Annotated in this window: 34 protein-coding genes (1 of these 34 running past the window's edge); 14 read left to right on the top strand and 20 right to left on the bottom strand. The window is 71.9% G+C overall.

Features of this window, described 5'->3' with window-relative positions; translation table 11 throughout:
- From ACWCSV_RS29320 to ACWCSV_RS29340, 5 genes are all read left to right on the top strand, one after another.
- A partial coding sequence (locus tag ACWCSV_RS29320) for an amino acid adenylation domain-containing protein (protein WP_451147297.1) occupies nt 1–16,074 on the top strand: 16,074 nt, incomplete at its 5' end.
- Nucleotides 16,075–16,131: 57 nt separating this feature from the next.
- Nucleotides 16,132–16,347: an MbtH family protein gene (locus ACWCSV_RS29325; protein ID WP_451147299.1), complete on the top strand. Its 216-nt coding sequence runs from the start codon at nt 16,132–16,134 to the stop codon at nt 16,345–16,347.
- 10 nt (nt 16,348–16,357) lie between these two features.
- Nucleotides 16,358–17,671, top strand: a complete 1,314-nt coding sequence (locus ACWCSV_RS29330; protein WP_451147301.1) for a cytochrome P450 — start codon at nt 16,358–16,360, stop codon at nt 17,669–17,671.
- Between the two features lie 26 nt (nt 17,672–17,697).
- The gene (locus ACWCSV_RS29335) at nt 17,698–18,456 is read left to right on the top strand and encodes an SRPBCC domain-containing protein (RefSeq protein WP_451147303.1); all 759 of its coding nucleotides are present in this window, start codon (nt 17,698–17,700) and stop codon (nt 18,454–18,456) included.
- On the top strand, nt 18,456–18,656 hold the full coding sequence (locus tag ACWCSV_RS29340; RefSeq protein ID WP_451147305.1) for a hypothetical protein: 201 nt from the start codon (nt 18,456–18,458) through the stop codon (nt 18,654–18,656). Before ACWCSV_RS29335 ends, ACWCSV_RS29340 begins: the two co-directional genes overlap by 1 nt.
- Nucleotides 18,657–18,864: 208 nt before the next feature.
- Here the strand turns inward: ACWCSV_RS29340 and ACWCSV_RS29345 are convergent, their stop codons facing one another.
- Nucleotides 18,865–19,896 carry a LacI family DNA-binding transcriptional regulator gene (locus tag ACWCSV_RS29345; protein WP_451147307.1) on the bottom strand — a complete coding sequence of 344 codons (1,032 nt, stop codon included), beginning with the start codon at nt 19,894–19,896 and terminating at the stop codon, nt 18,865–18,867.
- 455 nt (nt 19,897–20,351) lie between these two features.
- On the opposite strand from ACWCSV_RS29345, the gene ACWCSV_RS29350 reads away from it, so the two are divergent.
- Both ACWCSV_RS29350 and ACWCSV_RS29355 read left to right on the top strand, forming a co-directional pair.
- Nucleotides 20,352–21,320 (top strand): glycoside hydrolase family 6 protein, encoded by a 969-nt coding sequence (locus tag ACWCSV_RS29350; protein WP_451147309.1) that lies wholly within the window; start codon nt 20,352–20,354, stop codon nt 21,318–21,320.
- Nucleotides 21,321–21,480: 160 nt separating this feature from the next.
- Nucleotides 21,481–22,773 carry a glycoside hydrolase family 6 protein gene (locus ACWCSV_RS29355; protein WP_451147311.1) on the top strand — a complete coding sequence of 431 codons (1,293 nt, stop codon included), beginning with the start codon at nt 21,481–21,483 and terminating at the stop codon, nt 22,771–22,773.
- 127 nt (nt 22,774–22,900) lie between these two features.
- Here the strand turns inward: ACWCSV_RS29355 and ACWCSV_RS29360 are convergent, their stop codons facing one another.
- From ACWCSV_RS29360 to ACWCSV_RS29380, 5 genes are all read right to left on the bottom strand, one after another.
- Nucleotides 22,901–24,415 (bottom strand): MFS transporter, encoded by a 1,515-nt coding sequence (locus ACWCSV_RS29360; protein WP_451147313.1) that lies wholly within the window; start codon nt 24,413–24,415, stop codon nt 22,901–22,903.
- 548 nt (nt 24,416–24,963) lie between these two features.
- Entirely contained in the window at nt 24,964–25,644 is a 681-nt protein-coding gene (locus tag ACWCSV_RS29365) for an N-acetylmannosamine-6-phosphate 2-epimerase (RefSeq protein WP_451147315.1), read from the bottom strand.
- Nucleotides 25,631–26,593 (bottom strand): ROK family protein, encoded by a 963-nt coding sequence (locus ACWCSV_RS29370; protein WP_451147317.1) that lies wholly within the window; start codon nt 26,591–26,593, stop codon nt 25,631–25,633. Before ACWCSV_RS29370 ends, ACWCSV_RS29365 begins: the two co-directional genes overlap by 14 nt.
- On the bottom strand, nt 26,590–27,624 hold the full coding sequence (locus tag ACWCSV_RS29375; RefSeq protein ID WP_451147319.1) for an acetylxylan esterase: 1,035 nt from the start codon (nt 27,622–27,624) through the stop codon (nt 26,590–26,592). The genes ACWCSV_RS29370 and ACWCSV_RS29375 overlap by 4 nt, the downstream gene beginning before the upstream one ends.
- A 156-nt stretch (nt 27,625–27,780) precedes the next feature.
- Entirely contained in the window at nt 27,781–28,512 is a 732-nt protein-coding gene (locus tag ACWCSV_RS29380; protein ID WP_451147367.1) for a FadR/GntR family transcriptional regulator, read from the bottom strand.
- Between the two features lie 173 nt (nt 28,513–28,685).
- Here ACWCSV_RS29380 and ACWCSV_RS29385 point away from each other — a divergent pair, with 173 nt between their 5' ends.
- The 7 genes from ACWCSV_RS29385 (at nt 28,686) to ACWCSV_RS29415 (ending at nt 37,999) form a co-directional block, all read left to right on the top strand.
- Nucleotides 28,686–30,281: an ABC transporter substrate-binding protein gene (locus tag ACWCSV_RS29385; RefSeq protein ID WP_451147321.1), complete on the top strand. Its 1,596-nt coding sequence runs from the start codon at nt 28,686–28,688 to the stop codon at nt 30,279–30,281.
- 74 nt (nt 30,282–30,355) lie between these two features.
- Nucleotides 30,356–31,306 (top strand): ABC transporter permease, encoded by a 951-nt coding sequence (locus ACWCSV_RS29390; RefSeq protein WP_451147323.1) that lies wholly within the window; start codon nt 30,356–30,358, stop codon nt 31,304–31,306.
- Between the two features lies 1 nt (nt 31,307).
- Nucleotides 31,308–33,275: a dipeptide/oligopeptide/nickel ABC transporter permease/ATP-binding protein gene (locus ACWCSV_RS29395; RefSeq protein WP_451147325.1), complete on the top strand. Its 1,968-nt coding sequence runs from the start codon at nt 31,308–31,310 to the stop codon at nt 33,273–33,275.
- Entirely contained in the window at nt 33,272–34,285 is a 1,014-nt protein-coding gene (locus ACWCSV_RS29400) for an ABC transporter ATP-binding protein (protein ID WP_451147327.1), read from the top strand. Before ACWCSV_RS29395 ends, ACWCSV_RS29400 begins: the two co-directional genes overlap by 4 nt.
- On the top strand, nt 34,282–35,214 hold the full coding sequence (locus tag ACWCSV_RS29405) for a dihydrodipicolinate synthase family protein (protein ID WP_451147329.1): 933 nt from the start codon (nt 34,282–34,284) through the stop codon (nt 35,212–35,214). The genes ACWCSV_RS29400 and ACWCSV_RS29405 overlap by 4 nt, the downstream gene beginning before the upstream one ends.
- 279 nt (nt 35,215–35,493) lie before the next feature.
- Complete coding sequence (locus ACWCSV_RS29410) at nt 35,494–37,317, top strand: exo-alpha-sialidase (protein ID WP_451147331.1); 1,824 nt, start codon at nt 35,494–35,496, stop codon at nt 37,315–37,317.
- 181 nt (nt 37,318–37,498) lie between these two features.
- On the top strand, nt 37,499–37,999 hold the full coding sequence (locus ACWCSV_RS29415) for a metallophosphoesterase family protein (RefSeq protein ID WP_451147369.1): 501 nt from the start codon (nt 37,499–37,501) through the stop codon (nt 37,997–37,999).
- A 156-nt stretch (nt 38,000–38,155) separates the two neighbouring features.
- Here the strand turns inward: ACWCSV_RS29415 and ACWCSV_RS29420 are convergent, their stop codons facing one another.
- The 14 genes from ACWCSV_RS29420 to ACWCSV_RS29485 form a co-directional block, all read right to left on the bottom strand.
- Nucleotides 38,156–39,166: an alpha/beta fold hydrolase gene (locus ACWCSV_RS29420; protein ID WP_451147333.1), complete on the bottom strand. Its 1,011-nt coding sequence runs from the start codon at nt 39,164–39,166 to the stop codon at nt 38,156–38,158.
- Nucleotides 39,167–39,241: 75 nt separating this feature from the next.
- Nucleotides 39,242–40,030 carry an SDR family NAD(P)-dependent oxidoreductase gene (locus ACWCSV_RS29425; RefSeq protein ID WP_451147335.1) on the bottom strand — a complete coding sequence of 263 codons (789 nt, stop codon included), beginning with the start codon at nt 40,028–40,030 and terminating at the stop codon, nt 39,242–39,244.
- Between the two features lie 120 nt (nt 40,031–40,150).
- The gene (locus ACWCSV_RS29430) at nt 40,151–40,954 is read right to left on the bottom strand and encodes an alpha/beta hydrolase (protein ID WP_451147337.1); all 804 of its coding nucleotides are present in this window, start codon (nt 40,952–40,954) and stop codon (nt 40,151–40,153) included.
- Between the two features lie 224 nt (nt 40,955–41,178).
- Nucleotides 41,179–42,279 (bottom strand): MBL fold metallo-hydrolase, encoded by a 1,101-nt coding sequence (locus tag ACWCSV_RS29435; RefSeq protein WP_451147339.1) that lies wholly within the window; start codon nt 42,277–42,279, stop codon nt 41,179–41,181.
- Nucleotides 42,280–42,444: 165 nt separating this feature from the next.
- Nucleotides 42,445–45,396 (bottom strand): helix-turn-helix transcriptional regulator, encoded by a 2,952-nt coding sequence (locus ACWCSV_RS29440; RefSeq protein WP_451147341.1) that lies wholly within the window; start codon nt 45,394–45,396, stop codon nt 42,445–42,447.
- Nucleotides 45,397–45,499: 103 nt separating this feature from the next.
- Nucleotides 45,500–48,394: a helix-turn-helix transcriptional regulator gene (locus tag ACWCSV_RS29445; RefSeq protein ID WP_451147343.1), complete on the bottom strand. Its 2,895-nt coding sequence runs from the start codon at nt 48,392–48,394 to the stop codon at nt 45,500–45,502.
- A 113-nt stretch (nt 48,395–48,507) separates the two neighbouring features.
- A complete protein-coding gene (locus ACWCSV_RS29450) occupies nt 48,508–48,975 on the bottom strand; it encodes an ATP-binding protein (protein WP_451147345.1) in 468 nt (155 codons plus the stop codon).
- Nucleotides 48,976–49,228: 253 nt separating this feature from the next.
- Nucleotides 49,229–50,050 carry an anti-sigma factor gene (locus ACWCSV_RS29455; RefSeq protein ID WP_451147347.1) on the bottom strand — a complete coding sequence of 274 codons (822 nt, stop codon included), beginning with the start codon at nt 50,048–50,050 and terminating at the stop codon, nt 49,229–49,231.
- The gene (locus tag ACWCSV_RS29460; RefSeq protein WP_451147349.1) at nt 50,047–50,637 is read right to left on the bottom strand and encodes a sigma-70 family RNA polymerase sigma factor; all 591 of its coding nucleotides are present in this window, start codon (nt 50,635–50,637) and stop codon (nt 50,047–50,049) included. Before ACWCSV_RS29460 ends, ACWCSV_RS29455 begins: the two co-directional genes overlap by 4 nt.
- A gap of 88 nt (nt 50,638–50,725) precedes the next feature.
- The gene (gene sbnA / locus ACWCSV_RS29465; protein ID WP_451147351.1) at nt 50,726–51,802 is read right to left on the bottom strand and encodes a 2,3-diaminopropionate biosynthesis protein SbnA; all 1,077 of its coding nucleotides are present in this window, start codon (nt 51,800–51,802) and stop codon (nt 50,726–50,728) included.
- A 72-nt stretch (nt 51,803–51,874) separates the two neighbouring features.
- Nucleotides 51,875–52,945: a 2,3-diaminopropionate biosynthesis protein SbnB gene (gene sbnB / locus ACWCSV_RS29470; protein WP_451147353.1), complete on the bottom strand. Its 1,071-nt coding sequence runs from the start codon at nt 52,943–52,945 to the stop codon at nt 51,875–51,877.
- On the bottom strand, nt 52,942–53,949 hold the full coding sequence (locus ACWCSV_RS29475; RefSeq protein WP_451147355.1) for a TauD/TfdA family dioxygenase: 1,008 nt from the start codon (nt 53,947–53,949) through the stop codon (nt 52,942–52,944). The genes sbnB and ACWCSV_RS29475 overlap by 4 nt, the downstream gene beginning before the upstream one ends.
- A gap of 27 nt (nt 53,950–53,976) precedes the next feature.
- Entirely contained in the window at nt 53,977–56,457 is a 2,481-nt protein-coding gene (locus ACWCSV_RS29480) for a non-ribosomal peptide synthetase (RefSeq protein WP_451147357.1), read from the bottom strand.
- On the bottom strand, nt 56,454–57,671 hold the end of the coding sequence (locus ACWCSV_RS29485; protein WP_451147359.1) for a Pls/PosA family non-ribosomal peptide synthetase. The gene runs 1,329 nt beyond the window's last position; only the last 1,218 of its 2,547 coding nucleotides appear in the window; the start codon falls outside the window, past its right edge — the gene reads right to left on this strand; its stop codon occupies nt 56,454–56,456. Before ACWCSV_RS29485 ends, ACWCSV_RS29480 begins: the two co-directional genes overlap by 4 nt.

Genomic DNA, 57,671 nt, shown 5'->3' on the forward strand with positions numbered 1-57,671 from the left:
GTGGTGGCGATCCTGGCGGTGCTGAAGACGGGTGCGGCGTACGTTCCGGTGGATCCGGAGTATCCGGCCGCGCGGATCGCGTATCTGCTGGAGGATGCCTGTCCGGTTCTGCTGGTGACGGATGTCCGTACGGGTGAGCGGTTGCCGGAGGGTCCGGTCGGCCGGCTGGTGGTGGACGAGCCGGTGACGGCGGTGTCGGTGGCGGGGTGCCCGGTGGTGGACCCGGGAGTGCCGGTCGGTCCGGACCATCCGGCGTACGTCATCTACACCTCGGGTTCCACGGGCAGGCCCAAGGGCGTGGTCGCGACCCACGGCGGCCTCCTCAACCTGCTCGCCAACCAGTTGCCCCTGGTCTTCCGCGCGAAGAGGCGGATGCGGATCGGGCTGACCACGTCCGTGTCCTTCGACGCCTCCCTCGACCAGCTGATCGCCCTCTTCGCGGGCCACGAGCTGCACGTCCTGGACGAGGCGACCAGGTCCGATCCGCGGGCCTACCTCGACTACGCCGCCCGGGCCGGACTGGACACCGTCGGCGGCACCCCGTCCTATCTGCAACTCCTCGTCGAGAACGGCCTGCTGGACAACCCCCGGTGGCGCCCCACGATGGTCGGGCTGGGCGGCGAGACCGTCCCCGAGCAGCTGTGGGAACGGCTGCGGGCGGCCGGCGGGGTGACCTCCCTGAACTACTACGGGCCGTCCGAGTGCACGGTGGACTCGGTCGTCGCACCACTGGAATCCAGCCCGCACCAGGTGATCGGCCGGCCTCTCGGCGGTGTCCGGCTGTACGTGCTCGACGGCGCGTTGCGGCCGGTGCCGTCCGGGGTGGCGGGTGAGCTGTACATCGCGGGTGCGGGGCTGGCGCGCGGCTACCTGAACCGTCCCGGTCTGACCTCGGGGCGGTTCGTGGCGGACCCGTTCGGTCCCGGTGGTTCGCGGATGTACCGCACGGGCGACCTGGTGCGGTGGAACCCGGACGGGAACCTGGAGTTCCTCGGCCGCACCGACGACCAGGTCAAGATCCGCGGCTACCGGATCGAACTCGGCGAGATCGAGGCGGTCCTCGCCGGTCACCCGCGGGTCGCGCGCGCCGCCGTGGTCGTCCGGCAGGACCGGGCGCAGGACTCCCGGATCGTCGCCTACCCGGTGCCCGTCACCGGCGCGGAGCTGCGGCCCGAGGAGCTGCGGGCGTACCTGCGCGAGCGGCTGCCGGACTACATGGTGCCGACCGCGTTCGTCCCCCTCGACACCTTGCCGCTGAACACCAGCGGCAAGGTGGACCGGCGTGCCCTGCCCGAGCCCGGGACCACCGCGACGCCGGCCGGACGGGCACCGCACACTCCGCAGGAGCAGGTGCTGGCCGGGCTGTTCGCCGAGGTGCTGGGCCTGCCCCGGGTCGGTGCCGACGACGACTTCTTCGATCTCGGCGGGCACTCCCTGCTCGCCACCCGGCTGGTGGCCAGGGTCCGTGCGACGCTGGGAGTGGAACTGCCCCTGCGCACCCTCTTCCGTACCCCGACCGTGGCAGGACTGGCCGCCGGGCTGGGCGGCGCGGACCGGGCCCGGCTCGCCCTGGAGCGTGCCGAGCGGCCCGAGCGGGTACCACTGTCGTCCGCTCAGCGGAGGCTCTGGTTCCTGCGCCAACTGGAGGGCGCGGACTCGGTCTACAACATGCCGCTCGCCTGGCGGCTCTCGGGAACGCTGGACCTCGCGGCCCTCGAAGCGGCGCTGGGCGACCTCGCCGACCGCCACGAAACCCTGCGCACGGTCTTCCCCAGCGTGGACGGCGTGCCCTACCAGAAGGTGTTCGCGGCGGGGGAGGCGCGCCCGAAGGTACCGGTCACCCGGGCCGACGATTCCGACCTGCCCGGACTGCTGGCGGGCGCGGTGGCGCGTGGATTCGACATCGCGGCCGAACCGCCGCTGCGGGCCCAGGTGTTCGAGATCTCGGCCGACGAGCACGTGCTGCTCCTGGTGATGCACCACATCGCGGGCGACGGCTGGTCGCTGGGCCCGCTCGCCGCCGACCTCGCCACCGCGTACGCGGCCCGCCGCCGCGGCGAGGCACCCCCGTGGGCGCCCCTGTCCGTGCAGTACGCCGACTACACCCTGTGGCAGCAGCGGCTGCTCGGTGAACCGGCCGACCAGGAAAGCCTGTTGGCGCGCCAGACGGCCTACTGGACCCGGACGCTCGCGGACCTGCCGGAGCAGATCCGGCTCCCCGCCGACCGCCACCGCCCCGCCATGCCTTCCTACGCGGGCGGCCACCTGGCGATCGAACTGGACGCCGAACTCCACGACGGGCTGATCCGGCTGGGCCGGCGGCACGGCGCCAGCGTGTACATGGTGCTGCAGGCCGCCCTGGCCTCCCTGCTGGAGAAGCTCGGCGCCGGCACGGACATCCCGGTCGGCAGCCTCATCGCCGGCCGGACCGACCAGGCGCTGGACGACCTCGTCGGGTTCTTCGTCAACACGCTGGTCCTCCGTACGGACACCAGCGGCGACCCGTCCTTCGCCGAGCTGCTGGCCCGGGTCCGGGAGGGCGCGCTCGGCGCCTACGCGCACCAGGACCTGCCGTTCGACCACGTCGTCGAAGCCCTCAACCCGTCCCGTTCCCTCGCCCGCCAGCCACTGTTCCAGGTACTGCTGGCGCTGCAGAACGTGCCTCGCACCGAGTTCGCGCTGAGCGGTCTGGACACCGAGATCCTTCTGGTGCGGACGCCCACGGCCATGTTCGACCTCGGCTTCCACCTGCTGGAGCGCGGTGGTACGGGCGCTGCCGAGGGCATCGTCGGCCGCGTCGAGTACAGCACCGACCTCTTCGACCCCACCACGGTCGAGGCACTGGTCGCCCGGTGGCTGCGGCTGCTCGCGGCGGTGGTCGCCGAGCCGGAGCGTCCGCTCAGCCGGATCGACGTCCTCACCGCCGAGGAGCGCCGTGAACTGCTGGTCCGCCGCAACGACACCGCCTGCCGGGTTCCCGACGCCACCCTGCCCGCGCTCTTCGAGGAGCGGGCCCGGGAGACTCCGGACGCCCCGGCGGTGCTGTTCGAGGACGCCGTGCTGACCTACCACGAGCTGAACCGCCGGGCGAACCGCCTGGCCCACGCGCTGATCGCGCGCGGCGTGGGCCCGGAGCAGGTCGTCGCCCTGCGGCTGCCGCGCTCGGCCGAGCTGGTGGTCGCCGTCCTCGCGGTACTCAAGACGGGTGCGGCGTACCTGCCGGTCGACCCGGACTACCCGTCCGCCCGCATCGACTACATGCTGCGGGACGCCCGTCCGGCCGCGGTGCTCGACGACCTCGCGGCCGTCACACCCTCCGGCCCGCTGCCGGAGCACGATCCGGCCGTCCCGGTGGACGGCCGGCACCCGGCCTACGTCATCTACACCTCCGGTTCCACCGGCCGCCCCAAGGCCGTGGTGATGCCCTCCGGCGGGCTGCTGAACCTGCTGGCCTGGCACCACCGGGCCGTCGGCGGAGCACCAGGCACGCGCACCGCGCAGTTCACCGCGATCAGCTTCGACGTCTCGGTGCAGGAGATGCTCTCCGCGCTGCTGTACGGCAAGACCCTGGTGGTGCCGACCGAGGAGCAGCGCCGCAGTGCCGAACTCTTCGCCCACTGGCTGGACCGGCACCGGGTCGAGGAGCTGTTCGCGCCGAACCTGGTGATCGAGGCGCTGGCCGAGGCCGCCGAGGAGGCGGCGCTCGGCCTGCCGCACCTGCGGCTGGTCGCGCAGGCCGGAGAGGCGATGCGGCTGGGGGGTGCCGTGCGCCGCTTCCAGGCCGGCCGGCCGGGCCGGGTGCTGCACAACCACTACGGGCCCGCCGAGACCCACGTGATCACCGCCTATCCGCTGCCGGCCGACGCCGCCGACTGCCCGCAGCCGGTGCCGATCGGCCGCCCGATCGCCAACTGCCGCGCGTACGTGCTGGACCAGGCCCTGCGGCCGGTCGCGCCCGGCGTGACGGGAGAGCTCTACCTCGCGGGCGCCGGACTGGCCCGCGGCTATCTGAACCGTCCCGGCCTGAGCGCCGGACGCTTCGTCGCGGACCCGTACGGGCCGGCGGGCACGCGGATGTACCGCACCGGCGACCTGGTGCGCTGGCGCGCCGACGGCGAGCTGGAATTCGCCGGCCGGGTCGACCACCAGGTCAAGGTGCGCGGTTTCCGGATCGAGCCGGGCGAGATCGAGGCCCGGCTTACCGAACACCCGGGCGTCGCCCAGGTCGCGGTGCTGGCCCGCGAGGACCGGCTCGTCGCCTGGGTCGTCGCTTCGGACAGGACCCGGGCGACCGAGGGGGCGCTCGCGGCCCATCTGCGCGACCGGGTGCCCGAGTACATGGTGCCGTCCGCGTTCGTGCTGCTCGACGCGCTGCCGCTGACACCGAACGGCAAGCTGGACCGGGCGGCCCTGCCCGCCCCGGAACCAGCCGCGCCCGCGGGCGGCCGTGCTCCGCGCACGCCTCAGGAGCAGATCCTGTGCGAGCTGTTCGCCGAGGTGCTGGGCCTCGCCCGGGTCGGGGTCGACGAGGACTTCTTCGCGCTGGGCGGGCACTCCCTGCTCGCCACCCGGCTGGTCTCGCGGGTCCGGGCGACCCTCGGGGTCGAGGTCGAGCTGCGAGCCCTGTTCCGGAGCCCGACCCCGGCCGGGATGGCGGCCGGGCTGCATGACGCCGGAACCGCGCGGCGGGCCCTGGTGCCCAGGCCCCGCCGCGAACCGATGCCGCTCTCCTTCGCGCAGCGGCGTCTCTGGTTCCTCCAGCAGTTCGGGGCGCCCAGCGCCACGTACCACATGCCGCTGGCCCTGCGGCTGACCGGCGACCTCGACCGGGCCGCGCTGAGCGCCGCGCTGGTGGACGTGATGGCCCGGCACGAGACCCTGCGCACGGTCTTCCCGCACACGGGGGGAATCCCCCACCAGAGGGTGCTCGGCACCGCCGAGGTCGCCCTCCCGCTGACCGTGCGCACGACCGGGGAGAAGGAGGTACGCGCCCTGCTCCGGGAGTCGGCGGTGCGCGGCTTCGACCTGACCTCGGAAGTACCGCTGCGGGCCGAGCTGTTCGCCGTCGCGCCGGACGAGCACGTGCTGCTGCTGGTCATGCACCACATCGTCGGGGACGGCTGGTCCATGGGCCCGCTCGCCCGCGACCTGGCCGCCGCCTACACCACCAGGCGGGCCGGCGAGGCGCCCGCCTGGCCGCCGCTGCCGGTGACGTACGGCGACTACACCCTGTGGCAGCACGAGATCCTGGGCGACGAGCACGACGCCGACAGTCTGTTCACCCGCCAGGTCGCCTACTGGAAGCAGGCGCTCGCCGGGCTGCCCGAGCAGCTCCGGCTCCCCGCCGACCGGCCGCGCCCGGCTGTCATGTCGTACGGAGGAGACCTGACGGAGCTCAGGATCGACGCCGAACTCCACGGGCTGCTCCTTGAGTTGGCGCGACGTTCGGGGGCGACCCTGTTCATGGTGCTGCAGGCGGCGCTGGCGGCGTTGTACACGCGGTTGGGCGCGGGTACGGACATCGCGATCGGGAGTCCGATCGCGGGGCGTACGGATGAGGCGCTGGACGATCTGGTGGGGTTCTTCGTCAATACGCTGGTGCTGCGGACCGACACGAGTGGTGATCCGAGTTTCACGGAGCTGCTGGGCCGGGTGCGGGAGACGGCGTTGTCGGGTTACGCGCACCAGGACGTGCCGTTCGAGCATCTGGTGGAGGCGCTGAACCCGTCCCGTTCCCTCTCCCACCACCCGCTCTTCCAGACCGGGCTGGTCGTGCAGAACGCGCCCGGCGGCGACTTCGAACTGCCGGGCCTCCAGGTCTCCGGGCTGGCCGTGCTCACCGGCACGGCGCGGCTCGACCTGACCTTCGGGTTCGCGGAGGAGTACGGGCCCGACGGCGCGCCGGCCGGGCTCGGCGGTGCGGTCGAGTACAGCACCGACCTCTTCGACCGCCCGACGGTCGAGCTCCTGACCACCAGGCTGACCAGGCTGCTGGCCGCGGTCGCCGCCGCGCCCGACCGGCCGATCGGCGGGATCGATCTGCTCTCCGCCGGCGAACGCGGCGAACTGCTGCCCGCCGTCCAGGCCCCGGCTCCCGGAGCGAGCCTGCCCGAGCTCTTCGCGGCGCAGGTGGCCCTGACGCCGGACGCGATCGCGCTGGTTTGTGGTGCGAGTGAGCTGACGTACCGTCAGCTCGATTCCTGGGCCAACCGGTTCGCGCATGCGCTGATCGCCCGGGGGGTGGGTCCTGAGCAGGTCGTGGCGGTGGCTCTGCCGAGGTCGGTGGAGTCGGTGGTGGCGGTCCTGGGTGTGCTGAAGGCGGGGGCGGCGTATCTGCCGGTGGACCCCGGGTATCCGCGGTCGCGGATCTCCTTCATGCTGGCGGACTCCCGGCCGGTGGTGGTCGTCGACGATCCCGCCGTGGTGGCGGAGGGCGACTGGCCGGACACCGACCCGGAGGTCGCGGTGGATGTCCGGCACCCGGCCTACGTGATCTACACCTCCGGCTCGACCGGCCGCCCCAAGGGCGTCGCGGTGAGCCACGCCGGTGTCCCGGGCCTGGTGGCCGCGCAGGTGGACCGGCTCGGCGTGAAGCCGGGCAGCCGCGTGCTCCAGTTCGCCTCGCCGAGCTTCGACGCGTCCTTCTGGGATCTGTGCGGCGCCCTGCTCAGCGGCGCCGCCCTCGTCCTGGCCCCGGCCGAGGCCCCGTTGGAAGCCCTGACGGACCGCCTGCTCGCCGTCACCCACGTGACGCTGCCGCCCTCGGCGCTGGCCGCGCTGGACACCGCCGCGCTCACGGCCACCACCCTGGTGGTGGCGGGCGAGGCGTGCCCGCCGGAGCTGGTGGAGCGCTGGGCTCCGGGACGCCGGATGATCAACGCGTACGGCCCGACCGAGACGACCGTGTGCGCGACCATGAGCGCCCCGCTCTCCGCGAGTTCCGGTGTGCCGCCGATCGGGCGACCGGTCGCCGGCTTCCGGGTGTACGTGCTGGACGAGCGGCTGCGCCTCGTGCCGCCGGGCGTGGAAGGGGAGCTGTACGTCGCCGGCCCGGGGCTGGCACGCGGCTACCTGAACCGGCCGGGCCTGACATCGGGACGGTTCACCGCCTGCCCGTTCGGCCCGGCGGGTGCGCGGATGTACCGCACGGGTGACCTGGTGCGGCGTCGGACCGACGGAGCGCTGGAGTACGTCGGCCGCGCCGACCAGCAGGTGAAGGTCCGGGGCTTCCGGGTCGAGCCCGGCGAGATCGAGGCCGCGCTGGCCGAGCACCCCGCCGTCGCCCAGGCGGCCGTCGTGGCCCGGGACGACCGGCTCGTCGGCTACGTGGCGACCCGTCCCCACGTGGCCGTCCGTTCCACGGAGCTGGCGGCGCACCTGCGGGAGCGCCTGCCGGACTACCTGGTGCCGTCCGTCTTCGTGGTGATGGACGCGCTGCCGTCGACGCCGAACGGGAAGCTGGACCGGGCGGCGCTGCCCGCGCCCGCATCCACCCCCGGGGGCGGTGGGCGGATGCCGCGCACCCCGCAGGAGCAGATCCTCGCAGGGCTGTTCGCCGAGGTGCTGGACGTGCCGAAGGTCTCGGTCGACGACGACTTCTTCGCGCTGGGCGGGCACTCCCTGCTCGCCACCCGGCTGGTCGCCAGGTTGCGCTCGGTGCTCGGCGTGGAGCTCGGGCTGCGCGCACTCTTCCAGGCGCCCACCGTGGCCGGTCTGGCCGAGGTGCTGACCGGGACCGGCCGGGCGCGCCCCGCCCTGACCGCGTACGCGCGGCCCGGGACCGTGCCGCTCTCGTTCGCCCAGCGCCGGCTCTGGTTCCTGCACCGCATGGACGCCGCCGCCGCGACCTACCACATCCCGCTGGCCCTGCGGTTGACCGGGACGCTCGACCGTGTCGCGCTGGACCAGGCGCTCGCGGACGTGGTGGCCCGGCACGAGAGCCTGCGGACGGTGTTCCCCGAAGCCGGCGGCGTACCGTGCCAGCAGGTACTGGACACCACGGCGGTGCGCCTCCCGGCCCGGCCGGCCGAGGTGAACGGGACCGAACTGCCCGAGCGGCTCGCCGAGTCCGCCCGGCAGCCCTTCGATCTGGCGTCCGAACCGCCGCTGCGCGCGGAGCTGTTCGCGGTCGCGCCGGACGAGCACGTACTCCTGCTGGTCATGCACCACATCGCCGCCGACGGCTGGTCCACCGGACCACTCGCCCGCGACCTGGCCGAGGCGTACGCGGCCCGCTGCGAAGGACGTACGGCGAGCCGCCCCGCACCGCCGGTGAGCTACGCCGACTACACGCTGTGGCAGCGCGAGCTGCTCGGGGACCCCGCCGACCCGGAGAGCCGGTTCACCGAGCAACTCGACTACTGGAAGCGGCAGCTGTCCGACCTGCCGGAGCTCCTCCAACTGCCCACCGACCGGCCGCGCCCCGCCGTCGCCGGCCGGCACGGCGACCACGTCGGCCTGGAGCTCGACGCGGAACTGCACACCGCCCTGGCGAAGTTGGCACGGAGCTCCGGGACGAGCCTGTTCATGGTGCTGCAGGCGGCGCTGGCGGCGTTGTACACGCGGTTGGGCGCGGGTACGGACATCGCGATCGGGAGTCCGATCGCGGGGCGTACGGATGAGGCGCTGGACGATCTGGTGGGGTTCTTCGTCAATACGCTGGTGCTGCGGACCGACACGAGTGGTGATCCGAGTTTCACGGAGCTGCTGGGCCGGGTGCGGGAGACGGCGTTGTCGGGTTACGCGCACCAGGACGTGCCGTTCGAGCATCTGGTGGAGGCGCTGAACCCGTCCCGTTCCCTCTCCCACCACCCGCTCTTCCAGACCATCCTGGCTGTGCAGAACGCCCCCATGGGCCGGTTCGACCTGCCCGGCCTGGACGTCGCCACCTACGCGGTCGCGACCGGAACCGCCAAGTTCGACCTCGGCGTGAGCATGGTCGAGCAGTTCGGTCCGGACGGAAGCCCGGCCGGAATCGTCGGTGCGGTCGAGTACGCAACCGACCTGTTCGACCACTCGACGGTCGCCTCCCTGGTCCGGCGCTGGACGCTCCTGCTAAAGGCAGTCACCGCCGATCCGGAGCAGGCCATCGGAGGCATCGGCCTCCTCGACACCGGCGAACGGCACCGGTTGGTGGAACAGGACAACGAGACCGCCCGGGACGTGGACACCGTCCCACTGCCGCAGGCCCTCGCTGCGCAGGTGGCCCTGACGCCGGACGCGGTCGCGCTGGTCTGCGGCGCAGGGGAGTTGACGTATCGTCAATTGGACGTGCGGGCCAACCGGTTCGCACACGCGCTGATCGCTCGGGGGGTTGGTCCCGAGCAGGTCGTGGCGGTGGCTCTGCCGAGGTCGGTGGAGTCCGTGGTGGCGGTCCTGGGTGTGCTGAAGGCCGGGGCGGCGTATCTGCCCGTGGACCCGGCCTACCCGCGGTCGCGGATCTCCTTCATGCTGGCGGACTCCCGTCCTGCGGTGGTCGTCGACGATCCCGCCCTGGTGGCCGAGGGCGACTGGCCGGACACCTGTCCGGAGGTCGCGCTCGACGTGCGGCACCCGGCCTACGTGATCTACACCTCGGGCTCGACCGGCCGCCCCAAGGGCGTCGTGGTCGGCCACGGCGGCGTGGCGAGCCTCGTCGCCGGACAGATCGAACGCTTCGCGATCGAACCCGGCAGCCGGGTGCTCCAGTTCGCCTCACCGAGCTTCGACGCGTCGGTTTCGGAGATCTTCACGGCCCTGCTGTGCGGCGCGGCCCTGGTGCTGCCCCCTGCGGCCGAGCCACTTGCCGCACTGACCGATCCGGGCCTCGGCGTCACGCACGTGACGGTGCCTCCCTCGGTCCTCGCCGCCGTGCCGGACGGCGGGGTCACCGCGTCGACGCTGGTGGTGGCGGGCGAGGCGTGCCCGCCGGAGCTGGTGGAGCGCTGGGCTCCCGGACGCCGGATGATCAACGCGTACGGCCCGACCGAGACGACCGTGTGCGCGACCATGAGTGACCCGCTCTCCCCGGCGGCGGGCGTACCGCCGATCGGACGGCCGATCGCCAACGCCCGGGCGTACGTGCTGGACGACCGGCTGATGCCGGTGCCGACGGGCGTCACGGGTGAGCTGTACGTCGCGGGCGCCGGCCTCGCACGGGGATACCTGAACCGGCCGGGCCTGACGGCCGGAAGGTTCGTCGCCTGCCCGTTCGTACCGGGTGAGCGGATGTACCGCACGGGCGACCTGGTGCGCCGTCGGAACGACGGTCAGCTGGAGTACGCCGGCCGCGCGGACGACCAGGTGAAGGTCCGGGGCTTCCGGGTCGAGCCCGGCGAGGTCGAGGCCGCCCTGGCCGAGCACCCCGCCGTCGCCCGGGCCGTGGTCCTCGCGCAGGACGACCGGCTCGTCGGCTACGTCGTCCCGCACCAGGACGAGACCCGTGACAGCGGGCTGGAAGCGGACCACGTGGGCGAGTGGCAGGACATCTACGACGCCCTGCCCATCGCCCCCGAAGAAGCGGCCTTCGGCCACAACTTCGTCGGCTGGAACAGCAGTTACGACGCCAGCGCGATTCCGGCCGAGCAGATGCGGGAGTGGCGGGACGCCACCGTGGCCCGCATCCGGGCCCTGCGCCCGCGCCGGGTGCTGGAAGTCGGCGTCGGTACCGGCCTGCTGCTCTCGCAGGTCGCACCCCACTGCGAGACCTACTGGGCGACCGACTTCTCCGCCACCGCGATCGACGCCCTGACCGCCCAGGTGGCGGGGGAGGAGCGGCTGGCAGGCCGCGTGGTGCTGCAGACCCGTCCGGCGCACGACACCGACGGGCTGCCGGCCGGGGAGTTCGACACCGTCGTGATCAACTCGGTGGTGCAGTACTTCCCGTCCGCCGACTACCTCGCCGACGTGATCGGAAAGCTGATGAGGCTGCTCGCCCCCGGCGGCGCGCTCTTCATCGGCGACGTCCGCAACCTGAGGCTGCTGCGCCCGATGGCCACCGCCGTCCAGCTCCACCGGACCGGCGACGGCACCGACCCCGCGGCCGTGCGCCGCGCGGTGGAGCAGGCCGTCAGGGTCGAGAAGGAACTCCTGGTCGACCCGGACTTCTTCGCCGTACTGCGCGTGCGCGGCACGGACATCGGCGCGGTGGCCGTGGAGGTCAAGCGAGGCCGGCACCACAACGAACTGTCCCGCTACCGCTACGACGTGACGCTGCACAAGTCCCCGGTCGCCCCGAAGGACCCGAGCCGGTCCGTCGAGTTCGCGTGGGGACGACAGATCACCTCGACGGCCGAGCTGCGCGAGCTGCTCGCCCGGCCGTCCGCCGAGGTACTGCGGATCACCGGGGTACCGAACCGCCGCGTGGTGCGGGAGGCCGCTCTGGCCAGGGCGGTGCAGGCCGGGGACGTACGGCTTGCGGAGCTGCTGGAGCGGCTGCGCGCCCCCGAAGACACCTCCGAGGAGAGCGGACTCCCCGACCCGGAGGAGTTCCACGCCCTCGGGCGGGAGTCCGGCCGTACGGTGGCCGTCACCTGGTCGGCGACCCGGGCCGACGCCCTGGACGTCGTCTTCGCCGACCCGCGGACGCCCGACGGCTCCCCGGTCGAGCCGTACCGGCCGGCCGGAACCACCGGCAGGGCGCTGTCGTCGCTGACCAACCGTCCGACCGGCAGCCGGGGGACCGGCGCCCTCCTCGGCGAACTCCGCGACTGGCTGCGTGGGCGGCTGCCCGACTACCTGGTCCCGTCGGCGTACGTGGCGCTGGACGCGCTGCCGCTGACGGCCAGCGGCAAACTCGACCGCCGCGCACTGCCCGCCCCCGATCTCGGCGCCGCCGTGAACGGGCGGGCGCCGCGCACCCCGCAGGAGCAGCTCCTCGCCGAACTCTTCGCCGAGGTGCTCGGGCTGGCACAGGTCGGGGTCGAGGACAGTTTCTTCGACCTCGGCGGACACTCGCTGCTGGCGACCCGCCTGGCCTCCAGGGTCCGGGCGACTCTCGGCGCGGAGCTGGAGGTCCGGACCCTCTTCGAGACCCCGACCGTCGCCGCACTGGCGGCCCGCCTGGACGGCTCCGGCGCGGCGCGGCCCGCACTGACCGCCCGCCCCCGCCCGGAGCGGGTCGAGCTGTCCTTCGCCCAGCGCCGCCTCTGGTTCCTGCACCGGATGGACGGGCCGAGCGCCACCTACAACATGCCGCTCGCGCTCAGCCTGACCGGCGACCTCGACCGCTCGGCCCTGCACACCGCGCTCGCGGACGTGATCGGCCGGCACGAGAGCCTGCGGACCGTCTTCCGTGAGACCGACGGCGTCCCGTACCAGGTGGTGCTGAGCGCCGAGCAGGCGTACCCGGCACTCCCGGTGGTCGAGCTCGACGAGGCCCGGCTGGCCGGGCGGCTGGCGGACGCGGCCGGGCGCGGATTCGACCTGGCCGCGGACCCGCCGGTCCGGGCCGAGCTGTACGCGCTCGCCCCCGACCGGCACGTACTCCTGGTCGTGGTGCACCACATCGCCGCGGACGGCTGGTCGATGGGACCGCTCTCCGGAGACCTCGCGAGGGCCTACGCGGCGCGCTGCCGGGGCGAGGAAACCCGGTGGTCCCCGCTGCCGGTGCAGTACGCCGACTACACCCGCTGGCAGCGCGACCTGCTCGGCGACGCGGACGACCCGGAGAGCCTGTTCGCCCGGCAACTCGCCTACTGGAAGGGCGAGCTGGCGGGAATCCCGCAACAGGTACAGCTGCCCTCCGACCGGCCCCGTCCGCCGGTGGCCTCCCAGCGCGGCGACCGGGTCGTGGTCCGTCTGGACCCCGAGCTGCACCAGGCACTGCGCGACCTGGCCACCGCACGCGGCGCCAGCATGTTCATGGTGCTCCAAGCGGGCCTCGCGGCCCTGCTCACCCGGCTCGGAGCCGGTACGGACATCCCCATCGGCAGCCCGATCGCCGGCCGTACCGACCAGGCGCTGGACGATCTCGTCGGCTTCTTCGTCAACACCCTGGTCCTGCGCACCGACACCGGGGGCGACCCCGGATTCGCCGATCTGCTCGGCCGGGTGCGGCAGAAGGCGCTCACCGCGTACGACCACCAGGACGTGCCGTTCGAGTACCTCGTCGAGGTGGCCAACCCGGTGCGGTCGCTCGCCCACCACCCGCTGTTCCAGATCATGCTGGCCCTGCAGAACGCGCCCGTCGGCGCGTTCGCCCTGCCAGGGCTGGAGACGGGCCACGTGGCGGCCCCGACCGGGACCTCGCGGGTCGACCTGACCTTCAGCCTGGCCGAACAGTTCCGCCCGGACGGCGGCGCCGACGGTCTGGCCGGCGCCGTGGAGTACGCCACCGACCTCTTCGACGCGTCCACCGTGGAGTCGCTGTTCGAGCGCTGGGTCCGCCTGCTGCGCGCGGCGGTCGCCGACCCGGACCTTCCGATCAGCCGGATCGACCTCATGTCCGGCGAGGAACGGCACCGGCTGCTGTACGAGGTGAACGACACGGCCGCGGAGCTGCCGTCGGCCCCGTTGCCGGCCCTCCTCGCCCGTCAGGTGCGGGCCACCCCGGACGCGGTCGCGGTCGTGGCGGGCGCCACCGAGCTGACCTACGCGGAACTCGACCTGCGGACGGACCGCCTGGCGAGGGCGCTGATCCGCCAGGGCGTGCGGCCCGAGACGCCGGTGGCGGTCCTGATGGACCGCTCGGCGGAGCTGGTCGTGGCGATCCTCGCGATCATCAAGGCCGGCGGCGCCTACGTACCGCTCGACTCGCGCTTCCCCTCCTCCCGGATCGATCTGATCCTGAGGGAGAGCGGAGCTGCCCTCGTACTCACCGAGGAGGTGCTCACCGCCCTGACGCAGTCCGAGGAATCCGGGCCCGGCGGGGTCGAAGCGGTCTGCCGCGAGGACCAGTTGGCGTACATCATGTACACCTCCGGTTCGACCGGACGTCCGAAGGGCGTGGCCGTCACCCATCGGGACGTGGCGGGCCTCGCGCTGACCCCCGAATGGCGGGGCGGCGGCCACGAGCGGGTGCTGATGCACTCCCCGACCGCCTTCGACCTCTCGACCTACGAACTGTGGGTCCCGTTGCTCAACGGCGGCCGGGTCGTGGTCGCACCGCCCGAGCGGCTCGACCTCGACCTGCTGCAGCACACGATCTCCACCCACGGGGTGACCGGGCTGTGGCTGACCGCCGGACTGTTCCGGCTGGTCGCCGAGGAGCGCCCGGGCCTGCTCGCCGGGGTACGGGAGGTGTGGACCGGCGGAGACGTGGTCTCCCCGGCCGCCGCCGCCCGCGTCCGGGCGGCCTGCCCCGCCATCCAGGTGGTCAACGGCTACGGGCCCACCGAGGCCACCACCCTGGCCACCTGCCACTCGGTGCGTGGGCTCCCCGAGAACGCCGCGACCGTGCCGATCGGCGCGCCGATGGCGAACATGCGCGCCTACGTGCTCGACGACCGGCTGAGGCCGGTGCCGACGGGCATGGTCGGCGAGCTGTACCTCGCGGGAACGGGCGTGGCCCGCGGCTACTTCGGCCGCCCCGGCCTCACGGCGGAGCGCTTCTCCGCCGACCCGTTCGGCCCGGCCGGGAGCCGCATGTACCGCACCGGCGACCTCGCCTGGTGGCTTCCCGACGGCACGCTGGAGTTCGCCGGACGCGTCGACCACCAGGTCAAGCTGCGCGGTCTGCGGATCGAGCCCGGAGAGATCGAGGCCGTCCTCGCGGGCTGCCCCGGCGTCGCCCAGGCGGCCGTGGTCGCCCGCGAGGACAGGCCGGGGGACAAGCGACTGGTCGCCTATCTGGTGCCCGCGCCGGAGGGCGCGCCCGAGCAGGCCGAACTGTCCGGCCGGCTGCGCCGCGAACTCCCCGACTACATGGTGCCGGCGGCGTTCGTCACGGTGGCGGCGTTGCCGCTGACCGCCAACGGCAAGCTCGACCGGGCCGCCCTGCCCGCCCCCGACTACGGTGCGTCGGACGGCGGCCGGGGCCCGCGGACGCCGCAGGAGCAACTGCTGTGCGGCCTCTTCGCCGAGGTTCTGGGCCGCGAGCAGGTCGGCATCGACGACGGCTTCTTCGACCTGGGCGGCCACTCGCTGCTGGCCGCGCGGCTGGCGTCCCGGGTCCGCGAGACCCTCGGCCTGGAGCTGGGCCTGCGCCTGCTGTTCGAGGCGCCGACCGTGGCCGGGCTCACCGACCGCCTGGCCATGAACAATCCGGATGACGCGCTGGACGTGCTGCTTCCCCTGCGTTCGACCGGGACGGAGGCACCGCTGTTCTGCGTCCACCCCGGCGGCGGCATCAGCTGGTCGTACAGCGGACTGCTGAACCACCTCGGCCCGCAGCACCCGGTCTACGCGCTCCAGGCCCGCGGTCTCGGCCGGCCGGAGCCGCTGCCCACGTCCTACGAGGAGATGGCGTCCGACTACGCCGACCACGTCCAGAAGATCCAGCCGGAGGGGCCCTACCTGCTGCTCGGCTGGTCGGCGGGCGGCCTGATCGCCCACGCGCTCGCCTGCGAACTGCAGGCGCGCGGTGAGCGGACCGCGCTGCTGGCCGTCCTCGACGCGTACCCCGTGAAGGACGTGCGCTTCGAGGAGGAGCCGGTGCCCACCGTGCGGGACGTACTCGTCGGAGTGCTGGATGTCGACCCGGACGAGCTGGGCGACCGGGAGATCACCTACGCCGAGGTCGCCGAGGTGCTGAACAGGCGGGGCAGCGCGCTGGCCGGGTTGAACGAGCGGCAGGTCGAGGTGATCGTCCAGATCATGATCAACAACGCCAAGCTGGCGGTCGACTTCGTACCCGGCAAGTACGACGGGGACCTGCTGCTCTTCAACTCCACCATCGGCCGGGGCCACGACGACGCCGGACCGGAGGTCTGGCACCCGTACATCGGGGGCCGGATCGAGTCGTACGAGGTCACCACCCGGCACGACCAGATGACCCAAGCGGGGTCCCTGGCCCAGATCGGACCGGTCCTGGCCGCCAGGATCGCCGAAGCCACCCGGGGTATCACCCTCGCCGGAGATACCGGAACCGCCGGAGATACCGGAGATACCGGAACCGCCGGAACCACCGCGGGTGCCGGAAACACCGGAACCCGCTGAGCCACCGGACACGCCGGTGACACCACCCTTTCCTATCGCCCGCAGGAGGACCGACACATGACCAACCCCTTCGACGACCAGGACGGAACCTTCCTCGTCCTCGTCAACGACGAGAACCAGCACTCGCTGTGGCCGCAGTTCGCTGACGTACCCGAGGGCTGGACCGTCACCCACGGCCCCGACACCCACGCCGCCTGCCTGGACCACGTCGAGCGGGCCTGGACCGACATGCGGCCCAGGAGCCTCGCCGACGCCATGGACGGCCAGCGGTAGCACGGACGACATGACCTCCACCGACACCCTGGGCGGGGCTCGCGACAACGCGGGCCCCGCCCGGCCCGACGGCCTCGCCGTATGTCCTGCCCAGCCCCGCGACCCCGTCGCGGCGCCCGCCCGTCCCGACGGCCTCGCCGCGGCCCTGTTCACCCCGGAAGCCCGGCAGGACCCGTATCCGGTGTACGCCCGCATGCGGCGCGACGATCCGGTCCACCGCAGTCCCCAGGGCATCTGGTACCTCACCCGCCACGCCGACGTCGAGGCGGCGCTGGGCGACCTGCGCCTGTCCAACGACCGGGACAGGATGACCCGCGCCTACAGCTCGCTCGGCGGCGACCTCAAGGCCCTCAGCCGGCTCACCGAGCGACTCGGCCGGGTCATGAGCAACACCGACCCGCCGGACCACGCCCGGCTGCGGAAGCTGGCCAACAGGGCGTTCACCGCCCGCCGCGTCGAAGCCCTGCGCGAGGGCGTACAACGGATCGTCGACCGGCTCATCGACGAGGCGGTCGCGGCCGGCCCGGCCGTGGAGTTGATCGAGGCGGTCGCCTCGCCACTGCCGATGTCCGTCGTCTGCGAGCTCTTCGGCATCCCGGAGGAGGACCGGCCGCAGGTCAAGAGCTGGTTCAGCCGCTTCGGCCGGCTCAGTGAGGACATCGACAAGTCCGAGGCGGCGATCGACGGTTACGAGGAGTACCTGTCCGGGCTCATCCGGCAGCGCCGACGCGAACCGGGCGACGACCTGATCAGCGCCCTGGTCGCCACCCAGACCACGGACGACCGGCTCACCGACTCCGAACTGCTGTCCACCTGCTTCGTCCTGATCACCGCCGGGGACGAGACCACCACCCACCTGATCGGCAACGGCATGCTCGCCCTGCTGCGCAATCCGGACCAACTGGCCAGGCTGCGTGCGGACCCGGGCCTGATCCGCGGGGCGGTCGAGGAACTGGCCCGCTACGACACCGTGACCCAGGCGATCGTCAGGGTGGTGGCGGAGGACCTGGAGATCGGCGGACGGACGCTGCGGGAGGGCGAGTTGGTGTACCTGTTCCTCGGCGCGACCAACCGCGACCCCGAACGCTTCGAGGACCCCGACCGGCTCGACCTGTCCCGCCCCGGCAACCGCCACCTGAGCTTCGGCCACGGCCCGCACTTCTGCCTCGGCGGTCCGCTGGCCAAGCTCCAGGCGGAGGTGGCCATCGGCACGCTGGCGCGCCGGCTGCCCGGACTCCGCCTGGCCGACGCGGCGGCGCTGGAGTGGCGGGACAACCCGCTGCAGAGGCGGCTGACCACCCTCCCGCTCATCCACCGACCGTGAACGACGACGAAGGAGCAGTACCGACCATGGCCCGAGAGTTCGAGGTCCGCCGAGAGCAGGACCTGCCCGTCACGCCCGAGCAGGTCTGGGACGCGGTGGCCACCGGCGCCGGCAACCTCGGCTGGCTCTACCCCATGGAGATCGAGCCGCGCGTGGGCGGAAGGGCGACCCGGGGAGACGCCACGGTCGTGGCGTGGGAGCCGCCGCACCACCTCGCCGTCCGGGCGACCCAGGACGGCGGGTTCTCCAACACCCTCAGCTACCGCGTCGAACCGGCCGGCAGCGGCACGAGCCACCTGCGGACGGGAATCCACTGGGTGCACACGGGCGTCGTCGACGACGCCTGGAACTGGGACGCCAAGACGGACGTGGCCGAGAAGTACGTCGACTTCCATCAGCACGCACTCGCCGAGTACCTCCGGCACTTCGCCGGCCGTCCCGCCGTCTACGTCAGGTCCCAGCAACCCGAACCCACCGCTGATCCGTCCGACTTCGCCGCCCTGCGCCGACGTCTCGGCCTCGCCGAGGACGCGGCCGTCGGCGACCGGTTCACCCTCCTCGCCCCCGGCCCGGACCACGACCCCGTGGAGGTGGTCGTCGACTGGCTCAGCACCGACTTCGTCGGACTGCGAGGCCCGGACGCCCTGTACCGGTTCTTCAACGGCAGCACCTGGAACGTGCCGATCTGGCTCGGCCACCACCTGTTCGCCGCGCACACCGACGAGCAGCAGGCCACCAAGGCGTGGAACGTCTGGCTCAACGACATCCCAGCTCAGGAGATCTGATGGAATCCGCCACGCAGACGCTGCTCTTCGCCGCCGAACTCGTCGAGGAGAACGGCACTTACGCACTCGTCGTCCAGGACGTGCGAACGGGAACCGTCCAGACCACCCCGGTCCCCAAAGCCATGGTCGACAAGCTGCCGGCCTTCCTCTCGGCGCTCGCCGCCAAGTTCAGCCCTGTCCAGCAGCGGCGTCGTTGGTAGCCGAGGACACCACGAGGGACGCCGGGACGCATTGCTGAGGGCTTCCCGCCCCGGCGGGTGACACGACGGGCTCCCTCGCCCGCCGGCTTCTGCCTCTCCGCTCCAGCGCATGCGTGAAGACGTGCTCGCCGCAGTCAGGGCTGCGGGCGGGCATGTCGTCGCGTGGGCGGGGCGGCGCTGTCGCGTCGCCCACGCCCGCGGGCCGTGGTCAGCGCGACGGGCCTGCTCCCGGTGCGGACTCCCGGACCGTCAGCCGGGTCGGAAGGATCAGCGGGTTCGGGTCGTGCCCGTCGATCGCGCTGACCAGCATCCGAGCCATCTCGTGTCCCAGCGCCCTGACCGGCTGGCGCACGGTGGTCAACGGCGGGTTGGCGTGCCGGGCTCCGGCCAGGTCGTCGAAACCGATCACCGAGACGTCCTCGGGCACCCGCCGGCCCCGCCGGCGCAGCGCTTGGAGTGCGCCGATCGCCATTCCGTCCGACGCGGCGAAGACCGCGTCCAACTCCGGATGCGCGTCCAGCAGGCGCTCCATCGCCTCCGCCCCGCCTTCGACCAGGAACGCGCCGGAGGAGACCCCCAGCAACGGAACACCGGCCAGCGTCAGCCCTTCGGTGAAGCCCTGTTCGCGGGTCACCGAGACCAGGCTGTCCACCTGGCCGGTGATCATGACGGGTCTGGTCCGCCCGGTGCGCACGAGGTGATCGGCGGCCAGCCTGGCGCCGCCCCTGTTGTCGGCGTCCACGTACCAGCGCGGCTCCCCGGTCAGGGGCAGACCGCCGAAGACGACCGGCATCCCGGCGTCCTCGGCCAGCCGTCCCAGCGGGTCGTCGCCCCGGAGCGCCATCAGCATGATGCCGTCGGCGCGGCGGGAACGGACCATCTGCCGCAGACGGCCGCGGCCGCGCGGTGAGTTGGCGAGCACCAGGATGAGTTCCAGGTCGGTCTCTTCCAGGGCTGTGCTCACCCCGACGACGACCTCGGCGAAGAACGGATCCGCGAACAGACCGGCCTCGTCACTGGAAGCCGCCAGCACCACGGCCCCGACCCTGTTGCCCGCCAGCGCCCGCGCGGTGGGGTTCGGTACGTAACCCAGCTCGCGAACGGCCCGCTCGACGGCCTCGCGCTTGGCCCGGCTCACGTTCGGGACGTTGTTGACCGCCCGGGAAGCCACGGTGCGCGACACGCCGGCTCGTGCGGCCACCTCGTCGAGGGTCGGCATGCGCCTGGGCGTCGGCTGCATCGGAAGACGTGCTCCTCGGGGGTCTCGCCGGGTTGCTAGGGAGATGATCCCACGCGCCGAGCACGGGTTTCGGCCGCGTCGGGGCCCTGGCGTGCGTGGAAGGTGCTCTCCCGCGTCCGACAGGAAGGCTTTCCTCCGTTTCTGCCGCAGAAGGTGGGAGCGCTTCCAGTATGCAAGCGAGTTCCTGAATGTTGAGGTGAAGAGGGAATCATGTCCGGTCTCTTGACACCTTGAATGGCAGCCAAGACGATACCGGCCAGAACCCAAGGTACTCCGAATGGAACTGGGAGCGCTTCCAGTGGGAGCGCTCCCAACCGATCTGCATGCCCGTCCGTGGTGGACGAGGTCCCGAGCCGCAGGTTTCCCGGGACGTCGGCCATCGCCTGCCCCCCCTGCGCCGCACGCTCAGGACGAGACCGTGCGGCGTCGTCCCCGTCAGGAACCGAGGTACTCCCATGCGTCACCTCCTCCGTGCGATGACCGCAGCGCTGCTGGCCCTGCCGTTGGCCCTCGTCGTCTCTCCGTCCGCCCAGGCGGCCGACCCGACCACGCTCACCAATGGCTTCTACGTCGATCCGAACTCCAGCCCGGCCCTGTGGGCCGCCGCCAACGCGGGTGACGGGCGGGCGCCCGCCATCCGCGACAGCATCGCCGCGAAGCCCATGGCCCGCTGGTTCGGCAACTGGAGCGGCACCATAGGAACCGCCACCGGGGCGTATGCCGGCGCGGCCGACGCCGCGGACAAGCTGCCTGTCCTCGTTGCGTACAACATCCCCAACCGCGACATCTGCGGCGGGCAGTCCGGCGGCGGGGCAGGGTCCGTCGCGGCGTACAACGAGTGGATCGCCGCGTTCGCCGGCGGGATCGGCTCCAGGCCCGCCGTCGTCATCCTCGAGCCGGACTCGCTCGGGGACACCAGCTGCATGACGGCCGCCCAGATCACCGAGCGCAATACCCTGCTCAACAACGCGATCACCCAGTTCAACCAGAAGGCCCCCAACGCCTGGGTCTACCTCGACGCGGGCAACCCGGGCTGGCGCACTGCCACCTCGATGGCCGCGAGCCTGAACGCGGCGGGCCTCAGCCGCACCCGGGGCTTCTCACTGAACGTCTCCAACCACTACACCACCGCGCAGAACATCACCTACGCCAACGCGGTCAACGCGGCCCTGAGCTCGTCCAACGGATACACCAAGCCGTTCGTCGTGGACACCAGCCGCAATGGCAACGGTTCCACCAACGGCGAATGGTGCAACTCCGCGGGCCGCAGGATCGGAACCCCCACCCAGAAGGGCGGCGGCGCGGAGATGCTCCTGTGGATCAAGACCCCCGGCGAGTCCGACGGCAACTGCGGGGTCGGATCCGGCTCCGCGGCAGGCCAGTTCCTCCCCGAGGTCGCCTACAAGATGATCTACGGCTACTGATCTCCCGGTTTCCGGTGGCCCGTTCCTCCCGGCCCCGGAGCCGGCCCGCCCTCATCCCCCGCCCGCCGGCGGAGCCCGCCGGCCGCAATGGCGCCCAGCGGGTTCCCGCCGGCGGCGGGCGGACGTACCACGACCGTTCGTTCCCAGACCAGGAGCCTTCATGCGTTCCCGTACCTTCCGGCGCCGCACAGCCGTCGTCACCGCGGCGCTCACCGCCTGCGCGGCATTCGCCGCCACGGCCGCCCAGGCCGCACCCGCCCCCGCGCAGGACACCGTCACCCCGGCCACGAGGTTCTACGTCGACCCGAACAGCAAGGCGGCCCGGCAGGCCATCGACGACCTGAGGGGAGGAAAGATCCAAGACGGCCTGAACATGGCGAAGTTGGCGAGCTACCCGCAGGCCGCGTGGTTCACGGGGGGCACGCCCGCCGAAGTCCGTACCGACGTGACGAAGCTCGTCCGTGCCGCCGCGCTCAGCCGCCGGGTCCCGGTCCTGGTGGCGTACAACATCCCCGGGCGGGACTGCAGTCTCTACTCCAGCGGCGGGGCGGACTCCTCCGCCGCCTACCGTCAGTGGATCGACGCGTTCGTCCAGGGCATCGGCGGCAAGGAGGCCGTGGTCATCCTGGAACCCGACGGCCTGGCCTCCCTTCCCAAGGACTGCGCGGGGGACGTCGACCCGACGGGAGAACTCAGCACCCGCCGCGTGTCCGACCTCGACTACGCGGTCCGCACCCTCAAGAGCGGCGCGCACACCTCGGTCTACCTGGACGCGGGCAACAGCCAGTGGCGGTCCGTCGGCGACATCACCCAACGGCTCCTGGACGCAGGTGTCGAGAAGAGCGACGGCTTCGTCCTGAACATATCCAACTACCAGCCCACCGATCAGACCTCGCACTACGGAACCTGGATATCCAAGTGCATGTGGTTCGCCACCAAGGGCCCGGAGTGGTCCCGCGGCCACGCCGACTGGTGCGCCGGCCAGTTCTACTCCCCGGCCGCTCCCAACGACGGAACCCCGGGCAACGCCGTCTCCTCCACCGATCCCTCGACGTGGCACTGGACCGACGCCTGGTACGACCAGAACGTGGCCGGCCCTGCCGGCGAGGATCTGGCGCACTTCATGGTCGACACCAGCCGCAACGGCAAGGGCCCGTGGACCCCGCAGCCGGGTGAGTACAGCGGCGACCCCGAGACCTGGTGCAACCCGCCCGGACGGGGTATCGGGCCCCGCCCGACCGCCGACACCGGCGTCCCGCTCGTCGACGCGTACCTGTACGTGAAGACCATCGGGGAGTCCGACGGCAGCTGCACCCGCAACACCGGCGGCACGATCGACCCCGAGTACGGCGTCGTCGACCCGGCCGCCGGAGTCTGGTGGCCCGAGCAGGCACACGAACTCGCCCGCAACGCGGAACCCCGCCTGACGCTGAACCACTGGTCCGGCTTCTGACGGCTCCTGCGGGGGAGGCCGGAAGGAGCATGATGCTCCTTCCGGCGTCTGCCGCACCGGGGACCCGATGCAGCCCCCCGCGTCGAAGGGTTCGACGCGGGGGCAACAGGGCGACGGGTGGCCTCGGCTACGCGGGCGCACCGCCGGGGGCGCTGTCCGGGTTCACGGGGGCGGGGGGCCCGGAGCGGAGCACGAGTCCGCAGATCACCGCGCCCGCGGCGAAGATCGCCCCCGCCCAGGTGAAGGCCACGGTGTAGCTGTGGATCGCCGCGTTCGCCTCGTTGACCGGGGTCGGGGCCCGCCCGACCAGGTAGGCGGTCAGCGCGGAGGCCGCCAGTGAGTTGAGCAGGGACGTGCCGATCGAGCCGCCGATCTGCTGCATCGTCTGCACGGTGGCGGAGGCGACCCCGGCGTCGACCGGCCGTACGCCGGAAGTGGCCGTGTTCATTGAGGGGGCCATGACGGAGCCGATACCGAAACCCACGAGCAGCAGCGGGCCGAGGATGTCGGCGACGTAGGTGCTGTGCAGGGTGATGCCGGTCAGCCAGAACATGCCGCCGCTGGCGATGAGCATCCCGAAGACGGCCAGGACGCGGGGGCCGAACTTCGGGAGCAGCTTGATGTTGGAGGCCGTGGAGGCGCACATCAGCGCGGCCACCATGGGGAGGAACACCAGCCCGGTCCTGACCGGTGAGTAGCGCAGGATCTGCTGCAGGTAGTAGGTCAGGAAGAGGAAGACGCCGAACATGCCGACGCCCACGATGAACACGCCGATGAAGGAGCCGGCCCGGTTCCGGTCCCGCAGGACCCGTAGGGGCAGCAGCGGGCTGGGGGCCCGGGTCTGCCACCAGAAGAATCCTGCGATCAGCACCGCGCCGACCACGAGGAAGCCCCAGGTGCCGGGCGCGCTCCAGGGATGCGATTCGGCTTCGGAGAACCCGTAGACCACGCAGAACAGCCCTGCGGAGATGATGGCGGCGCCGAGAAGGTCCAGTCGGGGCCGTTGCGCGGCTGGTCCCTTGTGGGGGATCAGCATGAGCGCGCCGGTGATCGCGACGACGCTGATGGCGACGTTCACCAGCAGGGTCCAGCGCCAGCTGAGGTATTCGGTCAGCACACCGCCGAGCAGGAGACCGATCGCCGCGCCCGAGCCGGCGATGCCGCCGAAGACGGCGAACGCGGTGCCGCGTTCCTTGGGCTTGGTGTAGGTCGTGGTCAGCAGCGACAGCGCGGCCGGCGCCAGGATCGCCCCGGCCGCGCCCTGCAGCGCGCGGGCGAGGACCAGGACCGCGAAGGAGGGTGCCACGCCGCCGAGGAGCGAAGCCGCGGCGAACGCGGCCAGACCCGTCAGGAAGGTCTTGCGTTGCCCGATCAGGTCGGAGATCCGTCCCGAGAGCAGGAGGAGGCTGCCGAAGGCGAGGGAGTAGGCCGTGATGATCCACTGCCGGGAGCCGTTGGAGAACCCGAGGTCCTCCTGTGCCTGGGGCAGCGCGATGTTCACGATGCTCACGTCGAGCACGATCATCAGCTGGGCCAGGCCGACCACGCCGAGGACCAGCCAATGCCCGGAGGAACGCGCATCGCTCGCCGTCGCCCCACGCCCCTCCCCGGCGGCTGGCCGCGAGTCTTTCGCGTCGGTCATCGGGCCGTCCTCAAGGTGGCGGGGGCAGCTGGTGGGCGGCGCTCGACCGGTGGTGCTGACTCCCCGGAGGCCGTAGGTACCGCCACAGCACAGCCTCACACGACGGTGCCACCGCCGCAGTGTGACGCCGGGGTCAGTCGCCCGGACGGGTTCTGCCCCTGCGGGGCGCCCCGGCCCGAAAGGGTGTCCCGCGTCTCCTGGCGGTGTGCGACGACGGTTGGGGCGCCTCGCGCCACCGTCGGAACGTCCCTGCGTATCCGGTGTGCGGACGTCCCCCGCCCTGCGATGCCGCGTGCCGCCGGCGTGGTGCGGGATGGGTAGGGACTTCCGTCGTTACGCGGTCCGCACCGCGTACGAGCGGCGGTGCCGTCTCAGGCGGAAGGCGCCAACGGGTCGGACAGCGGTAGATCCGGGCGCGACGGCGCAGCCTGCGACGGAGCCCGTCGTCCACGGCGGGTGCGCGGACGTTCCCACGACAGCCACGGAACCCGCCGCGCCGTCGGAACGTCCGCACCCATGCGTGCGGACGTCTCCTCGCCGGAGGGAGCTCATGGCCGCGCGAGCGCGCCGGCGAACCGCGCGGTCAGCGCGGTGGGCGCGGTGATCGCGGTACCGACCACGACGCTGTGGGCGCCGCGGCGGAGCGCCTCGCGGGCCTCTTCGGGCGTGTGCAGCCGCCCCTCCGCGACGACCGGTACGGAGATCACCGCCGCCAGCGACTCCACCAGTTCGAGATCGGGGCCGGGTTGCTGCGGTGACCCCTCCACGTAGCCGGAGAGTGTGGTGGAGACGAAGTCGGCCCCGAGACCGGCCGCGGCGATGCCCTCCGCGAGGGTCGAGACGTCGGCCATCACGAGTGCGCCCGCCGCGTGCACGGCGGTGACCAGTTCGGCGAAGGTCGAGCCGTCGGGACGAGGCCTGTCGGTGGCGTCCGCGGCGACGACGGCCGCGCCCGCCTCCACGAGCGCCAGGGCGTGGCGGACGGTCGGGGTGATGTAGACGCCCGTGTCGCCGTCCTTCCACAGCCCGATCACCGGCAGGTCCACGGCTTCGACGACAGCGGCGACGACCTCCGGCTCGTTGGCGCGGATCGCCGACGCTCCACCGGCGACGGCGGAGCGGGCCAGCCGTACGAGGGAGGAGGTCTCCCGCATGGGGTCGCCGGGGGGCGCCTGGCAGGAGACGATCAGACGTCCCCGGAGCGTGTCGGCCAGATCATGTGCGGTCATCGGTAACTCCTGGGTGATGGAGGGGGAGGGACGTGGTCAGGGCCGCCGCGCCCAGCACGGCGGCGTCATGGCCGAAGAGCGGGGGCTCGGGTACGAGCCGTCCGCGCAGCAGCGGCATCAGTTCGGCGGTGAAGGCGGCGGTGAGGGCCCGGCCGTACGACGTACCGATCCGGGGGACCCCGCCCCCCACGACGACCCGGTCGGGGCCGAGGGCGTTGGCGAGACCGCCGAGGGCCCGGCCGAGAGCCGTCGCGCCGGTGGTGATGGCGTGCAGGGCGGCGCGGTCGCCTTCGGCCGCCCGGGCGGCCACCGTTTCGAGCCGGTCCACCGTCGTGCCGGTGAGCCGTTCGTAGTGGGCGGTGATACCCGGTCCGGACGCGATGACCTCCAGGTGTCCGGTGGTGTCCGCGCCGCAGGTACAGGGGAGCCCGGCGGCCTCCGCGCTGGTCAGGTGGCCCAGGTGGCCGGCCACTCCCGACGCCCCGTTCAGCATCCGCCCGTCGACGGCGATCGCACCGCCCACGCCGGTCCCGACCGCCACGAAGACCAGCGAGCCGTGCGGGTCGCTCAGAGCGGCGAGTTCCGGACCCGCGGTGGCACGTACGTCGTTGTCGCAGGCCACCGGCAATCCCGTACGGTCCGCCAGGCCGGAGCCGAGCCGGGTGCCCGCCCACCCGGTGATCGAGTCGGTGGCGCTGGTGACCATACCCGTGCGGGGATCGACGACCCCGGCGGCGGCGATGCCGAGCGCCCCCGCCAGCCGCCCGGGGTCCACTTCGGCCGCCGCGGCGGCGAGTGCGTCGAGCACGGCGGACGCGCCGTCCCGGGCGGGGGTGGGCCGCGTGTGCCGGGCCAGCACGGTCCCGTCGGCGGCGAAGAGTGCCGCGGCGATCTTCGTACCGCCCAGATCGAGGCCGATGACCGCCGGGCGGGCGGGGGCCGTGTTCACCGGATCCCCGGCAGGCCGGCGCCGCGCTGCCGCCCGGTCCCGCAACGGCCGTCGACGTCCGGCGCACCTTCGAACAGCGTCCGCACCCAAGTGAGCTGGCGGCCGCGATGGTGTTCCGTGCCGCCCTCGTGCCCATTGAACTCGTACACCTCCAGTCGCTTCGGGCCGGCGTAGCGGTTGTAGGCCGTGAAGCAGGTGGAGGGCGGGCAGATCTCGTCCATCATCGCGATCGAGAAGAGGGCCGGTGCGGTCGCCCGTGCGGCGTGGTGGGCCGCGTCGAAGTGCGACAGGGTGTGAAAGACCGACTCGGTCCGGTCGCGGTGGAGACTCAGATAGGAAGCGATCTCCGTATAGGGCGGCAGGGCCGTGATGCGCGCCGCCCGGGGGAAGTTGCAGAGGAAGGGCACGTCCGGCATCACCCCGGCGAGGCCCTCGACCAGTCCGGACACCGCCAGGGCGATGCCGCCGCCCTGGCTTACCCCGGTCACCACGATGCGGGCCGGGTCGATCTCCGGGTGCGCGCGCATCGCCTCCACGCACCGGACGGCGTCGGTGACGATCCGTCGGTAGTAGTAGGTCCCCGGGCTCTCGATGCCCCGCGTCAGGAACCCCGGGACGGTTCCCGCGGCGCCCGCGTCGGTGTCGGCGGTGGCCCCTTCGGCGGCGGACCAGCCCTGTCCGCGGGTGTCCATGACCAGATGGGCGTAGCCGGCGCAGGCCCAGAGGAGGTTCTCGTGAGCCAGCCCGCGGCCGCGTCCGTAGCCCAGGAACTCGATCACGCAGCCCAGCGGGGCGTCGGTCCGCGCGGGCATGCGCAGCCAGCCCCGTACCGGCGTGCCGTCGGAGCCCGGAATGCTGACGTCGTGGACGCGTACCTGGGGAAGCCCCGCGTCCACCTCGGTGAACACCGGCTTCCCGGAGGTGCTCCCGGTGGCCAGGGTGCCGGACCAGAAGGCGTCGAAGCCCTCGGGTTCCGGGAGTTCGGGCCGGTAGGTGAGGCAGTCCTCAAGAGGGAGGTCGACCGACGGCATGGGGTGGGTCCTCCAGATGGTGCAGGTGAGACAGAAGACGTCAGATGTCCTCTGGGTTCACCGGACCTTAGGCAGAAGCGCGGACCTCGTCAAGAGCGGAGAGCCGGGCGCCGCCCTCTCCCGGGCGGGGAGCGGACGGCGATTCCCGAGGATGTGTCAGACCGAGGCGTCCCGACGGGCGCGGGCCTCCGTGATCCGGCGTCTGACCGGGGCGTAGTGGTCCTCGATCGCCTTGAGGAAGGCGGCCGAGTCGCCCGCGCGGGCGGCGTCCACGATGCCTTGGTGCGCCGCGATCGTCGCGGTCTCGTCCGCGTGCGTGAATCCGTCGAGGTGCGGGGCGACGATCACGTACACCTCCCAGAAGGCCATGGAGAGCTGTCCGATGAGGTCGTTGCCGACCGGCGCCACGAGGAGTGCGTGGAAGGACCGGTCCGCCGCGACGAATCCGTGGCCGTCGCCCGCGCCGGTGGCGCGCATGGTCGCGACCAGCCCGTCCAGCGTGTCGAGCTGTTCGGTGGTCAGCGACCCCACGATCCGTTCGGCCATCCCGCGTTCGAACAGTTCCCGCACGTCCACCAGGTCGGCCATCACCTGGAAGTCGTCGTCGGGGGAGAGGAGTCCCCGGAAGGTGAGGCTTTCCACCAGGGCGGAGAGGCTGAGCCGGCCCACGTAAGTGCCGTGACCGTGGCGGACGTCCACGATGTCGAGGGCGTCCAGGATTTTCACCGCCTCGCGCACGCTGGAACGGCTGGCGCCGAGGGCCTCGCACAGGGCGGGCTCGGCGGGCAACGGGTCGCCCGGGCGCAGCCGTTCGTCGAGGATGTAGCGCTTGATCCCGTCCACCACCTCTTGCCGCAACAGCGTGCGACTCGGTCTGGTGCCGGAAATTTCGGGACTCCCCACCTCTTGACCCCTCTCGATTGCCAGGCTACGTTCCCAGGCTATCAAGGCATCGGACATCTGACGTCTTACGCTCTAGTCTCGCTTCATGGACTGGGCCCTCGCGGACGAGCTGCTCCTCTTGCCGTCTCCTCTCCCTCAACGTCCCCCTTGGAGGACCCGTGCCCGAGCTGAGGCCAACAGGCGTCGAGCGCCGCACCTTCCTGCGGTATGCCGGTGTCGTCAGTGCGGCGGCCGCCATCACGGCGAGCGTCTCCGCGTGCGGTGGCCCCTCGTCCACCGGTGACGGCGCGTCGGGATCCGGCGGTGGGACCGGCACCATCGAGGCCGGTCTGTCGTACGCGCTGTCCACCGGGTTCGACCCGATGACCACGTCCGGGGCCACCCCGTACGCGGCCAACATGCACATCTTCGAAGGTCTCGTCGACCTGGACCCGGTGACCCTGGAGGCCAGACCCGCGCTCGCCACCGGGATGCCGCAGAAGATCAACGCCACCACCTACCGTGCCACCCTGCGCGACGGCGCCACCTTCCACGACGGATCGGCCGTGACCGCCGAGGACGTGGTGTTCAGCTTCGAACGCATCCTCGATCCCGACAACGCCTCCCTGATGGCACAGTTCGTGCCGTTCATCGACACGGTCCGTGCGGTCGATGCCAAGACCGTCGAGTTCAAGCTGAAGTACGCGTTCGCCCTCTTCCCCTCCCGCATATCGGTCGCCCGGATCGTGCCGAAGAAGATCGTCGAGGCGGACGTCAAGGGATTCGACGCCAAACCGGTGGGCTCGGGGCCGTACAAGTTCGTCGAGGCGATCCGTGAGGACAAGATCGTCTTCACCCGGCACGCGGCCTACAACGGCTCGCACCCGGCCAAGGCCGAGAAGATGATCTGGCGTCTGATCTCGGATTCCTCCGCCCGGGTCAGCGCCATGCAGTCCGGCCGGGTCCAGGCCATCGAGGACGTGCCCTACATCGACCTCGCGGGCCTCGCCGCCACCACCAGGACCGAGTCCGTGCAGTCCTTCGGTCTGCTCTTCCTCATGTTCAACACCGCCGACAAGCGCTTCGCCGACAAGCGGGTGCGCCAGGCCCTGCACTACGCCCTGGACACCGAGAAGATCATCAAGACCGCGCTGATCGGCAACGCGACGGCCGCGACCGGATACGTCCCCAAGACCCATCCGGACTACCACCCGGCCTCCACGGTCTACACTCACGACCTGGCCAAGGCCAAGAAGCTGCTGGCCGAAGCCGGCGTCGGAAAGCTCGCGTTCACCGTGCTGCTGACGGACACCGGCTGGGTCAAGGACGTCGCCCCCCTCATCAAGGAGAGCTGGGCGGCCGCCGGTATCGACGCCACCCTCTCCATCGCCCAGTCCGCCGCGCAGTACGCCAAGATCGACAGCGGCGACTTCGAGGTGCTCGTGGCACCCGGTGACCCGTCCGTCTTCGGTAACGACGCGGACCTCCTGCTCCGCTGGTTCTACTACGGCTTCTGGCCCGAGAACCGGTACGGCTGGGCCAAGTCGGCCTCGTACAAGGAGGTCAAGCAGCTCCTCGACAAGGCCGCGCAGTCCGCCGACGAGGCTGGCCGCAAGCGTCTGTGGGGCCAGGTCACCGACCTGGTCGCCGAGGAGGCGGCGCTCTACCCGATCTTCCACCGCAAGCTGCCCACCGCCTGGAGCGACAAGGGGCTCTCCGGCTTCGCGCCGCTGCCCACCACGGGCCTGTCCTTCCTGGACGTCGGCCGAGCCTGAACCCCACGTGTCCGGGCCGCGCCCCCACGGGGCGGCCCGGCCACGCTGTCCGTCCAACCGCAAGGAAACCGACGATGGTTGCATTTCTCCGGCTTGCGCTGCGCCGTGTCGCCATGATGCCGGTGATGGTCCTCGGCATCGCGCTGCTGGTCTTCGTGGTGCTGCAGTTCTCGCCGACCGACCCGGCGTACAACGCGCTCGGAGAGAGCGCGTCGCCCGAGGCCCGGGAAGCGTTCTCCGAGGCCAACGGGCTCAACGACCCGCTGCCCGTACGCTACTTCCGCTTCATCGGCCAGCTCCTCCACCTGGACCTCGGGTCCACCGTCCCGCCCAGCCGGCCGGTCGTCGACCGGATCACCGAGGCATTCCCGCTCACCCTGCAACTGACCCTCCTCGGCCTCGTGCTGGCCGTGGTCCTGGCGACGGCGGGCGGGGTCGTGGGGGCGATGTACCGCGACCGCTGGCCCGACCAGCTCTTCCGGCTGCTGTCCATGACGGGCGTGGCCGTCCCTTCCTTCTGGCTCGGGGTACTGCTCATCCAGCAGTTCGCACTGAACAGCCCGGTCTTCCCGACCGGCGGCTACACCAATCCCGCCGACTCGTTCGGCGGCTGGCTCCGGTCCATGGTCCTGCCCGCCGTCTCGCTCGCCGTCCCGGTCGCCGCCTCGCTCGCACGGCTCGTCCGCACCTCCATGGTCGCCGAGCTCGACCGCGACTACGTCCGTACCGCCCGGGGGAACGGGCTCCCGGTCTTCCTGGTGATCCGCTCGGTCCTGCGCAACGCGCTCGTCACCCCGCTCACCGTGCTCGGTGTGAAGGTCGGCTACCTGCTCAGCGGGGCCGTCGTCATCGAAGCGATCTTCGACCTGCCCGGCATGGGCAAGCTCATCCTCGAAGGTGTCACCGGCGGCGACGTCGCGCTGGTCCAGGGCACCGTGCTGACCATCGCCATCGCCTTCCTGGTGGTCAACATCATCGTCGACCTGCTCTATCTGCTGGTCAACCCGCGCATCAGGACGGTGTGACATGTTCACCACGGGCCGTCTGGCCAAGAAGCTCTCCCGACCGGGGATCGCCTTCCGCTCCCTTCCGGTCGCCTCCCGGATCGCCCTCGCCGTGCTCGTCGTGGTCGTACTCGGGGCCGTGCTCGCCCCCTTCCTCACCCAGGACCCCCTGACCACCGGTACGCCCGTGCAGGCCCCCGGCGGCCGGCACTGGTTCGGCACCGACCGCGCCGGCCGCGACGTCTTCGCCCGGGTGGTGCACGGCGCGCGCTACTCCCTGGTCATCGGCCTCGGCGCGACCGCGCTCGCCCTCCTCGCCGGATCCGTCCTCGGCTCGCTCGCGGCGACCTCGCGCAAGTTCGCCGACGAAGCGATCATGCGCACCCTCGACGTGGTGATGTCGTTCCCGCCGATCGCGCTGGCGGCCGTCCTCGTCGCCGTCTTCGGCACGAGCGTCCCGGTCATCATCTTCACCGTCGCCTTCGTCTACAGCCCCTCACTGGCCCGCGTCGTGCGCGCCAACGTCCTCGCGCAGTACGGCGAGGACTACGTGGCGGCCGAGAAGGTCCTCGGCGCGAAGCGCCCCTACATCGTGCTCCGGCACGTCGCCGTCAACTGCATGGCCCCGGTCCTGGTGTTCGCCACCGTCATGGTCGCCGAGGCGATCATCTTCGAGGCGTCCCTCTCCTTCATCGGAGCCGGCGTCCAGGACCCGGACCCCAGTTGGGGCAGCGTTCTCGCCTACGGCCGCCAGATCCTCCTGGCCGGAGGGTGGTGGGCCACCTTCTTCCCCGGCCTCGCCCTCCTCGTCACCGTGCTGGCCCTCAACGTCCTCTCCGAGGGGCTGACCGACGCGTCGGCCGCACCGAAGGCGGGCCGCACCGGCGCCGGGCCCACCGGCACCGCGCAGCCCGATCCCGTCGAGGCGGCCTCCACCGTCGACGTCGACGCCGCGCTCGCAGGGCTGGCCAGGCACGTCGAAGCGACCGAGCCCTCCGTCGTACCGGTGCGGGCGGACGCCGCCGAACTCCTGGTCGTACGCGACCTGGCCATCCGCTTCCCCGACCGCTACGGCGACATCCCGGTCGTCGACCGGCTGAACTTCACCGTACGCGAGGGCGAGACCCTCGGACTCGTCGGCGAATCCGGTTGCGGCAAGTCCATCACCAGCCTCGCCGTCATGGGCCTGCTCGCCCGCAACGCCCAGGTCGACGGCGAGATCCTCTACCGGGGCCGTGACCTCCTCACTCTCTCCCCGAAGGAACGCCGGGCCCTGATGGGACCGGAGATCGCGATGGTCTACCAGGACGCGCTCTCCTCCCTCAACCCCTCCGTGCTCGTCGGCACCCAGCTCAGGCAGCTCACCTCGCGCGGCGGTACGAAAACCCCGGCCGAACTCCTCGAACTGGTCGGGCTCTCACCGGAACGCACCCTGCGCAGCTACCCGCACGAGCTCTCCGGCGGCCAGCGCCAACGCGTCCTCATCGCCATGGCCCTCTCCCGCAGCCCTCGCCTGCTCATCGCCGACGAGCCGACCACGGCGCTCGACGTCACCGTCCAGGCGCAGGTCGTCGAACTCCTGGTCAAGCTGCGCGACGAGCTCGGCTTCGCCATGGTTCTGGTCTCGCACGACCTCGCCCTGGTCGGCGACCTCTCCCACCGCGTCGCCGTCATGTACGCCGGCCGCCTGGCCGAAGTGGGCCGCACCCGGGCGGTGCTGACCGACCCCGCCCACCACTACAGCCGCGGCCTGCTCGGCTCCGTCGTCTCGCTCGAAGCCGGTGCCGACCGGCTGCACCAGATCCGCGGAGTCGTCCCCGCACCCCAGGGCTTCGGCGCCGGCTGCCGGTTCGCCGGGCGCTGCCCGGCGGCGACCGGTCTCTGCCGCACCACCCCGCCGGAACTCACCGGGCGCGGCGCCACGCAGGACCACGGCTTCGCCTGCCACCACCCGGCCATGGCCGCAGAACTGGAAGGAAGCGCCCTGTGATCAGGCTCGACGGCGTCCACGTACGCCACAAGGCGCGCAGTGGAGGCCTTTTCGGCAAGGACGCCGTGCACGCCCTCACCGACGTCTCGGTCGAGGTGGCGCGCGGCGAGATCCTCGGCCTGGTGGGGGAGTCCGGCTGCGGCAAGTCGACCATGGCCAGGGTCCTCACCGGGCTGCAGAAGCCCACCGAGGGCGAGGTCCTCTTTCACGGCCGCGATCTGTGGGAGATCCCCGCGGCCGAACGCCGGGACCGTTTCGGCTCCTCGGTCGGAGTCGTCTTCCAGGACCCGTCGACCGCGCTCAACCCCCGGCTGACGGTCCGCCGGATCCTGCGCGACCCTCTGGACGTGCACCGGCGGGGGACCCGGGCGGAACGCGAGTCGCGGGTGGAGGAGCTGCTCGACCTCGTCGGCCTTCCCGGGCACACCCTCGCCGCCCTTCCCGGACAGCTCTCGGGCGGTCAGCGGCAGCGCGTCGCCATCGCGCGGGCGCTGGCCCTGGAACCGGATCTCATCGTCGCTGACGAACCGACCTCCGCACTCGACGTCTCGGTGCGCGCCCAGGTCCTCAATCTCCTCGTGGACCTGCGCGAACGCCTCGGCCTCGGCATGGTGTTCATCTCGCACGACATCCAGACGGTGCGCTACCTCGCCGACCGCATCGCGGTCCTCTACCTCGGCCGCGTCGTCGAAGAGGGACCGGCCGAGCGCGTCGCGCGCGCCCCGCGTCACCCGTACACCGAGGCGCTGCTCTCCGCGACCCCCAGTCTCCTGGAGCACACCGAGCGCATCGTGCTGACCGGCCCGGTGCCCTCGGCCACCAATCCGCCGACCGGATGCCCGTTCCGGACCCGCTGCTGGAAGGCCGACGACGACTGCGCCGCCGTCTTTCCCGCACCGGTACAGGACCCGGCTGCCGGCGCCCACCGCTGGCACTGCGTCCACCCTCAGCCCGCCCGACCGTCCGACGGGGACCCCACCCCGCGGACGCCTGCAAGGAGCACCGCATGAGCACGTCCACCGCCCCGTACACCGGAGTGATCCCTCCCGTCGTCACCCCGCTCACCGACGGGGGAGAGGTCGACCGGGCGTCCCTGGAGAACGTCGTGAACCGGCTGCTCCAGGCGGGCGTCAACGGACTTTTCGCGCTGGGGAGTTCAGGTGAGACCGCCTACCTGACGCCCACTCAGCAGAACGAGGTCACCGAGGTGATCACGTCCACGGCGGCAGGTCAGGTGCCGGTGATCGTCGGCGCCATCGAGACGACCACCAACCGCGCGATCGAGCGGGCCCGCGCGGTCGCCGCCCTCGGTGCCGACGCAGTCGTGGCGACCGCCCCGTTCTACACCCGTACGCACCACACCGAGATCGACCGGCACTTCAGGGACATCGCCGCAGCCGTGGACCTCCCGCTGCTCGCGTACGACGTTCCGGTGTGCGTCCACAGCAAGCTGACCCCGGAACTGCTGCTGCCGCTCGCCTCCGACGGTGTGCTCGCCGGCGTGAAGGACTCCAGCGGGGACGACGGTTCCTTCCGCATCCTGGCCAACGAGACGCGGGGGCTGCCCGGGTTCTCCCTGCTGACCGGCCACGAGCTGGTGGTGGACGCCATGATGCTCTGCGGCGCGCACGGCTCGGTGCCCGGCCTCGGCAACGTCGACCCGCACGGCTACGTCCGGCTGCACGAGGCCGCGGTACGGGGCGACTGGGCCGCCGCCAAGGCGGAGCAGGACCGGCTCGTATCGCTGTTCGGGATCGTCGGGGCGGCGGATCCCGCCACGGCGTCCGCGACCGCGGCCGGGCTGGGCGCCTTCAAGACCGCGCTCGCGCTGCTCGGTGTCATCGCGACGAACGTGGTGAGCCCGCCGATGCGCCCCCTGGACACGGCGGAGCGGGCCAGGATCGCCGCCCATCTGGAGCGCGCGGGCCTGCTGGGCTGACGAGGCACCCGCACAGGGCCGGCCCGGCAGGGCGGTCCGTCGCTGCCGCCGTCGTCGGAGTCCTTCCGGCGGCGGCAGTTCGGCATGCCTGCCGCGCTTCCCTGGAACGAACCGTCAAAACACTGGGCGGCGCGCGTTGTCGGAGCGCTGCGAGCGCGCGCCGGCGCCACCTGTTGACGCGGGGAGGGCGCGCTCCTACTGTCTCCCAACACATGACGTCTGATGTCTGTTGTCAGGTGTCCACGGAGGAAATTCCCTCAGGCAAGGAGAGCGGACAACGTGTTCACGCATTCCATGTCCCGCCCGGTGCGGCGCCCCTGGGCGTTTGCCGTGCTGGCCCTCGTCACCGCGTTCGCCGCGGTCCTGCTCGCACCCGTCCACGCCCGGGCCGCCGCGAGCGGGCAGTCGGCCGTGGCCGACCAGGACTGCACCAGCAGCAGAATCAGAATTACCCTGGTCAACGAAACGTCGGCGGCGACGACCTTCACCGCGACCTGGACGGGAGTCGGGACCTACACCCGCGCCGTGAGCGCGGGCGACCGTACCGACCTCTTCTTCACCAAGGCCGACGGCACGGCGTACTCCTTCGTCGTCACCACTCCCGAGGGTCTCCACACGTCCCTCAGCGGCACGCTCGACTGCAGCACCGCACTGGGTGCGCAGGTCAGCATGGACTGTCCGCGCAACGCCGACGGCTCCCCGCCCTCGACCCACAAGCTGAGGCTGACCCTGGTCAACCGGTCGGCGGGTCCGCGGACCTTCACGGTCGGCTGGCCAGGCCGCTCCGCGTCGCCGTGGACCGTGACGGTGCCCGCCGGCTCCTCGGACGCGTCGCTGTTCTGGACCGTGGGCAACGGCACGGCCTACACCCTCACGGCCACATCCACCGGATTCGCCCGCACCGAGAGCGGCACGGCGACCTGCGGCCTGGCCGCCGGGACCCCGGGCATGAACACCCAGGCCCTGTTCACCGTCACGGACCCCATCGACGGCATCAACACCCTCAACGCGCACGGTGATTACGAGGAGGTGACGAGGACCGTCGCTTCGGTCCGCATCCCCGCGATGGCCGTCTCGAACACCGGCACCATCGTCGCCATGGCCGACGCGAGGGTCTCCAGCGCGGCTGACCTCGGCGGCAGTAGCAACGACATCCAGGTCGCGATGCGCCGCAGCACCGACGGTGGCGCCACCTGGACCAAGGCCGAGATCGTCCAGCACGCCGCCACCACCACGGAGGGCTACGGGGACGTGAGCCTCCTGGTCGACCGCTCGGTGGGCACCGACGGCAGGATCTTCGCCTTCCTCAACTACTCCCCGGCACCCGGCATCGGCTACTACGGATCCTCCGCCGGTTCCAACTCCTCGACCGACACCACCTCGATGCACATCCGCACCATCACCTCGACCGACGGCGGCGCGACCTGGTCCGCCCCCGTCGATATCAACCCGCAGGTGAAGGAAGTGGGGTGGAGCGGCATGTTCGCGTCGTCCGGACATGGGATCCAGCTGGCCGGCGGGCGTCTCGTCCAGCCGATCGTCTATCGCGAGAACGGCGTCGACCACGCCGCCAACATCTACTCCGACGACCACGGAGCCACCTGGAAGGCCGGTGCGCCGGCGGCCACCGGCGTGAACGAGAGCAAGGTGCTCCAGCGCGGCTCCGGCAAGGTGGTCCAGAACATGCGGTCCAACAGCGGGGGCAACCGCTGGTACGCGACGGCGAGCGACGTCGGCGCGTCCGACGTGGCGAGCGCCTTCGGCACGCCCTGGAACTCGGGGATGATCGACCCGGGGTGCAACGCCGACGAGATCTCCTACCTCTCACCCACCGATGTCGACTCCAGCGGCTACCCGGCCACCACCGACGTCTCGCTGTACAGCGGCAACCCGTCCGCCGGCAGCCGCAGCGAACTGACCGTGCAGGTCAGTGAGGACGACGGGGCGAGCCGGCGGCACCGGGTCCTGATCAAATCGGGGGCTGCCGGCTACTCGACCATGGCGGTACTCGCGGGGGGAGCCATCGGAAACCTGTACGAGATCGGTGCGACCGGCGGGATCGTCTTCACCGGCTTCTCCCTCGCCTGGGCCACGCAGACCTGAGCGGCGGTGTGCCGGCAGGTCACTGGGTGAACGGCCGCTCAGCGGCGGCCGGACCGCGTTCCGCGGCCGGCCGCCGTGCCCCTCTCTGGGAGGATCAGCACCGGTCCCCACGACCGGAGAACCGAGAAGAGAGGGCGGCTGGATGGACCAGGAAACGACCGGGGCGGCGACGGACGTTCCCGTGCGGCTGCTACTGATCTCGGACACCCATGTGCCCCTGCGCGCCAAGCGGCTCCCCGACGAACTGCTCCGTGAGGCGGAGCGGGCGGATGCCGTGCTCCATGCCGGGGACTGGGTGGACGTGGCCACGCTGGACCTGCTGGAGGCGCGCGCGCGGCGTCTGGTCGGGGTGTACGGCAACAACGACGGAGCGGAACTGCGGGCCCGGCTGCCCGAAACGGCCCGCGTCCGGCTGGGGGGTCTGCGGTTCGGCGTCGTCCACGAGACGGGATCGGCTACCGGCCGTGAGGCGCGCTGCGCCGCGCTCCACCCCGACCTGGACGTGCTGGTCTTCGGCCACAGCCACATTCCCTGGGACACCCTGGCACCCGGAGGGCTGCGCCTGCTGAACCCGGGGTCGCCGACGGACCGCAGACGACAGCCGTACCGCACGTACATGACGTGCACGGTGGCGGACGGGGTCCTCGGAGAGGTCGTCCTGCACCGGCTGCCCCGGCGCTGACCGCTCGCTCCGTTCCGGAGGGCGACGTGGACGACCCCGCTCCTCAGGCGTTCGCCTCCGGCGTCCGGGAAGGTCCGCACGCCTGATTCCCACTGCGGGAAGGCGCCCGCCTCGGAGTGCCCGTCCGCGTCGCGCCGTCGCCGGGACAGGGTGCGATCACGACGTGCGCCCGAGGAAGGAGAGCAGGAGTGCGGTCGTCTCCCCGGGGTGCTCCTCGTAGATCCAGTGGCCGGAGTCGGGAACGACGACACCGGTGACCTTCTTCGCGTACCGGCGGACCTGGTCGGGTACGGCCTCGCCGAGGCTGCCCGAGGCGCCGATCGCCAGGACCGGCATGGTCAGCTTCGTGCGCCGGTTGACGGCGTTGTCCTCGACGTCCTGGGGGAAGGCCCGGAACCACTTGAAGCTCGCCGACAGGTGGGCCGGGTCCTTCAGGGCATCCGCGAACACGGCGATGTCGTCGTCGGTGACGGAGCCCTTGCGGACTTCGAGGGAGTCGACGAACCCGCCCACCCACTCCTCTTCGCGGCCGGTCACGACCTTTTCGGGAAGGCCGTTGGCGAGGGAGAAGAAGCCGAAGTTCCAGGCGGCCGGACCGGCGGCGGTCAGGGACGGGAATTCGTAGAGGCTCTTGTCCGGGATCGGGGCCTCGCTGAGAACCAGCTTCTTCACGTCGCGGGGGTGCGCGGCGGCGTAGGAGTAGGCGACCATCGAGCCGATGTCGTGGCCGACCAGCCGGATGTCGTCGGCGTGCCCGATCCCGCGGAGCAGTGTGTGGACGGCTGCGGCCATCGACTTCTTGTCGTAGCCGCCGGCCGGGGCGTCGCTCTTGCCGGCGCCGGGCAGGCTGGGCGCGATGACGGTGTAGTGCTGGGAGAGCGCTGGCAGGAGGGCGCGCCATTCGTACCAGGTCTCCGGGTAGCCGTGGAGCAGGACGAGGGTCGGACCGTGGCCGCCGATCACGTAGTCGAGGCCGACGGCCTTGTGCTCGGTGAACCCGGCGGGTACCAGGGGAGCGGCGGACCGGGACGCGGTCGTCGCGGTCCCGGTGTGCGGGGTCGCGGCGGAGACGGTGGCGGCGGAGAGGGTGGTGCTGAGGCCGAATGCCGCGGCGATCGCGAGCGGTGCCAGGACACGTGGCCGGAAGAAGGCATGACGGTGCTTCACAGGTGCTCCAGTCGGGGGGAGGCGTGGCTGTAGCGATGAGAGAGCTTGCGGCCGGGGCCGGGGCCGGGGCCGGGGTCACAGGGTGCTGACGAGACCGCCGTCGATGACGAAGTCGGACCCGGTGATGTTCGCGGCCCGGTCGCCGGCCAGGAACACGACGAGGTCGGCGACCTCGTCGGGGCGGGTGAACCGGCCGGTGGCGGCGTCGGCGGCGGCCTGCTCGGCCACGGCGTCGGCGGAGCCGCCGGTGGCGGCGGCCACCGTCGCGGCGACTCCGTCGCGCGCCAGCCACAGGCCGGTGGTGACGGGGCCGGGGCTCACGGTGTTGACGCGGACGCCCCGCGGACCCACCTCTTTGGACAGGGACTTGCAGAAGTTCGACAGTGCGGCCTTCGACGCGCTGTAGTCGATCACGAGCGGGTCGGGCAGGAACGCGTTGACGGAGCTGACCGTCACGATGCTCCCCGCTCCGCGCTCCAGCAGGTGGGGGAGCGCGGCCCGGGTGGTGCGTACGGGGACCAGGAGGTTGACGGACAGCGTCGCGGCCCAGTCGTCGTCGGTCACCGCGAGGAAGCCGTCGGTGCGGGGCCGGACGGCACCCACGTTGTTCACCAGGATGTCCAGGCCGCCGTAGGCGAAGGCCGCGGCGGTGATCAGCTCGGCCGGTCCTTCCGGGGAGGTCAGGTCCACCGCGACCGTGAGGACGTCGCCCTCGGCGGCCAGCGCCCGCAGCTCGGGGGTGATCTCCCGCGAACCGGTCACGACCCGTGCACCCTCGCGTACGAGTGCTCCGGCCACGGCGAGCCCGATGCCTCGGCTCGCGCCGGTGACGACCGCGGTCCTGCCGGTCAGCTGCAGATCCATGCCAGGGCCCTTCGACGGTGACGGTGCCGGTGCTGGTGCGGCCGGTGGAATGCGGTGGGTGGGAAGCGCCGTTCGACGAAGGCTTCGTCCGGCGGAGTCGTCCTTCATCGGAAGCGTCGCTCAGAGGGAGTGCCGCCGCAGCCAGGCCAGTGCGGTGTCGGCGACCTCGCGCCAGCCGCCGTCGATCGTCAGCGAGTGTCCGCGGTCGGGGAAGTCGGTGATGTCGGTGACGGCGTCGGAGTGCCGGTACTGCTTGAGGGTGGCCCGGACGACGGCCTCCGGCACCGTGTGGTCCTTGCCGCCGGTCATCAGCAGCAGCGGTCCGCGCGAGCCGTTGGCGGTGTCGACCTTGGCCGCCGAGTGCGGGTTGAAGTTGGCTGCGGCGGCCTCGAACAGGGGCTTGCCCGGGGCCGGGATCGCCCATCGCTCGAACAGCTCCACGGACTCCTCCTCGGACACGGCATTGCCGAACGCGAAGCGGAACTGGTCGGCCGTGAGGGAGACCGCGCGGTGCTTGTTGCCAGGGTTCTTGAACACCGGCAGCGTAGCGCGCAGCGCGGACAGCGGCAGCGGGAGAACTCCCTTGATCTGGGCGGCGTCGATCGCGACGGCGGCTGCCGCCAGGTTCTGCCCGAGGAGCTTCTGCGCGACCATGCCGCCGAACGAGTGCCCGATCACGATGGGCGGGGCCGGCAGCTCCCGGATGATCGCCGCGTAGTGGTTCACCACCTCGTCGATGCCGTGGTCGGCGATGCTCTCGGGGTTGGCGCGGGCCTCCTCGACGGTGCCGGGGTCGCCGGGCCAGCCCGGCGCGACCGGGGCGTAACCCTCCCGCTGGAACAGGTCGATCCAGGGGGCCCACGAGGTGGCGTGCAGCCACAGGCCATGGATGAAGACGACGGGGACGGGGATCGGTGGTGTCATGACGACCTCTCGGTGCGGTGGATGCGGTGGGCGCGGTGGGTGCGGCGATGTGCTCGGTACGGCCGGGCGTCCGGCGCCGGGTCAGCACACCACGGGGGCGGAGGCGTTCGTACCGGGGAAAGACCCCAGTGCGTCCGTGCGTAATCGGGGGACTCCGGAGTGGGGCCGGGGTGACGTGCCTGCTCGCGCGTCCGTTCCCACCCACCCCGTCCCCCGGAGCCCGGCTACGGACGGGTGCCGAAGGGGCCCAGGAGCCCGGCGTCGATCCGCAGCGATTCGAGCATGGTGGCCGCGTTGTCGAGGGTGAAGACGTCGGCCGCGGCGAGGACACCGGTGTACTTGGCGATCACCGGACCGGCCGCCTGCTGAGCGACGGCGTCCAGGTAGGTCTTGAAGATCGCCCAGGAGTTCCCGGAGGGGCCGTACTTCTGGAAGAAGGGCGTCGGGTCCAGGGACATCGCGGCCTTCACGCTCTCGGTGAGGTCGGCGATGTACCGCTTCTGCACGTCGCCGTCGGCGCGCACCCCGAGCCGGCCGAGGTGTCCGCCGACCAGGGTCGTCCAGGGGTAGCTCATGGCCGTGTCCTGGGCCTTCACCCAGGCGGGTATGTCCTGTGAGACGGCCAGGTTCTTGAACGGCACCCAGCCGGGATAGAGGACGTCCACCACCATCAGCGTCGCGTGGTCGGGCGCGTGGACGAAGATGTTGTCCGGGGAGTGGTTGGGGCCGTGGTGGGCGAGCTCCAGACGTTCCCCGCCGACGCGCAGCTCGAAGTGGTCGTCGAAGGTCACGGTCGGGAGCGGCCGGTTGGGGTCGGCATCCAGCCGGAGCAGCCGGCGGGTCTCGGTGTGCGCGACGCGCACGACGTCCTTGCCGAAGAGGCCGGCGGAGCCGATGTGGTCGGCGTGGCTGTGGGTGTACACCAGGTGGGTGACCTTCGGCGGCCGGCCGTTGGCCCGGGTGACCTCGGCGATGGCGCGCAGCAGGTTGTTCCCGATGGTCGGCGGCGCGTCGACGAGCACCACCCCTTCACGGGTGCTCAGGAACATCGCCTGGTAGTAGGCGTCGGTCACCCAGTACAAGTTGCCCTTGATACGGCCGACGAAGTAGCCCAGCTCGTTGAGCCCGGGACCGGTCGAGGCGGTGGGGACCGGGGCGAAGTCGGGGAGATCCGTCGAAGCGGTGGTGGCGCCGGCGGCGTGTGCCGTGCCCGGCAGGGCCTCACCGACGAGGACGGCCGCGGTCGGGACCGCCAGCGCGGCCGTCGCGGTTCTGAGGAACGCGCGGCGGTTCGCGGTCGTGGCGGGGCGGGGTTCCGGTGTCATGGGTCGGGGCCTTCCAGGAGGGCCGGCGGAGTCGTCGGCGGCGGATGCGGCCACCGCAGGACATCACCCGTGCCTTCTGGTCCGTATCGGGGAGAACCCCCAGTCCCGACGCGCGCCCGGCCCCGGCGGGACTGGGGTGCCGGCCGCCGGCGGCGAGCGGTGGGCTCAGTTCTCGCTGGTCAACAGGGATTTGAGCTGTCGCCGGGAGGTGATGTCGAGTTTCCGGAAGATCTTGTTGAGGTGGTACTCGACGGTCGACTGCGTGATGAAGAGCCGGGTCGCGATCTCGGTGTTGGTGGTTCCGTGCGCGGCGAGGGTGGCTATCCGCCGTTCCTGCGGAGTGAGGTCGTGCTCGGTGAGGCCGTGCGGGGAACGGCCCGCGCGCTTGCGGGGGTGCGCGCCGGTGGCGAGGAGCTCGGTGCGGGCCCGCTCGGCGAAGGCGGCTGCCCCCATGTCGGTGAACATCCGGTACGCGTAGCCCAGTTGGGTACGCGCGTCGGTGCGGCGTCTGCGCCTGCGGAGCCATTCGCCGTAGAGGAGGTGGGTGCGGGCCAGGTCGGTGCGTACCTGAGTGCGGCTGAGGAGGGTCAGGGACCGGACGAAGTGGGGTTCGGCCCCGTCGTGGTCGGCCGAGACCAGGGCCCGGCAGCGTTCCAGGAGTCCCAGGGCCCAGGGTGTACCGGCCGGCGCGGCGCGTTCTTCGAGGCGGGCAAGAGCCCCTCGGGCCGTGGACCGGTCCCCGCTGCGGGTGGAGGCCTCGACGAGATCGGGCAGGGCGCGGGGGGCGCCTCCGGGGTTGTCGGCTTCGAAGTTGACCCGCGCGTGGGCGGCTGCCTGGACGTAGTTTCCCAGGCTGAGTTCGAGGACGGTCAGGCTGTTCCGGGCCCAGTCGGCCAGACCACCGTGCGCGTGGCGGCTGGCCAGGTCGCGTACGAGGAGGTCCGCGGCCGTGCGGGCCGCCGATTCCTGACCGCTCCAGGCCAGGAGCTCCACACGGTAGGCCAGGCCGGGGGAGGGCTGGCCGATGACGGCGGCGAGATCCTGGGCCTCGTCCAGGCACGCGGTGGCGGTGGCGAACCGGCCGGCCCGGAGTTCCCAGGTGGACCGGACCACCAGGGTGGAACGCAGTGCCCCCAGCGCGCCGATGGCGCGCTCGTGCGCCTCCACGAGCCGGGCGGCCTCGGCGCCACCGGTCTCGTCCCAGACCTCCTCGGCGGCGTAGAGGGCGAGGGTTGCCGCCCGGAGACCGTGCCCGACCACGTCGGTGTCCCGTTCCAGGGCGGCGAGCGCGGCCTGGAGGAGAGGCAGGGCGGCCTGATAGCCGCCGTGCATCCGCAGGGCGAAGCCTTCGAGGAGGAGGTCGGCGCTGCTGGGGAGGGCGGACGGCTCACGTGCCGGAGGAACGACCGCCGAGGTGACGGCAGGAAGGGCGGCGACTGGACGGCCGGCGGCTCGCGCGGCGGCCAACGGTGGGGACGCGGTCACCGCGGTCGGGGCCAGGACGGGCGCGGACCCGGCCGGCGGGCTCGGGGCCAGTGGGCTCAGGGCGGGTGAGGTCAGGATCGTCACGCCGAGTTCCTCGCGGGTCGCCGCGTCGTGCTCACCGCACAGCACCGCCAGGAGTCCTTCCACCAGGAGGGACCGGGCCAGAACCCGATCCGTGTCCGCGACCACGCCGGCTGCGGCCAGCAGCGGTGATCCCAGGCCCGCGAGCCGCCCGAAGTAGATGTCGGTGGTGGCCCGGGTCTGCAGGGCACGGGCCCGCAGGACGGTGTCGCCGCCGTCCAGGAGAGGCTGGGCCTGCGCGAGGAGGGACTGGGCGGTAACGGGGTCGCCCAGCACGAGATGGGCTCGGGCGGCCTCGACGAGCCGTACCGCCCGGTCGGCCCGGGAGAGCTGTGCCGCTCGGGCCAGGAGGGCGGCCCGTTCGGCGTAGCCGCCGCGCCCGCGGGCGAGTTCCGCCGCCGCGACCAGTTCGTCGGCCACCTCGTCGTCGAGCCCGACGGTCGCCTCGGCGCGGTGCCAGGCCCGCCGCTCGGGGTTGCGCAGCGCGTCGCTGACAGCGGCGAGCGCGGCGTGGACGCGCCTGCGCTCACCGGCCGGGGCGCTGCGGTAGACGGCCGAGCGGATCAGCGGGTGCCGGAACTCCAGCAGCCGCCCGCCGGTGAGCACGCCCGCGGACACCGCCGCGTCCGCGGCCTGCGCGGGGACGCCCAGTTCCGCAGCCGCCCGCCACAGCTGCAGCACGTCCTCGGGCGGCGCGGCCGACAGCAGTACCAGGAAGGTCCGGGTCTCCGGAGGCAGGCCCCGCACCAGACGTCCGAAGTGGTTCTCCAGCCGGGCTCCCACCGGCAGCGGTTCGAGCAGCGGGGCCGTCCCGGCCAGGTGCGCGGGGCTCAGCGCCTGGGCGCTCTCCATCAGTGCCAGAGGGTTGCCGCCGGCGTCGGCCACGATGCGCGCGGCCACCGCCGCGTCCACCCGCCCCTCCACGCTGTGTCCGAGCAGCTCGTGCGCCTGGGCGCGGGCCAGTCCGTCGACGGTGAGGGTCTCCAGCCCCTCGAACGCGCCTGCGCCGCCTGGTTCCTCGCGACTCGCGACCACCAGGCCCAGAGCCTCCGCCCCCAGCCGCCGGGCCACGAACGCCAGCGCGTCGCAGGACTCGCGGTCCAGCCACTGCACGTCGTCGACGAGGCAGAGCAGCGGCTGTGCCGAGGCGGCGTCGGCCAGCAGCGTCAGGGCCGCCATACCGACCAGGTAGCGATCGGCCCGTGGCGCGGCCAGCATCCCGAACGCGGAGGCCAGCGCCTCGTGCTGGGGGGCCGGCAGCGATCCCAGGCCGTCCAGGAAGGGCCGCAGCAGACGGTGCAGGCCCGCGAATCCGAGCCGCGCCTCGGACTCCGTCCCCGCGGTGCGTACGACCCGCAGGTCGTCCGAGGTCTCAGCGAGATGGTCCAGCAGCGTGGTCTTGCCGATACCTGCCTCGCCGACGACGACGAGCGCCGCGCTCATACCGTCGCGCACGCCCGCCACCAGGCCGGACAGGACCCGCAGTTCCTCGTGCCGACCGGTGAGCGGAACCCGGCGGGTGCGGGCTCCGGCCCGGGCGTGTCCAGTCATGCCCTCAGGAGACCACCCCGGGGGCCCCGGGACCCTGGGGGTCGACCCTAGGGCGTTCGGATCATGCTGGGCCCGCCCCCGACGTACCGCCGCCGCGACGCCGTCAGGGCTGCGGGGGCCGGAGCGCCTGCGCGAGGTGGCGGCGAGAGGTGATGCCGAGCTTGGCGTAGATGTTCGACAGGTGGTACTCGACGGTTTTCTGGGTGACGTAGAGCTCCGACGCGGCCTCCTGGTTCGTCATTCCGCCGGCGATGAGGTGGGCGACCGACAACTCCCGCTCGGTCAGGGCGAGTACGTGCTGCCTGGCGTGGGCGGGAGCGGCGAGTCCCATGGCGGCGAGGTCCGTCTCGCAGCGCCGCAGGAACGGTTCCGCCCGAAGGGCGTCGAATCGGTCGTGCGCCGACTTGAACCACCGTGCGGCCTCCCGCCGGGAGCCGGTCCTGGTCGCCACCAGGAGCCTGCCGTAACCGTGTTCCAGCACCGCGCGGAACAGCGGGGCGTCCTCGCGGGCGTCACCGGCCCCGACGGGGCTCCCGGCGGCATCGGGACCCTCGGTGCCGCCGGGAGCCCCGCCCAGAGCCTGGGCGTAGATCGCCAGCGCCGCACGCGGCCGCCCCTGGGCCTCTGCGAGTTGGCCGCTGAGCCGGGCTCCCACGACCCGCAGATATCCCCTGCCGTCGTAACCGCGCCAGAAGTCTTCGAGAGCCCAGGCGGCGGCCGCCAGCCGCCCCGTTCCGGTGAGCGCTTCGACCAGCAGGGACTGCTGCCACAACCACAGGGGCTTGAACCGCAGGCGTACCCGGTCACCCTCGTCCCCAGCCCCGCCCCCGGCTCCGGTCACCGGCTCGACCAGCGGAGCCAACGCCTCCGCCATGGCGGCGTGGTCACCCCGGGCCTGCGCCAGCACCGCCCCCGCCAGCCCGGCGTACACACGCTCCGCCGGGGGATCTCCCAGCATCCGGTTGATCCGTTCCAGGGCCTCGACGGACTGCTGGGCCGCCTCCCAGTGCCCGCGCCCCGCCTGTACGCACACGGCCGCGAACCACGTGGCCGCGTCGCCGAGGACGTGGTCGTGGGCCGCGGCGATCGCGAGCGCCCGGTCCGCCGCGCTCTCACTGGCGTTCCAGTCACCCGCCAGGTACTCCACCACCGCCAGCAGCGACGACGACAGATGGCTGAGCTTGGACCCGGCGCCCAGCCGGTCGCGGTGCGCCACGGTGACCAGATCGGCCCGTGCCGCCGTCAGTCGGCCCAGGAACAGGTGCATGACACCACGGGTGGCCAGCGTCGCGAGCTGATCGTTCGACGCTTCGGCGGCCTCGACGGGAAGGTGTGCCACGTCCAGCAGCGCCGCACCGGGCCCCTGGTCCCACATCCGGCCCGTGGCCAGCACCGCACGGATGAAATCGGAGGTACCCGCGTCGAGGTCACCGATCGCCAGCGTCTTGCCCGCGATGTCGGCCGTCCGCGCGCCCCGGCACTGCCGGATCGTGATGACGGTCAGAAACGTACCGGCCAGGATCGCCACCCAGCTCGCGTCCGGATCGGCGAGCGCCTCCTGCCAGGCCTCGGTCAAGCGAGCCTCGGCCACCGCCAGCCGGCCCTCCAGGAGGTCCATGACCCCCAGTACGCAACTGCGCAGCGTTCCCTCCGCGCACTCCTCCACCTGCGCCCTCAACGGTACGGCGGCCCACGGCTGCAGGGTCAGCAGCCACTGGGCACAGGCCGTGAGCAGACGCCGCTCCCGTTCCAGGCGGTCGTCGGACAACGACGACGCCCACAGCAACCGGGTGGCGGCCAGGGCGTTGCGGCCGGCGAGGGCCTCGGTGTTCGCCGAGCGCTCCAGGTCGGCCGCCAGAGAAGGGTCGTCGGACGTGGCCGCGGCCACACGATGAGCCCAGGCCGCCCCCGAACCCACCACCTCGGCCGCGGCGTTGTGCAGCGCGCGCCGTCGCCCGGGACCGATCCCCGCGTAGACCGCGTCCCGCTGCAACCCGTGCACCAAGGCCACCGGCCCCACGGAATCCGCCGGCCACCACTGCACCAGACCCGCAGCCAGCGCCGGTTCGATCGCCCGCACGGCGTCGTCCACCCCGGCCACCCGCGCCACGCCCACCAGGGGAAACCGGCCGTCCAGTACCGCCAGCGCCTCCACCAGGGCCACCGAATCGGCGGGCAGACGCCCCAGTACGGCCCCGATTCCCGCCCGCAGCGACTGGTGGACGGGCCACCGCCGTGCCGACTCGTCCCCCAGTACCTGAAGCGGTACCTCCGCCAGGACCGTGCGCACGTAGAGGGGATGGCCCTTCGTGTAGCCGTGCAGCCGTGCCACCAGCTCCGGTGTCACGCGCACCGCCAGCAGTCGCCGGGCCAGCTGGTCGACCTCGTCCTGCCGGAGTCCGCCGACCTCGACGCGTACCGCCCGGTCGACGGACCGCACCAGCCGGTCCAGCGCCTCCGCGCTCTGCTCGCCGTCCGTACGGGCCGCCATCAGCACCAGCACCCGGTCGGCCCAGAGGCGGCGCACCACGAATCCCAGCACCTGCGAGGAGAGCGGATCGGCCCAGTGCGCGTCGTCGACGACGACCGCGACCCCGCCCCCGGACTCCTGCAGCGCGCCCAGCAGCAGCAGGAACTCCCCGCCCAGGGCGTGCGGCGACACCCCCGCCGCGTCCGGCCGGGCCAGCAGTGGGAACCGGGCCGCCAGGCTCCTGTCCACCCGCCTCACCAGCTGGCTGAGTACACCGCCGGGCAGATCGGTCTCCGAGGGATCGCCCACCGCCCACAACACCGTGAAATCCTCCAGCGAGGAGACCGCCCGGCGTATCAGAGTGCTCTTGCCGATCCCCGCCTCACCCTCGACGACCGCCAGCCACGCCTCACCGCCGCGCACCTTGTCCACGCACGCCGCGAGCCGCTCGGACTCGGTCCGCCGCCCGACGAAGAGGTCTCGTTCATCGTGCGCACTCGCCTCGGACGCGCTGCCGGCCACGCTCATGCCTTGGTCTCCCGGGGAGGTCGGATCGGTGCGTGCGCCGCAGGTGCGAGCGAGATCATCTTATGGTCGAACCCTGGTCAGGACCGGGAGTTGAGGATTGCTCTGCCGCTGACTCACCGGGCGGTGTCCGGCGTCGTCAGGGCCGCGTGCACGCACTTGCCGTCCGGGAACGGTTCGGTGAAGACCCGGGCGCCCAGGTCCTCGGCGATGTGCAGGCCCATTCCACCCGTGCCGTCGGTCAGATCCGGGGCACGTGTGGCCGGTACGACGCACGAACAGTCGGTCACCGCGATGTCCAGGGCGCCCGCGGTGGTGGTCAGGGTCAGAGCGCTGGGTCCGGGGGCGTGCCGGACCGCGTTGGTGACCAGCTCGGACACGATGAGCAGGACGTCGTCGTGGCGGTCCGGCGTAAGCGCGGTTCTGGTCCGGTGGAGGAAGGCGGCAGTCGCCCGACGGGCATGCGAGGCGGCCTCCGGCCCGGCGGGCAGCGGGACGGTCCGTGTGCCGAGCAGGCCCGGCGTGACGGTGCCCGGCGTGACGGCGGAGGGTGTGACGGCGGAGGGCGTGATTGTTGTGGTCATGACATTGTCCCGACGAGGGGGCGACGGCCTTGAGGACGCCGGTGGGTGTGGTGCCGGGGCCGACGCTGAGAGCGGATCCCTGTCCTGGCGGATTCGGTATCCGGGTCGTGTCCGGCCTTGCACAAGGGATTCGTAGGCAGCGGCAGAATTGTTTGGGGTGAAGCGAAGAGAATGTGCGGGGGAAGAAGGTGTTGTTCGCCCGAAGCGCCCGTGAGAGAGCGGCCTGCTGCGGCAGCCAGGTTCCTCGGCCCTGTCAGGCGGGGAGCGGGACCGCGCCGAGGGGAACGGTGGTGGGCTGTTCGGAGCCCCCGGCGGGTTCGACGGACAGGGCCACGGCCGTGGCGTCGTCCACCGGACCGTCCAGGAAGGTCAGCCGGCGCCCGGGGTCGCGGCTGAGCAGCCCGGCCGGTACGGGTTTCCCGCCCTCGATGAACCAGGCCTCGTACACGTTGCCCGCAGGTAGCCGTGGCAGGTCGTGGACGGCGAGCGTGGCCGCGTTCTCACTGCGGGAAACGGCGACCGTGGCCGTGCCGCCGCCGCGCAGACCCTGGGTTTCCAGCTGGACGTCGGGCGCTGTCAGCACACGCGCAACCTCGTCCTGCCGCTCGCGCGCCTGCCGGGCTCCGGTTCTGGCGTCCTCCGCCTCCCGGTACTGCCACGTGGCGACGCCGAGGGCCAGGACGGCCGCCACGCAGGCCGCCAGCGCGAGGCGGGGCAGGTTTCGCGAAGGAGCGTGGGCCCGGCCGTCCGCCGCCGGAGCGGCCGGTGCCGGCTGCCACGCGACGGGTGCCTGCCGCGGAGGCGCTGGTGACCTGCGGGGGCCGACCCGTTTCTCCTGCGGTGTGGCCGCCACCTTGCGGAGGACCTCGTCACGCAGGGCGACCGGTGGAGTCACCGCCGCGGCCACTCCCAGCAGCGCGGCCGTGGCCTGAAGCCCGGCGACCTCTTCGCGGCAGGACTCGCACTCCGCCAGATGCCGCTCGAAAGCCAGGCGCTCGTCCTCGGGGAGAGCGTGCAGGGCGTAGGCGCCGCTCGCGTCGTGCGGATCCGCACCGCTCTGGCCCGGAGTGTTCACGGCGCCCCTCCCAGACAGGCGCGCAGCCGGATCAGCCCGTCCCGCAGGCGGGTCTTGACCGTGCCCAGAGGTACGGACAACGACTGCGCCACTTCCTTGTAAGTCAGTCCCCCGTAGTAGGCGAGGGCCACCGTCTCGCGCTGGATGTCGGTGAGCGCGTGGACGCAGCGGCGCACCCGCTGCCACTCCAGATGGGTTTCCACCTGTTCGGACACGTCGTCGAAGGGTGGGCCGGTGTCCAGCAGAGCCGCTCTGCGCTCGCGGTCCGCACCCGCCTGCGAGGACCGCACGCGGTCCACCGCGCGATGGTGCGCCAGGGTCATGATCCAGGTCATCGCGCTGCCACGGCCGGGCTCGAACCGGCCGGACGTACGCCACACCTCGAGCAGCACGTCCTGGACCACCTCCTCCGACTGCGCCGGGTCCCGCAGGACCCGGTGGACCAGACCCATCACCGGCCCGGCGGTCCGGTCGTAGACACCGGTGAAGGCGTCCCGGTCCCCTTCGGCCGTCCAGAGCATCAGCTGTTCCAGATCGGGCCCGTCCGTCTGCTGCCCGGCTTCTCCCCCGCGATCGGCGGATTGCACCTGGATACCTCGCTGACCTGTCGACACCGGTACGGAGACCGTCCGGGCGATACAAGCACCCCGGGGCTCCGGGGGCCATTCAGGTGCGTCAATGCGGTGAATCCATCGTCTGCCGGGGCGCTCCGTACGGCGACGGCGTACACGCACGGCCGGCCGGCTCGTGGTCGTCGGGGTGTGCGCGGCGTCGCGCCGTCGGCGGGGGCGGGCGTGTGGTGTCGAGCGGACCCTCGCCGTAGAGGTCCTGGACCCAGTTGTCCTGGTACACGGTATCGAGGTAGCGCTCGCCGAGGTCGGGTGCGATGGCCACCGCGGTGAGGTCCGGCGTCCTGTGCCGTGCCAGCCAGCCGACCGCGCCGCTCACCACGGTGCCGGTGGAGCCGCCGAAGAGGAAGCCGCTCCGGGCCAGGCGGCGGCAGGCACGGATCGTGTCCGCCTCCCCGACCCGCACCACCTCGTCCACGTACGACTCGTCCAGGAGCGGCGGATGCATGCTCATGCCCAGGCCCGGGATCATCCGGCGGCCCGGGTCACCGCCGAACGCCACCGAGCCGACCGTGTCCACCGCGACGATCCTCACGGGGTGGTGCCGGTCCCGGAAGTACCGGGCGCAGCCCATCAGCGTCCCCGCGGTCCCCGCTCCCACGAACAGGACGTCCAGGCGCGGGAAGGAGCGAGCGATCTCCGGAGCCGTGGTGCGGTAGTGCGCCCTCCAGTTGGCCGGGTTGGTGTACTGGCTCAGCCACACGTACCGGTCGTCGGAGGCGCACAGGCGCCGGACGTGGTCCAGCCGCGCGGCGAGGAAGCCGCCGCTGGTCTCCTGGCCGGCCACCAGTTGGACCTCGCCGCCCAGAGCCTCCATCATCAGCCGTGTGGTGAGGTTGCAGCGTGAGTCGGTCACACAGACGAACCGGTAGCCCTTGCTGGCCGCGATCATGCTCAGCGCCACGCCGAGGTTGCCCGATGAGGACTCGACGAGCACGGAGTCAGCCGTCAGAGTGCCGTCGCGTTCCGCCGACGCCACCATCTCGGCGGCGGCCTTCAGCTTGATCGAGCCGGCGAAGTTGAAGCCCTCGCACTTGAGGAGCAGGGCCTCCCCGAAGATCCGCTCGACGTCCACGTAGAGCGCCTCCTCGTCGAAGGCCTGAGGGACAGTGATGACCGACACGGTGAACTCCTTTTCAGGGCATTTGCCACGGGCGTAGGGGGACGGGCCGAATCCGTTGCGGGGCAGCCGCCCTCACCCGTAGCGGCTCCGTTCGTGGAAGAAGTCGTCGACGACCCGCAGTTGGCCGGAGCGGGCGACGCGGTCGTAGACGAAGCCGCCGACCGCGAGATCGAGCACCCCGAGGCCGAAGGGCGAGAAGACCGCCGGACGGTCCCCGGGGACGGTCACCCGCCCCGCCATGACGTCGTCCAGCGTGCCGTGCACGAAGTCCCGGTTCCCGGTGAGCTGTTCGGTCAGATGGGGGGAGGTGCCCGCCCTGAGACAGTGCCCGATGTCATCGACGATGTTGGTCGAGGCCAGGAGGACCCTCGGGGCGAGATCGCGCAGCGACACGTGCAGTACCACGGGGTTGTGGCCGAACCACGCGGGGTCGTCGACATGGGGCTCGCCGGCTACGGTCGCGAAGACCACGAGATCGCTGGTGCGGATCAGGTCCTCCGGGGAGCGGTGCACCGTGACGGGCGCGGCGCTGCCGGACTGTTCCATGTACAGCCGGAATCCGGCCGCACTGTCCGCGGAGACGTCGTACACCCCGATGTCGTCGAACGACCAGCCCGAGCCTTCGAGGAACGTATGGATGTACCGGGCGATCAGGCCTGAGCCGAAGAACCCGACCCGGGTGGGGCGTGTCCGGTCGCGGCTGAGCCGGTCGGCCGCCGAGGCCGCGGACGCGGCTGTTCTCGTGGCACTGATGATCGAGCTTTCCATACAGGCGAACGGGTAACCCGTCACGGGATCGTTGAGGATCAGCACGGCCGAGGCACGGGGAACGCCGGACCTCACGTTCTCCGGGAAGCTGGAGATCCACTTCAGTCCGTCCACCGGTGACTCGCCCCCGAGGGAAGCGGGCAGAGCGATCATCCGGGAAGTCGCGCGGTCCGGGAAGCGGAGGAACGAGGAGGGCGGGTTCACCGTCCGTCCCGCACCGTGCAGCCGGTAGGCGGCCTCGACCACCTCCACGATCTCCTTCTCGCGGCCGTCGAGGGCACCTCGGACCTGGCTGCCGGGGATCACCGCGAACGAGGGGACGGTGATGTCCCCGGCCGTCGCGGATGCGGGGGAGCCGCTGCGGTCCCTGTTCATCGCGGTCCCACCCCGACCGTCCGTGAGAGAGCGTCCGGCAGGGTCGGCGAGGCCATCGCGACGACCACCTCGCGCGGTCCTTCGTAGGCCTCCCTGCTGTGCGCGGTACGGATGTTGTCCACGAGGAGGAGGTCGCCGGCCTTCCACGGCAGGCGCACGGTGTGCTCCTCGTAGACCGAGTTGATGACCCGGACGACATCCTCTCCGACGGCCTCGCCGCCGCCGTACCGCGTGTTGAACGGCAGGCCGTCGGGACCGTACTCGTCGATGAGGTACTCGCGTACCTCGGGTGCGAGCGTCCACTCGTTCAGGAAGGCGATCTGGTTGGACCAGCAGTACCGTCCATCGGCCGGGTGGCGCACCACGGCGCTGCGCCTCTGCGTGGTGCGCAGCCCTCCGTCGGGCTGCCAGGCGCAGGCGATGGCGTGGTCGTGGCAGTAACGCTCCACCGCCCCGCGGTCGTCGGTGCCGAACGCCTCGGCCAGGGTGGCTCCGACCTCGCCGGTGTAGTTACGGGTCAGGAGCCAGCCCTCGCGTTCGAACCGCTCGGTCAGACCGCGGGGCAGGGCGCCGAGCACGTCCGATGCGTCGGCCAGACCGGTGGCTCCGCCCGTGGTGGGCTCGGAAAGGCAGGCGAAGAGCAGGAGGCCGGGGAAGCCGGTGGTGTAGCTCAGTTCGTGGTGCATGCACATCGGCTGGTTCGGCGGCCAGGGGGAGGACGAGTGGACGCCGGGCGAGTAGGTTCGCCGGGGGGCGAAGGTCTCCCGTTCCGTCACCGGTTCCGCGGCAAGTCCGCGGAGGACCGCGGCGACGCCGTCCGTGTCGTGCAGGTCCAGGCCGCGGACCAGGACGGCACCGTGTTCGGCGAGCGCGGCGTGGAGCCCCTCGCGGGCTCCGGCCGCCCAGCCCGCCGGGTCGGCGGCGGACTGGACCCGCAGCATCGCGGGCCTGCCCGCTCCCCGTTCCGGATCGGCGGGGGCGGTGGCCGTTTCCATGGAAGTCATCGTGATCTCCTCGGGGTAGTGATCGGTTCACGAGCTGGAACGTGCGTCGATGCAGGAGGCGAGATCGGTGAGTACGGGGTGGCGGACCAGATCTCTCAGGGAAACCTCCCGGTCCAGGAAGACCGCCACCCTGACCGCCGACAGTGAAGTGCCGCCGCGGTCGAAGAAGTTGTCCCGCCTGCCCACGAGCTTCGCGGGGACCCCGAGCACCTCCGCCCAGACCGCTGCCAGACGTCGCTCGGTGGGAGTGCGGGGAAGGCCGTCGCTCCTGTCCGCGACGGTCACGTCCGACTCCGCCGCCCGTTCGGCCAGTTCCCGGCGGTCGATCTTCCCGTTGGCGGTGAGCGGCAGAGTCTCCTGCCAGTGGAACGCCGACGGAAGCATGTACGCGGGCAGTGTGGCGCCGAGCCGTTTCCGCAGCTCGTCGGCCCGCAGGGGATGCGCACCGCTGTAGAAGGCGGTCAGATGCCGCTCCGGACCGGGCCGTTCGGCGACCACCACGGCGCCGTCGCGCACACCGGGTGTCCGCAGCAGGGCGTTCTCGATCTCACCGGTCTCGATCCGGAACCCCCGGATCTTGACCTGCGAGTCCTTGCGGCCGAGGAACTCCAGTTGTCCGTCGGGGAGCCAGCGGCCGTAGTCCCCTCCCAGATGGAGCCGCTCGCCCGTGTGGAACGGATCCGGCAGGAAGACCGCGTTCGTCCGGTCCGGGTCGTTGACGTAACCCCGGCCGACACAGATCCCGGCGAAAGCTATGGCACCCGGTGCCCCCAGCGGTACCGGGGAGAGGTGCTCGTCCAGGAGATAGACGCGAACGTTGTTGACCGGACGGCCGAGCGGCACGCGTGCCGTGTCCGGCACCCGGTCCATGACCGCGTGGTTGGTGTCGTCGGACGTCTCGGTCAGACCGTAGGCGTTGACCAGCGCTGTTCCGGGCACGGTGGTGAACCAGCGCCGAACGAGGTCCTTCTTCAGGGCTTCGCCGGTGACCGACACACACCGCAGGGCGGGCAGATCGCGCGCGTGCTGTTCCAGGAAGGCCAGGACGGCGTCGAGGTAGGACGGAACCATCTGCAGAACACCGACCCGGCCGTCCGCCAGGGTCTCGACGAACCGGCGGACGTCCAGGATCGCCTCCTGCGCCACCAGCAGGGTGCGTCCACCCGTCAGCAGGGCCGACAGGAGCTGCCACACGGAGATGTCGAAGCACTGGGGCGCCGTCTGGGCGACCACGTCGCCCTCCCCGATCTCCAGATCCTCGATCTTCGCGAGGAGATGGTTGAGCATTCCCGCGTGCTCCACCATCGCCCCCTTGGGTTCCCCGGTGGAGCCGGAGGTGAAGATGACGTAGGCGAGATCGTCCGGTCCGACCGGTACGCGGGGATCGGAGTCCTCGTGGCTCTCCTCGCAGAGGGTGTCTATGAACGACGTGCGTACCCCTGCCAGAGAGGTGACGGCGTCGTCGAGAGTGGTGCCGCAACCGGGATCGGTGAGCACCAGGCCGCAGCCGGCGCGAGTCAGCATGGTGGCGACGCGGTCGGCGGGGAAGCCCGGCTCGACGGGCAGATAGACGCCGCCGGCCTTGAGGACCGCGAGGACCGAGGTCAGCCAGTTCAGATTCCGTTCGGTCACCACGGCGACGACGTCCTGCGGGCCGAGCCCCGAGTCCAGCAGGGCGTGAGCGAGCCGGTTGGCACGGTGGTCGAGTTCCCCGTACGTACAGGACCTGTCACCCTGGACGGCCGCGACCCTGTCCGGATGCGTGCGCGCCCGCTGCGCGAAGAGTTCGTGGAAGCGCAGGCCGGGGAGCTCTCGGTGCGGTCCCGCGAGTCCGTCGACCTGATGACGGAGTTCCTCGGGTGACACCAGGCTCTGGCTCGCGTGCGCCGCGTCGGGATCCGCCGCGATCAGTTCGAGCGCGGTGAGGTGGTAGCCGGCGATCCTTCTCGCGTACGCCTCGTCGATCACCTCTGTGCTGTACAGCAGCCTGAGCACGCACGCGTCGTCGCGACGGACCACCGTCACCTGCAGCACGGCCTTCCGCGCAGGTCCGCCACCACCCGTCGGGTCGAACACCACTTCGGGTGGTGTGGCAGGGAGGCCCAGCTCGGAGCGGAGAGCGCCGACCGGGAAATTCTGGTGGGCACGCAGCTCCGACTCCGTACGGTCCGCGTGCAGCACCAGCGTCCGCCACGTGACACAGCCGGTCGACAGGCGGCACGGCAGCGGATCGGCGGCCGCGGCTGCCACGAAGCCGGTCGTGACGTCCTGCTCCCCGGTCAGCGCGGCCAGCACCTTGACGTGGGCGGCCAGGATCGGAGAGGCGGGGCGTACCCCCATCGACGCCGTCAGCCGGTCCAGTTCGGTCACGAGTGCCGCCGGTGCGGCAGCCTCGACCACCGCGGTGCCGGGCACCGGATCGCGGGTCCACCGTGCCGGTGAGGCGGCTCCTCCGGCGGTGAGCACATCGCGCCAGTACTCCGAGGGGGTACGTGTCGAGGTGTTCATCGTGTTGCCTCCTCGTTCCGGGCGGCCTCCGGGTCGATCCGGGTAGCCGGATTTCCACCCCACCGGGCGTTCGCGGGCACCGACTCCCCCTTCATCAGGAAGGAGTCCGGAGCGAGTACCGCTCCGTCGCCGATCGTGACGCCGTAGTGCACGAAGGCCCCGACCCCGAGCGTGCAGCGGGAACCGAGGGCGGAGCGGTCGGACTTGAAGGCGCCGTCCTCCTGCGAATGGCACTGGACGACACTGCCGGCGTTGAGCGCGGAGCCGTCCCCGACGGTGACCATCGTCCGCTCCGTCAGGAAGCAGCCGTCGTCGAAGACCCTGCGCCCGATGCGCACCCCCAGCAGCCGCCAGATCAGCACCTTGAAGGGAGTCCCGTCGAAAGCCTTGAGGAACAGTTCCGACGGCACCTTCCAGAAGCGTTCACGCCGCCAGAAGCGACGGTCGTAGATCGAGCAGAAGAGCGGGCCCGGCGGGTGGGACGACGTGACCGCGCGCTCCACGAGGACGAAGTACGCGGCGCTGACGAGCAGCACCAGAACGTTGCCCAGCGCGACAGCCGCGGCGCCGACCGACGTGTAGAGCTCGGCCGAACCCGAGACGACCAGGGTGACCAGGAACGCGTAGACCCACCTGACCAGCAGGTACAGCCCCATGGTGCCCGCGTTGTGCCTGTTCTTGCCGGCCAGGCCGGTGCGCAGCTCGGAGCCGGTCTTCATGAGGTCGAAGCTGCTGTCCCGCTCGACCGACCTGGGTATCTCGAAACTCGGCGAGCCCAGGAGGCCGACACCTTCCCGGATCCTTCCGTCCACCGGGACCATGACCTTGGTCGCCAGCAGGCAGTTGGCCCCCGTTCGGCCCCGGGAGGGGTAGGCGATCCTGTTGCCGAGGAAGTTCCGCGGTCCGATGGCGGTGCGGGAGGCGCGGAAGGACGTACTGGAGAACTCGACGTTGTTGATCGACAGCCCGTCGGCGACCATCGTCCCCGACCCGACCGCACTCAGGCAGGGCGTCTCGTGCTTCACCTCGGTCCCGAAGTTCGATCCCGTCTGCTCCACGCGGGAGAGGTCGTAACCGAGCAGACGGAGATAGGGGACCACGGCGGAACTGTCGCCGAACAGGCGTGTGAGGAAGGGCCGGTTGGTCAGCAGGGTGATCGCGCGCAGCATGCCGTAGTGGAAGCCGTAGAGGGGATAGACCCGGTCCGGCGCGAT

The organism is Streptomyces sp. NPDC001770 (genome assembly GCF_053596135.1).

Bases quoted from the DNA above. Each gene is read 5' to 3' on its own strand.
- ACWCSV_RS29365 (WP_451147315.1), bottom strand. From the start codon at position 25,644: ATGACCGCACATGATCTGGCCGACACGCTCCGGGGACGTCTGATCGTC.
- ACWCSV_RS29325 (WP_451147299.1), top strand. From the start codon at position 16,132: ATGACCAACCCCTTCGACGACCAGGACGGAACCTTCCTCGTCCTCGTC.
- ACWCSV_RS29360 (WP_451147313.1), bottom strand. From the start codon at position 24,415: ATGACCGACGCGAAAGACTCGCGGCCAGCCGCCGGGGAGGGGCGTGGG.
- ACWCSV_RS29445 (WP_451147343.1), bottom strand. From the start codon at position 48,394: ATGAGCGTGGCCGGCAGCGCGTCCGAGGCGAGTGCGCACGATGAACGA.
- ACWCSV_RS29355 (WP_451147311.1), top strand. From the start codon at position 21,481: ATGCGTTCCCGTACCTTCCGGCGCCGCACAGCCGTCGTCACCGCGGCG.
- sbnB (WP_451147353.1), bottom strand. From the start codon at position 52,945: ATGAACAGGGACCGCAGCGGCTCCCCCGCATCCGCGACGGCCGGGGAC.
- ACWCSV_RS29480 (WP_451147357.1), bottom strand. From the start codon at position 56,457: ATGAACACCTCGACACGTACCCCCTCGGAGTACTGGCGCGATGTGCTC.
- ACWCSV_RS29390 (WP_451147323.1), top strand. From the start codon at position 30,356: ATGGTTGCATTTCTCCGGCTTGCGCTGCGCCGTGTCGCCATGATGCCG.
- ACWCSV_RS29440 (WP_451147341.1), bottom strand. From the start codon at position 45,396: ATGACTGGACACGCCCGGGCCGGAGCCCGCACCCGCCGGGTTCCGCTC.
- ACWCSV_RS29340 (WP_451147305.1), top strand. From the start codon at position 18,456: ATGGAATCCGCCACGCAGACGCTGCTCTTCGCCGCCGAACTCGTCGAG.
- ACWCSV_RS29425 (WP_451147335.1), bottom strand. From the start codon at position 40,030: ATGGATCTGCAGCTGACCGGCAGGACCGCGGTCGTCACCGGCGCGAGC.
- ACWCSV_RS29430 (WP_451147337.1), bottom strand. From the start codon at position 40,954: ATGACACCACCGATCCCCGTCCCCGTCGTCTTCATCCATGGCCTGTGG.
- ACWCSV_RS29350 (WP_451147309.1), top strand. From the start codon at position 20,352: ATGCGTCACCTCCTCCGTGCGATGACCGCAGCGCTGCTGGCCCTGCCG.
- ACWCSV_RS29435 (WP_451147339.1), bottom strand. From the start codon at position 42,279: ATGACACCGGAACCCCGCCCCGCCACGACCGCGAACCGCCGCGCGTTC.
- ACWCSV_RS29405 (WP_451147329.1), top strand. From the start codon at position 34,282: ATGAGCACGTCCACCGCCCCGTACACCGGAGTGATCCCTCCCGTCGTC.
- ACWCSV_RS29345 (WP_451147307.1), bottom strand. From the start codon at position 19,896: ATGCAGCCGACGCCCAGGCGCATGCCGACCCTCGACGAGGTGGCCGCA.
- ACWCSV_RS29335 (WP_451147303.1), top strand. From the start codon at position 17,698: ATGGCCCGAGAGTTCGAGGTCCGCCGAGAGCAGGACCTGCCCGTCACG.
- ACWCSV_RS29375 (WP_451147319.1), bottom strand. From the start codon at position 27,624: ATGCCGTCGGTCGACCTCCCTCTTGAGGACTGCCTCACCTACCGGCCC.
- ACWCSV_RS29330 (WP_451147301.1), top strand. From the start codon at position 16,358: ATGACCTCCACCGACACCCTGGGCGGGGCTCGCGACAACGCGGGCCCC.
- ACWCSV_RS29475 (WP_451147355.1), bottom strand. From the start codon at position 53,949: ATGACTTCCATGGAAACGGCCACCGCCCCCGCCGATCCGGAACGGGGA.
- ACWCSV_RS29395 (WP_451147325.1), top strand. From the start codon at position 31,308: ATGTTCACCACGGGCCGTCTGGCCAAGAAGCTCTCCCGACCGGGGATC.
- ACWCSV_RS29450 (WP_451147345.1), bottom strand. From the start codon at position 48,975: ATGACCACAACAATCACGCCCTCCGCCGTCACACCCTCCGCCGTCACG.